The organism is Candidatus Auribacterota bacterium (assembly GCA_026392035.1).
Classification (GTDB): Bacteria; Auribacterota; Tritonobacteria; order UBA1439; family UBA1439; genus JAPLCX01.
This window is the reverse complement of record JAPLCX010000078.1, coordinates 1-55,045: the sequence shown is the minus strand read 5'-3', so window position 1 is coordinate 55,045 and position 55,045 is coordinate 1. Positions and strand designations below refer to the sequence as shown.

44 protein-coding genes, 1 tRNA gene and 1 riboswitch are annotated in these 55,045 nt (G+C 57.8%); of the genes, 39 read left to right on the top strand and 6 right to left on the bottom strand.

The genetic code is table 11. The annotated features are described in order from the left end of the window. Positions 1-398 precede the first annotated feature (398 nt). The 12 genes from NTX71_08185 to NTX71_08130 all read left to right on the top strand — a co-directional run bounded on the left by NTX71_08185 (position 399) and on the right by NTX71_08130 (position 11,960). Complete coding sequence (locus NTX71_08185) at positions 399-2,114, top strand: PQQ-binding-like beta-propeller repeat protein (protein MCX6339882.1); 1,716 nt, start codon at positions 399-401, stop codon at positions 2,112-2,114. Between the two features lie 52 nt (positions 2,115-2,166). Next, positions 2,167-2,583 carry a hypothetical protein gene (locus NTX71_08180; protein ID MCX6339881.1) on the top strand — a complete coding sequence of 139 codons (417 nt, stop codon included), beginning with the start codon at positions 2,167-2,169 and terminating at the stop codon, positions 2,581-2,583. A gap of 148 nt (positions 2,584-2,731) precedes the next feature. Then, the gene (locus tag NTX71_08175) at positions 2,732-2,935 is read left to right on the top strand and encodes a hypothetical protein (protein MCX6339880.1); all 204 of its coding nucleotides are present in this window, start codon (positions 2,732-2,734) and stop codon (positions 2,933-2,935) included. A 115-nt stretch (positions 2,936-3,050) separates the two neighbouring features. Next, complete coding sequence (locus NTX71_08170; protein ID MCX6339879.1) at positions 3,051-3,542, top strand: GNAT family N-acetyltransferase; 492 nt, start codon at positions 3,051-3,053, stop codon at positions 3,540-3,542. A 212-nt stretch (positions 3,543-3,754) separates the two neighbouring features. Further along, positions 3,755-3,958, top strand: coding sequence for a hypothetical protein (locus NTX71_08165; protein ID MCX6339878.1), 204 nt, complete (start codon positions 3,755-3,757; stop codon positions 3,956-3,958). Positions 3,959-4,180: 222 nt separating this feature from the next. Beyond that, positions 4,181-6,187, top strand: coding sequence for a S8 family serine peptidase (locus NTX71_08160; GenBank protein ID MCX6339877.1), 2,007 nt, complete (start codon positions 4,181-4,183; stop codon positions 6,185-6,187). A gap of 187 nt (positions 6,188-6,374) precedes the next feature. Next, positions 6,375-6,554, top strand: coding sequence for a hypothetical protein (locus tag NTX71_08155; GenBank protein MCX6339876.1), 180 nt, complete (start codon positions 6,375-6,377; stop codon positions 6,552-6,554). A 15-nt stretch (positions 6,555-6,569) separates the two neighbouring features. After that, positions 6,570-8,135 (top strand): bifunctional phosphoribosylaminoimidazolecarboxamide formyltransferase/IMP cyclohydrolase, encoded by a 1,566-nt coding sequence (gene purH / locus NTX71_08150; protein ID MCX6339875.1) that lies wholly within the window; start codon positions 6,570-6,572, stop codon positions 8,133-8,135. Between the two features lie 191 nt (positions 8,136-8,326). Next, complete coding sequence (locus NTX71_08145) at positions 8,327-8,962, top strand: L-threonylcarbamoyladenylate synthase (protein ID MCX6339874.1); 636 nt, start codon at positions 8,327-8,329, stop codon at positions 8,960-8,962. A 64-nt stretch (positions 8,963-9,026) separates the two neighbouring features. Then, positions 9,027-9,467: a ribose 5-phosphate isomerase B gene (gene rpiB, locus NTX71_08140; protein ID MCX6339873.1), complete on the top strand. Its 441-nt coding sequence runs from the start codon at positions 9,027-9,029 to the stop codon at positions 9,465-9,467. A 17-nt stretch (positions 9,468-9,484) separates the two neighbouring features. Then, a complete protein-coding gene (locus tag NTX71_08135) occupies positions 9,485-10,735 on the top strand; it encodes a serine hydroxymethyltransferase (protein ID MCX6339872.1) in 1,251 nt (416 codons plus the stop codon). Positions 10,736-11,051: 316 nt separating this feature from the next. Beyond that, positions 11,052-11,960: a hypothetical protein gene (locus NTX71_08130; GenBank protein ID MCX6339871.1), complete on the top strand. Its 909-nt coding sequence runs from the start codon at positions 11,052-11,054 to the stop codon at positions 11,958-11,960. A gap of 386 nt (positions 11,961-12,346) precedes the next feature. Here the strand turns inward: NTX71_08130 and NTX71_08125 are convergent, their stop codons facing one another. Both NTX71_08125 and NTX71_08120 read right to left on the bottom strand, forming a co-directional pair. Further along, positions 12,347-14,284: a peptidyl-prolyl cis-trans isomerase gene (locus tag NTX71_08125; protein ID MCX6339870.1), complete on the bottom strand. Its 1,938-nt coding sequence runs from the start codon at positions 14,282-14,284 to the stop codon at positions 12,347-12,349. Between the two features lie 396 nt (positions 14,285-14,680). Next, positions 14,681-18,613, bottom strand: a complete 3,933-nt coding sequence (locus tag NTX71_08120; GenBank protein ID MCX6339869.1) for a PQQ-binding-like beta-propeller repeat protein — start codon at positions 18,611-18,613, stop codon at positions 14,681-14,683. A 748-nt stretch (positions 18,614-19,361) separates the two neighbouring features. On the opposite strand from NTX71_08120, the gene NTX71_08115 reads away from it, so the two are divergent. From NTX71_08115 to NTX71_08030, 18 genes are all read left to right on the top strand, one after another. Then, on the top strand, positions 19,362-20,516 hold the full coding sequence (locus NTX71_08115; protein MCX6339868.1) for a family 10 glycosylhydrolase: 1,155 nt from the start codon (positions 19,362-19,364) through the stop codon (positions 20,514-20,516). 63 nt (positions 20,517-20,579) lie between these two features. Continuing rightward, positions 20,580-21,101, top strand: a complete 522-nt coding sequence (locus NTX71_08110; GenBank protein MCX6339867.1) for a DUF4416 family protein — start codon at positions 20,580-20,582, stop codon at positions 21,099-21,101. Between the two features lie 441 nt (positions 21,102-21,542). Next, positions 21,543-22,400: a transketolase gene (locus NTX71_08105; GenBank protein ID MCX6339866.1), complete on the top strand. Its 858-nt coding sequence runs from the start codon at positions 21,543-21,545 to the stop codon at positions 22,398-22,400. A 4-nt stretch (positions 22,401-22,404) separates the two neighbouring features. Beyond that, complete coding sequence (locus tag NTX71_08100) at positions 22,405-23,418, top strand: transketolase family protein (GenBank protein ID MCX6339865.1); 1,014 nt, start codon at positions 22,405-22,407, stop codon at positions 23,416-23,418. A gap of 65 nt (positions 23,419-23,483) precedes the next feature. Beyond that, entirely contained in the window at positions 23,484-24,737 is a 1,254-nt protein-coding gene (locus NTX71_08095) for a S41 family peptidase (GenBank protein ID MCX6339864.1), read from the top strand. Positions 24,738-24,739: 2 nt separating this feature from the next. Further along, positions 24,740-26,080 (top strand): S41 family peptidase, encoded by a 1,341-nt coding sequence (locus NTX71_08090; GenBank protein ID MCX6339863.1) that lies wholly within the window; start codon positions 24,740-24,742, stop codon positions 26,078-26,080. 522 nt (positions 26,081-26,602) lie between these two features. After that, positions 26,603-27,646, top strand: a complete 1,044-nt coding sequence (gene tsaD, locus NTX71_08085) for a tRNA (adenosine(37)-N6)-threonylcarbamoyltransferase complex transferase subunit TsaD (protein MCX6339862.1) — start codon at positions 26,603-26,605, stop codon at positions 27,644-27,646. Positions 27,647-27,705: 59 nt separating this feature from the next. Then, positions 27,706-28,458, top strand: coding sequence for a nickel pincer cofactor biosynthesis protein LarB (gene larB / locus NTX71_08080; GenBank protein MCX6339861.1), 753 nt, complete (start codon positions 27,706-27,708; stop codon positions 28,456-28,458). Positions 28,459-28,490: 32 nt separating this feature from the next. Beyond that, positions 28,491-29,762: a nickel pincer cofactor biosynthesis protein LarC gene (gene larC, locus NTX71_08075; protein MCX6339860.1), complete on the top strand. Its 1,272-nt coding sequence runs from the start codon at positions 28,491-28,493 to the stop codon at positions 29,760-29,762. 11 nt (positions 29,763-29,773) lie between these two features. After that, positions 29,774-30,835, top strand: a complete 1,062-nt coding sequence (locus tag NTX71_08070) for a type IV pilus twitching motility protein PilT (protein ID MCX6339859.1) — start codon at positions 29,774-29,776, stop codon at positions 30,833-30,835. A gap of 286 nt (positions 30,836-31,121) precedes the next feature. Beyond that, positions 31,122-33,776, top strand: coding sequence for a DNA polymerase I (gene polA, locus NTX71_08065; GenBank protein ID MCX6339858.1), 2,655 nt, complete (start codon positions 31,122-31,124; stop codon positions 33,774-33,776). 388 nt (positions 33,777-34,164) lie between these two features. After that, positions 34,165-34,770 carry a dephospho-CoA kinase gene (gene coaE, locus NTX71_08060; protein MCX6339857.1) on the top strand — a complete coding sequence of 202 codons (606 nt, stop codon included), beginning with the start codon at positions 34,165-34,167 and terminating at the stop codon, positions 34,768-34,770. Between the two features lie 62 nt (positions 34,771-34,832). Beyond that, positions 34,833-36,161, top strand: coding sequence for a transcription termination factor Rho (gene rho / locus NTX71_08055; protein ID MCX6339856.1), 1,329 nt, complete (start codon positions 34,833-34,835; stop codon positions 36,159-36,161). 100 nt (positions 36,162-36,261) lie between these two features. Further along, positions 36,262-36,681, top strand: coding sequence for a 50S ribosomal protein L31 (rpmE, locus tag NTX71_08050; GenBank protein ID MCX6339855.1), 420 nt, complete (start codon positions 36,262-36,264; stop codon positions 36,679-36,681). A 68-nt stretch (positions 36,682-36,749) separates the two neighbouring features. Beyond that, positions 36,750-37,820, top strand: a complete 1,071-nt coding sequence (gene prfA / locus NTX71_08045) for a peptide chain release factor 1 (protein MCX6339854.1) — start codon at positions 36,750-36,752, stop codon at positions 37,818-37,820. A gap of 38 nt (positions 37,821-37,858) precedes the next feature. Further along, positions 37,859-38,740, top strand: a complete 882-nt coding sequence (prmC, locus tag NTX71_08040) for a peptide chain release factor N(5)-glutamine methyltransferase (protein MCX6339853.1) — start codon at positions 37,859-37,861, stop codon at positions 38,738-38,740. Positions 38,741-38,944: 204 nt separating this feature from the next. Then, positions 38,945-40,207, top strand: coding sequence for a UDP-N-acetylglucosamine 1-carboxyvinyltransferase (gene murA / locus NTX71_08035; GenBank protein MCX6339852.1), 1,263 nt, complete (start codon positions 38,945-38,947; stop codon positions 40,205-40,207). A 235-nt stretch (positions 40,208-40,442) separates the two neighbouring features. Then, a complete protein-coding gene (locus NTX71_08030) occupies positions 40,443-40,841 on the top strand; it encodes a hypothetical protein (protein ID MCX6339851.1) in 399 nt (132 codons plus the stop codon). Positions 40,842-40,856: 15 nt separating this feature from the next. On the opposite strand, the gene NTX71_08025 is transcribed toward NTX71_08030, so the two are convergent. Further along, positions 40,857-41,039: a hypothetical protein gene (locus tag NTX71_08025; GenBank protein ID MCX6339850.1), complete on the bottom strand. Its 183-nt coding sequence runs from the start codon at positions 41,037-41,039 to the stop codon at positions 40,857-40,859. 384 nt (positions 41,040-41,423) lie between these two features. Here NTX71_08025 and NTX71_08020 point away from each other — a divergent pair, with 384 nt between their 5' ends. The 6 genes from NTX71_08020 (at position 41,424) to NTX71_07995 (ending at position 46,495) form a co-directional block, all read left to right on the top strand. Continuing rightward, positions 41,424-41,918 carry a nitroreductase family protein gene (locus tag NTX71_08020; protein MCX6339849.1) on the top strand — a complete coding sequence of 165 codons (495 nt, stop codon included), beginning with the start codon at positions 41,424-41,426 and terminating at the stop codon, positions 41,916-41,918. Positions 41,919-42,024: 106 nt separating this feature from the next. Beyond that, positions 42,025-42,102: transfer RNA gene (locus NTX71_08015), tRNA-His, on the top strand. A gap of 98 nt (positions 42,103-42,200) precedes the next feature. Next, positions 42,201-44,033 carry a PQQ-binding-like beta-propeller repeat protein gene (locus tag NTX71_08010; protein ID MCX6339848.1) on the top strand — a complete coding sequence of 611 codons (1,833 nt, stop codon included), beginning with the start codon at positions 42,201-42,203 and terminating at the stop codon, positions 44,031-44,033. A gap of 246 nt (positions 44,034-44,279) precedes the next feature. Further along, positions 44,280-44,612: an Hpt domain-containing protein gene (locus NTX71_08005; GenBank protein ID MCX6339847.1), complete on the top strand. Its 333-nt coding sequence runs from the start codon at positions 44,280-44,282 to the stop codon at positions 44,610-44,612. Between the two features lie 40 nt (positions 44,613-44,652). Continuing rightward, complete coding sequence (locus NTX71_08000) at positions 44,653-45,024, top strand: response regulator (protein MCX6339846.1); 372 nt, start codon at positions 44,653-44,655, stop codon at positions 45,022-45,024. Between the two features lie 79 nt (positions 45,025-45,103). Beyond that, entirely contained in the window at positions 45,104-46,495 is a 1,392-nt protein-coding gene (locus NTX71_07995; protein ID MCX6339845.1) for a TrpB-like pyridoxal phosphate-dependent enzyme, read from the top strand. Positions 46,496-47,341: 846 nt separating this feature from the next. Here NTX71_07995 and NTX71_07990 read toward each other — a convergent pair. Genes NTX71_07990 through NTX71_07980 form a run of 3 tightly spaced genes read right to left on the bottom strand, consistent with a single transcriptional unit; the run spans position 47,342 to position 50,285 of the window. Next, positions 47,342-49,087 (bottom strand): hypothetical protein, encoded by a 1,746-nt coding sequence (locus NTX71_07990; GenBank protein ID MCX6339844.1) that lies wholly within the window; start codon positions 49,085-49,087, stop codon positions 47,342-47,344. A gap of 4 nt (positions 49,088-49,091) precedes the next feature. Beyond that, complete coding sequence (locus tag NTX71_07985; GenBank protein MCX6339843.1) at positions 49,092-49,826, bottom strand: prepilin-type N-terminal cleavage/methylation domain-containing protein; 735 nt, start codon at positions 49,824-49,826, stop codon at positions 49,092-49,094. A gap of 27 nt (positions 49,827-49,853) precedes the next feature. Beyond that, the gene (locus tag NTX71_07980) at positions 49,854-50,285 is read right to left on the bottom strand and encodes a prepilin-type N-terminal cleavage/methylation domain-containing protein (protein MCX6339842.1); all 432 of its coding nucleotides are present in this window, start codon (positions 50,283-50,285) and stop codon (positions 49,854-49,856) included. A gap of 58 nt (positions 50,286-50,343) precedes the next feature. Then, a riboswitch (cyclic di-GMP riboswitch) is annotated at positions 50,344-50,453 on the bottom strand. 256 nt (positions 50,454-50,709) lie between these two features. Between NTX71_07980 and NTX71_07975 the strand changes: the two genes are divergently transcribed. The 3 genes from NTX71_07975 to NTX71_07965 all read left to right on the top strand — a co-directional run bounded on the left by NTX71_07975 (position 50,710) and on the right by NTX71_07965 (position 54,718). Beyond that, positions 50,710-53,760 (top strand): PQQ-binding-like beta-propeller repeat protein, encoded by a 3,051-nt coding sequence (locus NTX71_07975; protein MCX6339841.1) that lies wholly within the window; start codon positions 50,710-50,712, stop codon positions 53,758-53,760. 36 nt (positions 53,761-53,796) lie between these two features. Continuing rightward, positions 53,797-54,303 (top strand): NUDIX hydrolase, encoded by a 507-nt coding sequence (locus NTX71_07970; GenBank protein ID MCX6339840.1) that lies wholly within the window; start codon positions 53,797-53,799, stop codon positions 54,301-54,303. A 220-nt stretch (positions 54,304-54,523) separates the two neighbouring features. Next, entirely contained in the window at positions 54,524-54,718 is a 195-nt protein-coding gene (locus NTX71_07965) for a hypothetical protein (GenBank protein MCX6339839.1), read from the top strand. Positions 54,719-55,045 lie beyond the last annotated feature (327 nt).

The window sequence follows — 55,045 nt, the reverse complement described above, 5'->3', positions numbered from 1 at the left end:
CAAAAAATTGCAGCAGCAGGGCGTCAATCCCAAAGTCCCTTGGCTCTATGATTACAAACTTGACTTCCGCTTCAAATAAACGTTGACCTCCGCCTTTTCGGGGGCCGAAGTCCAATAAACTGACCCCCAAAAATGGCTGCTGAGCGGGACTTCGGCGGGCAGGCGTCATGCCCGCCATATTTGCTACGGTTCAGAATGTTATAAAGAAACTGTATATCTGCTGGCCGATATAACAGGCACTTCCCGTTGCTCTCTATTTTATGTATTATAACTTCTGCCGGATTCACCAGACATTACGGGTAACACCAGCAAAGATGGATCTAGCAATCTGACATGGCCGTCACCTTGTGGACCCGGGCAACATGGAATTCGTGATGCAGAGACCATGAGGGAGAGTTATGAAATGCAGGATTCTTAGCGGTGTTAGTCAAACATTCATCCTGCTCTGCCTCCTCATCCCAGCACCTTACGCCCAGCTCGCCAATTCCCCCTGGCCGATGTTTCACCACGATGCACGGCACACAGGCCAGAGCGAATACGCGGGGCTGTCAATACCCAGACTCGCGTGGAGTTATGAGACGGGAGGCGGTTCCTCCCCCGCGCTTGGGAGTGACGGGAGGGTGTATGTTGGGGGTGACAATAATCTCTACGCGGTTAATTCTAACGGCGCGCTCAACTGGAGCTATCGGACTGGTGGCGGTGTGCTCTCCTCTACCGCGTTGGGGAGAGATGGGAGGATATATGTCAGCTTCGCTGATGATGAGTTCTACTCCTTCAGCTCAGCCGGAGGCCTCGCATGGAGTTATAGGACGGGAGATTGGGTTATATCCTCCCCCGCACTGGATAGTGACGGGAGGGTGTATGTCGGCTCTTGGGATAATAATCTCTACGCGTTTAGCTCGGACGGCGCGTTCAACTGGAGCTATCGGATTGCATATTATATGTCTGTGTATTCCTCCCCCGCGATCGGGAGTGACGGGAGAGCGTATATCGGCTCTGCTTATTACTGGTATCTCTATGCGTTTAACTCAAACGGCACACTCGCCAGAACGTATCCGACTGGTGGTTATGTATACTCCTCTCCCGCACTTGGAAGTGATGGGGGGGTGTATATTGGTTCTTATGACTCTAAACTTTATGCGTTTAGCTCGGACGGCGCGCTCAATTGGAGCTATCGGACGCAAGATGAGGTGTATTCCTCTCCCGCGTTGGGGAGTGACGGGATGGTATACGTAGGCTCTGTTGACAATAAACTTTATGCGTTTGGCTCGGACGGCGCGCTCAACTGGAGCTATCGGGCCCAGGATGGTGTAAATTCCTCTCCCGCGTTGGGGAGTGACGGGATGGTATATGTCGGCTCTCATGACTATAATCTATATGCTCTTAATTCAAATGGTACACTCAGCTGGATTTATCCGGCCGGGGGAGACATGTCTTCCTCACCCACACTCGGAAGTGATGGGTGTATCTATGTTGGCTCTGGTTATAATTTGTATTGCATCGAGCAGGGACCTACTGCAACATGCACGCCTACTCCGACGATCACGCCGACGCCTACGGAGACGCCAACGGTGACAGAAACTCCGACAGAGACACCGATGGAGACTCCAACGCCGACGATGACGCCTACAGATATGCCGACGATTACGAATACTCCGACGACAACACCTACGTGCACGCCGACGCCGATTATAACCCTGACAATTACTCCGACCAGAACACCAACGGTAACTCCGACGCCGCTCCTAGTCGTGATTTTGAACAGCACTACGCCATCGCCGGGGGAGCTTTTTACGATTGACGTGATAGTACAGCCGCTGCTTGACACTTTTGATACTTACGGGGTGATAATCGCCCCAGGGGGACAGATTTACTCGTTCAACCTCGAAAATCCGCGCTTTCTGCGGACAGGTTTGATACCTCTTTATAAGGATGTACCGGGCCTTTGGGAACCATTCCAGCGGAGACTATATGCAGTCTATGTCCCCAGCGGATTGACCGGGCAATATCTTTTCATCGTGGGACTTGTTCCCGCCGCGGCGCAGCCCAGATTACAAAACGCAATCCCGGGTTGCTTATGGCAGGGGACAGTGACTATAACTACGAAACTGTGAGGCTCATCCTGGCGAGTATCAAGAGCATGGCTCCCTCTGGAGGATACAGAGCATGAAACCAGCACTAATGGGAGCGTTCTTATCTATTCTCGGATTATCCCTAATGGCTAGTTTCGCCCTTGCTGACACTGTCTTTACCAGAAATTTTAACTATAACGGTAAGATTATCAAGGAGTCAGATGATAGTGTTATAATCCTCTGGAATGGCAAGACACGCAAGGAGATACCATGGAAACAGATAAAAAAGATAAATCGTTGGGATTGGGATAGGGATGTAGAAGCAAAAGAAAAAGATCGTCAGCAAGCTGGAATTAACAGTTGCGGGCTTCTTGATTCCCAGCATCCTAAAGCCACATCAGCATCCGGCAGGAGCATCACCAAGGACTACTACTCGAAGCTACTCGGATATGCACGAGACGGAGACCGTGATACGTTCAATCGCGCACTAGCTGAGGGCGTTGTATCTTGACGGTGTACAACCTTCAGCGCGGGCGAGGAAGTCTTCACAACGGACACGGCGATATTCAGCGGTCTTTTGAAAGTCAGACGCAAGGGCGAGACCGCTGATTATTGGACGAATATGGAGCACGTTTCAAAGCCCGGCAGATGAAGCGCTGATGCTCGAGCTGTTTGTCGCGGCCAGGGGCGAGTATCAGGAGTTGGACCTCCTCGAGAACTCGCGCTATAGAGGAAATGCTGAGGCCTTTCTGGCAGTCCAGCGGGGATTAAGCGAAAGCAATGCCGAAGTATATCGCCACCTGATTCAAATACTGGAACAATTAGGCCGGACGAATGAGATAAAGATTGAGGAAGGGCTATAACCGTGGGGAATATGCTTTCCTGAAGACAAGTGGTTATATACAAAGCGAAAATACTCGAAGACGTTTTTGAACTTTCAGCACTATCTATACGTTACATATACGGGAGATTACCGGGATGTTTTTCCTGAGGGTTGCGGGGCCTGATGATGCGGAGCAGATGCGAGCGGTCTGGCTGCGCTCGATCAGTGAGATCTGCGGGCCCGACTACGGGAACGACCGGGAGTTGCTCGACAGATGGTGCTCAACGAAGACCGTCGAGCGGGTGCGCGCGCTGCTCGCTGACAGGGATATCGTGTGCCTCATTGCCACCGAGGCGTCAGGCAAGATCGTTGGGCTGGGAGGGTTGCACCGCAGGGGCGATATCCTCGCGTGCTATGTCCTTCCGGAGGTGCTCCATAGGGGAGTGGGGAAGACCCTCCTCCTCGCCCTCGAGAGGGAAGCGGCGCGCCTTGGCTTGAGGGAGCTCAAGCTCGGGAGCACCGCCACCGCAGTCCCATTTTATAAAAGAAATGGTTACTGCGCGGACGGAGAACCATTCCTTTTCCTTGATGTCATAAAAGCCTATCCGATGAAAAAGGCACTCGTGCCACCCGCGCCATCTGGCTGAGAGGATAGTTCGTGGGGCGTGCCCGCCCTATCGTGAGGAAGGTGCACTGATGCATCATGCGAGTGCGTATGGTAGTATGGTGCTTGGAGCACCGGTTGCATCTGTGTCAAGTACGAGGCGCGGCACTCGAGACCGGTGCATCGGTGAGTCACTGAGGGGCAGCGCGGCATGGGTGCCATGGCTCGCTGGTCCCGGGAAGGGAGAGACAGACCATGCAGGTTGTGCAGAGATTCCATAAGAAGATGTGCACATTCAAGAATCAGGATGTGAAAGTGAACTATGAAGGTATCCGAGAAAGCGGGAACCCGAACGTCAATTGGCACCCCATCGAGTGTCTCAACATGACCGAGGAGTGCGTGGAGGCGAAATGCCGTTTCACGAAAAAGCCTGGTGCAAATAAAAATTATCTGAAATAAGGCGCTGCATCAGAACCGGAAAATTGATGGAGGACTGCTCCACGAGGGCGGTCCTCTCTTTTTCTGTCATGTATTAAAATGTGCGCACGTTTAACCATCGTATCACGTAGCCGGGACTTCAGCCGCAGCCCCGTAAGGGGGGATCCCTCCCCTGTGAGGGTCTTTACCCGGCAACGGCTTTTCGCTTGAAAAATTCGCATAATGTGCTATAATATTATTACAATGTACGATAAACACAGGGCGTATCTCCCGTATTTCTTGCCTCTCTTCCTAGGGGCACAGATCATTTTCCTGCACTGCGCGACGTGCGCCGCGGGCGATTATTTCTACTCCTCCGGTGGAAAACATCCGCTCACGCGCCTCGAGAACGTCTGGGTCGTGCGCGCGCCGATCGCAGGCAGCGGTCGTGCTGCTACCGTGGATCGCGCGCGTTCACAGCTCAATGGATGGGAGAGGCATGCCGTCCGGATTGTAGGGTCGCGCGAGGCGCGAGACGCGCTCGCGGCCCGTGCCACGGCGACTCGCCCGCGTTCCTTCGTGAATCCCGTTTTTGATTATGGCGGCGGCGAGCCCCTCGTGGTGACGGATGAGTTTATCGTGTGTTTCCCACCCGATCTTGGGAAGGATGAGATAGAGAGGATCAACAGGCGCTATGGAGCCGTCATTCTCAGGAAGGTGTCGCCTCGCACCTTTGTTCTCAGGGCTGAGGCGACGAAGGAGTTGGCTGCGCTCGACCTTGCGAATGCGTACGTTGAGAACGGGGACGCGGTATTTGCCCATCCGAACTTTATCTCGCAGAAGAAGAAACGCTTCATCCCGAACGACCCCTATAGTGTTTACCAGTGGCACCTCCTCAGCGTGGGGCAGGGCGGAGCGCTCCCGGGGCAGGATGTACAGGCGACCGCCGCCTGGGATCTGACGCGTGGCAGCCCGGAGGTGATCATCGCGGTCATTGACGATGGGGTGGATTTCACCCATGAGGACCTCCAGGGTGACAAGTTTGTCCCCGGCTATGATTTCTACGATAATGACGCCGATCCCACCGCAGTGGCCGAAAATGAGGATTGCCATGGGACGGCAGTGATCGGCGTGGCGGCCGCAAATGGGAATAACGGAATCGGCGTAACGGGAATCGCGCCAGCCTGCCGGATTATGCCGATACGCCTGGTCGCGGGGCCAACGAGCGATGAGCAGGATGCGAGCGCCATACGCTTCGCTGTGGACAACGGCGCCTGGATCATCTCTAACAGCTGGGGCCCGCCCGACGGCAATCCCTTTATACTGGGGGACGAAATGATCTATCCGCTCCCGGACATCGTGAGGGAGGCCATTGACTACGCCGCCGACAGCGGGCGCGGCGGGAAGGGCTGTGTCATATCCTGGGCCGCTGGAAACGGGAATGAACCTGTTGGCTATGACGGCTACGCGTCTTATGAAAAGGTCATGGCGGTCGGGGCGTGCACCGACCAGGGGCGGAAGGCGTACTACAGCGACTATGGTCCCGAACTTGACCTGTGCGCGCCATCGAATGGAGGAAGGACCTCCGGTATCTGGACGACCGATTATATGGGTGTGGAGGGTTACAACCAGGGAGGGCCTCTGTTTGGAGATGCGGCGGGGAACTATACCAGTGAGTTTGGCGGCACCTCATCCGCCGCTCCCTTGGCTGCCGGGATCGCAGCGCTCCTCCTTTCGAGCGAGCCTGACCTCACCAGGGCAGAGGTGATGCAGCGGCTGAGGAGCACTGCTGACCGCGTTGATCTTCAGGGCGCGCGGTACAACCTGGCGGGGCAGAGCATCTGGTACGGCAGCGGGAGGATCAATGCCTACGCGGCGCTCACGGGGAGGACGAGGCATCCCCAGCTCGCCATTTCAGCAAATCCCCCGTCGCTCCGGCGCGGGAACACGTTGTCGTTAAACTTCTCACTCCTCCAGGGGTCGGATATGAGCACAAATTACGGAACCGCCTACCTGGTAGTGATACCGCCCATTGGACCTGCGAAATTCATCACGGCAGAGCACCGTGTGGCGGCGGCGCAATCTCCTTTTGTGAAAGGAATGGCCGCGGTTGATATGAAAGGGTCCCTCATCCCCGGTGTGCTCCTGGCGAATATGGCTCCCGGCCGCTATACGATTTACGCAGCCATTGTCACGCCCGGGGGTGATCCCCGCAATGCTTCGAGCTGGATCCACAATCCCTCATCGGCGACTGTGGATGTGCTGCCGTAGGGCTCCCCACAGGACCCTTGCCTTCCCCGAGGCAATCCGGCAGTTGTCGATTCTAGAACCACGAGCAGATTACCAATCGCAGATCTGATCGCGTGTGGGTATCTGTAACCTGGTTTACAATGGAGTACAATCGTTATACAATGAGGGCGTTCTTGTTGTGTCTGGGTGGGGGAGGAGACGAAACACGATGAGGAATCTTGCGATTGTGTGCCTGCTCGCGTGGGCAGTGTCTTGCTGCGGGTGCAGGGTGGGGAGGTTGGGAAAGTCGGTGGTCAAGAACCAGGGACAAACCGCGGAGGGCATCCTCTTCACGGATACCCTCTTTACGGACGATGGTCGCTCTCGCCTGACTGGGCCTTCGAAGTGAGGAGGGGAAGGACATATGCGTCAGGCGCGCTGTGCCCTTATCAGCGTTCATGACAAGAAGGGGGTAGCGGATTTCGCCCGCGGCCTCAGCAACCTGGGTATCAGAATCATATCAACAGGCGGAACTGCGGAGCAGTTGCGCAAGGCGGGAATCCCCGTGACCGATGTGGCAGCGTTCACGGGTCAGGCCGAGGCGCTGGGCGGGCGGGTAAAAACGCTCCATCCGAAAATTCACGCCGGAATCCTCGCGTCGCGAGAGAGCGAGGCTCACCGGCTCGAGATGGAACATCTCGGCTGGGACTACATTGATCTGGTGGCGGTCAACCTCACCATGGCGCAGGGAGAGGGGGTGACCGATCTGAGCGAGTTCATGGATACGATGGACATAGGCGGGCATGCCCTCCTGCGCGCCGCAGCCAAGAATTTCCGCGATGTGATCGTCGTCTGTAATCCCGCCAGATACACGCTTGTCCTTGACGAGCTCGCGCGCGGCGCGGGCATCATTCCAGAAGGGTTGCGGGCGCGCCTCGCCCGTGAGGCCCTGGAGGCTGTTGCCTGTTGCGATGCCGTCTATCACCGCACGCTCTACGCGTTCGTTGCGCCCGCTGCCGATGTGATGCCGGTGGAGCTCAGACTCGATCTCAATAAGATCGGCGAGTTGCGCTACGGTGAGAATCCGCACCAGCGCGCGGCCGTGTACAGGGCCATGGAGTGCGGTGAGCCATCGGTGGTGGAGAGTGTTCTTTTGAGCGGAAAGGCGCTCTCGTTCAATAATTACATTGATCTGGACACCGCATTTGAGATTGTGAAAGAGTTTCGCAGACCCGCGTGCGCCATTGTCAAGCATGCGAACCCGTGCGGCGTTGCCGTGGCCGATGCGCCGGTTGAGGCGTACCGGAGGGCGAGGGCAACTGATCAGGAGTCGGCCTACGGGGGGATCGCCGGGTTCAACGCGGCGGTGGACGAGGACGTCGCCGCGGAGCTCTCCGCGTCGTTTATTGAATGTGTGATTGCCCCCGCCTTCACTGGCGCCGCCCTTGAGGCCCTGAAGGCGAAAAGGAATCTTCGCATTCTCGAGGTGCCGTCTTTTTCCGCGTGGCTGAGCGGGGGGGGCACGAGGGCGGGCGGGCGCGAGATGCGCTCGATCACCGGGGGCATGCTCCTCCAGGAGCGGGATCTCGGTACCATCGGGCTGGGGGATATCACCCAGGTGACAGAGGCGAAGCCCTCAGCCGCGGAGGCCGCAGCGGTGTTTTTTGCGTGGACGGTGGTGAAACACGTGCGCTCCAACGCGATCGTGATCGCTTCCGAAGAAGAAACGGTGGGGATAGGGGCTGGACAGATGAGCCGCGTGGATGCGGCCAGGCTCGCCGTCTATAAGGCGAAAAAACCGGTCGAGGGATGCGTCGCCGCGTCTGACGGATTCTTCACGTTCAGGGATGCGATTGATGAGCTCGCCCGCGCCGGCGTCAAAACAATCGTGCAGCCGGGCGGTTCGAAAATGGATGGAGAGATTATCGCCGCCTGTAACGAGCTGGGAGTGGCGATGGTATTCACGGGGATGAGATGTTTCAAACATTAACTACCCGCTAAAAAGATCCACCACGGAGACACGGAGGACACGGAGAAACATAATAGATTTTCAGTGGTTTCAGTGTCTTCAGTGGTTAAGAGTTTTTACCACTGAATCCGCTGAAGACACTGAAGGGTTTTTCCTCCACTCTGTGCGCTCCGTGCCCCTGCCTGCCGGCAGGCAGGTCTGTGGTGAAAAATATGATGGTTCGGACAAAGATACTTGAGCTCACCGGAGGGCCCGAAGATCGCAGCCGTATCGAACAGGCCGCGCGGGCGCTCGCGGAGGGAAAGATCGTCGTATTCCCGACCGAGACGGTGTATGGCGCCGGGTGCAACGCATCGGACAGATCGGCGGTGAAGCGTCTCTACGAGATCAAGGGCCGTCCGTGGAACAAGCCCCTCGCGTGCTACCTCTCCTCGAGGCTGGGGATGCTCAGGTACGATGTTGAGGTCGCCCTAATTGCCGAGAGGGTAATGGAGCGCTTCTGGCCGGGCCCTCTCACCATACTCCTGGCGCGGTACGTGGGCGGGGGGCGCGTGGGATTCAGGTTCCCTGATGAAGAGAATGCCCTCGCGTTGATCGAGACATCCGGGGTCCCGGTCGTCGCCACGAGCGCAAACAGGAGCGGCGGCGCCTCCCCGATGAGTGGAGGAGAAGCGGTGATGGCGATGGACGGCCTCGCTGACATCGTTTTGAAGGGAGGGGTGACGCGTTGCCGGGGGGAGTCCACCATCGTCGATCTGAGCGGGCCGGCGCCGCGCCTTGTCCGCGAGGGGGTTGTCACGAGGGATGAGTTGGAGGCGTTCCTCGGGTGCGCGTGTGGGGCGGACTGAGGAACGACGGTCCCTCAGGGGATATGTTGCGGCGAAGGAATGGGAATGGGAAACGGTCGCTTTTATGAGAATCTCACTGGGCTCTGATCACGGCGGCTATGAGTTGAAAGAAGCGGTAAAAAAGTACCTCATGTCCCTGGGCCATGAGGTGGATGACCTGGGCTGTGACAGGGCTGATGCAGTGGACTATCCTGACTACGGCGCCCCTGCGGCCCGCGCGGTCGCGACAGGGAAGTGCGGGAGCGGGGTGCTCATCTGCAGGAGCGGAATCGGCATGAGCATGGTGGGCAACAAGATAGCAGGCGTGCGCGCAGCGCTCTGCCTCGATGAGGAGATGGCCGAATTGAGCAGACGGCATAATGATGCGAACGTGCTCGTGCTCTCCGGGGGCCGCACGCCGCCGGCGCGCGCGTGCCGCATCCTGGATGTCTGGCTGCGCACCGCATTCGAGGGCGGCCGGCACGGGAGGCGCGTGGAAAAAATAAAGAGACTGGAAAAGAAATGACAAATGACAAAATTCAAATGACAAAATTGCATCTGAACCATCTAAAAACAACTGATCCGGAGGTGTGCAGCGCGATCGAGCGGGAGATGCAGAGGCAGTCGTCGGAGATAGAGCTCATCGCCTCGGAGAATTTTACGAGTCCCGCGGTGCTCGAGGCGACCGGATCGGTAATGACCAACAAGTACGCCGAGGGTTACCCCGCCAGGCGCTACTACGACGGGTGCGAGAACGTGGACCGGGTCGAGGAGCTGGCAATCGCGCGGGCGCGCGAGCTTTTTCACGCAGAGCACGCCAATGTCCAGCCTCACTCAGGCACCCAGGCCAACATGGCCGTCTATTTCACCATCCTCTCTCCGGGCGATGCGATTCTCTCCATGGATCTCGCCCACGGAGGGCATCTCTCCATGGGGAGCCCGGTCAACTTTTCCGGCAAGCTCTACAAGGTATTTTCCTACGGCGTGCGCCGCGACACAGAGCTCATTGACTATGAGGATGTCGAGCGGAAGGCCGCGCATGCGAAACCGAAGCTGATCATCGCGGGCGCGAGCGCGTACCCCAGGCTCATTGACTACGAGCGCTTCGCTCACATCGCGCGAGGGGCGGGGTGTCTCCTCATGGTTGACATGGCCCATGTCGCGGGGCTCGTGGCGGCGGGGTGTCATCCGTCGCCGGTCCCCCACGCCGATTTTGTGACCACCACAACCCACAAGACGCTCCGCGGGCCACGCGGCGGCCTCATCCTCTGCCGGCAGAAGTTTGCGAAAGAGCTCGACAAGGCTGTCTTCCCCGGCATGCAGGGCGGCCCCCTCATGCACGTGATCGCCGCGAAGGCAGTCGCGCTCAGGGAGGCGCAGGGGGAGGAATTTATCGCCTATCAGAAGCGGATCATCAGGAACGCCGCCGCGCTCGCAGGCGAGCTCGCGGCACAGGGGTTCAGGCTCGTCTCGGGGGGAACGGATAACCACCTCATGCTCGTTGATCTGACGCCGCAGGGCATCACGGGGAAAGACGCCGCGCTGGCGCTCCACGCCGCGGGGATAACAGTCAATAAGAACATGATTCCATTCGACCGGCAGAAGCCGTTCGTCACCAGCGGCATCCGCCTCGGAACGCCCGCGGTGACGACGCGCGGCATGAGAGAAGAAGAGATGAAGCTCATCGCCCACATGATTGCGCGTGTGGTGCGCGATACGGGCGATGAGCGTGTGATCGCGTCGGTGAAGGGCGAGGTTGCCGCCCTGTGCGCCACGTTCGCACTCCCCTATTGAATAATAATGGTCGGTTACTGTGGGTAATGAATCTATGTAAATAGTGATTTTTATCCACGGATTGACACGGATGAGCACGGATTAACAGAACAGCCACAAAATTTTTTCAATAAAATCCGTGAAATCGGTGGATATCCTCCTTATTTCCTCTGTGACTGAGGCCTTACATTGAATTTTCAATCTCTAGTGATTAAAAGTATGGTAGTATGAGTGCCGGTTTGAGCTGTTTTGTCTCTGTCATTTGATTTTTGGTATTTGTCATTTGGTATTTGTCATTCGCTCTTGGGTGTCTGTCATTTTAACAGAGGAGGTCGGTATGAAGAGGAATGCGTTGGTGCTCGCAGTCGCCCTTGTATGTGTGAGCTCGCTCATGGTGAGGGCCGATGAGACGATCACCGGGCAGAAGTTCCAGCTGTTCAATGCCTCACCGGAGCGCTATCTCGAGCAGCCGGTCGCCCTTGAGGACACGTTTGGAAAGATCGTTGATCCATTCAGCCGAATCGAGATCCAGAACTATCTCACGCCCGACCGATACCTTAAATTCAAGCTCGGGCAATGCCCCTATCCCTGCATCGCCCCGAGGAGCCCATCGCTTGAAGACGCGCTGGGGGGGTGCATGAGGGGTGAGCTCATCAGGATTACAGGCAATCTCCAGAAGGTCTACGAGAAGCGGACGATGGAGACGGTGCGCGGAAAGTATACCGGCGGGAGGTCGTGGGAGGAGCGAGTGTATGTCTACGGGCCGCTACAGAGCGAGTATTACTTCAACGTCATAAAGATTGAAAAAGGATGGGGGAGGCAAGATTCTCCCGAGGATATGTTCGCCGAGGGGAAGAACCTCGCGGAGGAACACTACCAGCAGGTCTCTCCCGAAGCGATCACGGGTGAGCCGGAGAAACTCGTTGAACGGTCGATCTGGTTCGAGGGGGCGTACGGCGGCTTCGATGAGAATTTCAGCGAGGGCGAGAAGGCCGCGGGCCTGACGCCTGAGAAAGTGATCAAGTTCGCCGTGAAAGGGATGCAGATGCCCTGCTATGTTTCGAAGAGCGAGTCGAACGCTGAGGGTTTCAAGAGCGTTCCGCTCGGGGCCAAGGTACAGATCTATGGCAGGATCAGGGTGAAGGAGACGCCCAAGGGATTGCGGAGCGCGTTCTTCGTTGACCGCGTGACGAGGACGGTTTCCAAGGAAGAGGTTGCCACGCCGGCACCGAAGACAGGTAATTAGTACGGTGGCCCATAACAAGCAGTAAGTAACCGCGGAGTCTGCGCCTGCCTGCCGGTAGGCAGGGATTGAGCGGATTCTAGTAAAATAAGGTTGCATCCACTGATTTCACTGATTTCCACGGATGTAAAAACAGCCTGAAGCTTAAAGCTGAAAGCAAAAGGATGCACTTACACTTTGAACTTTATACTTTCAACCTTTTGCTGTGTTTACAATCAGTGTAATCCGTGGATAGAAAACGTTAAAAGCAGGTAGCCACACTATCAGCGGTTGGTGAATAGATCAGGTTAGAAACCAATAACCATTTTCACATCTGTGTTTATCTGTGGTTATAAGTTAATTTGTTTATTCTGTTGAAGTTAGATTCGGGAGGAGATGCTCGCCCTCGGTTACTCTTCAGACTCTTCGGGTTTCTCAGACGATCGGGCAGCCGCCGAGGTGTAGTCAACCATCTTGGCCTGATCGTGGACCCACTTGCTCCACTCACCCACAATTTTGCCCCCTTCCCTGTTCATGGCGCGCCGGGCGAACCCCTCGGCTCCCAGAGTCTTATCTTGGGCGGGGGGCTCCTCCCGTTTCATCAGTGAGAAGAAGCAGCTCCCCTTTGCGATATCAAAGACCGCGCTGAGTTCCCCCACCTTTAGTTTGGAAGCGGCGGCGCAGAGCTGTGGCTCAAATCCGATTCCGGGGATGAATCCTCTCGGCGTGAACGATGTGCTCTCCTCGGCCTTTATCGAGAGGGCCTTGCAGGCGGAGGCGAAGTCGAGCTTTTCGTCCTTCATCCGCTTTTCGACCTGCGCACGCTGCGCAGCGGCGAGTTCGTTGGCCTTGGCCTTTGCCTTCTGCTCCCTGAGCTTCTTGGCGATTTCCGCGCGCGCCTCCTCGAATGGCTGGGTTTTTTCCTCCGTTTTCTCTTTCGGGACGATGATGCAGTAGCCCTTATCGGGGATTTCGACTATGTCGCTGAATGAACCAATATCTGTTTTGAATGCCGCCCTGGCGAATTCTCCTCCGGCCGGGATTCCCTTCGCCGTGCCGTTTTCAGTGAAAGGCCCCGTCTCCTTGATTTCGAGTGAATATTTCTTTGCGAGGTCATCTAATTTGGGATTGTCAACGAGCGCGAGCGAGATATCCACTGCCCGGGCGTACGCCGCGCGCTTTGTCTCTTCCTGTGCGCGTTCCTTCTGATCTCGTTCCAAAAGTGCCTTGATATCTCCTTTGACCTCATCAAGCGGCTTTGTCCCCGCCTCCTGGATGCCTTCTACTTTGATGATGTGGAATCCCATAGGGGTTTTGACGACGTCGCTGGTCTCCCCCTCCTTCATGGCGAATGCCTTGTCCGAGAACGCCTTGGGCATCTCACGTGACTCCACGTAGCCGAGGTCTCCGCCCTTTTTCTTTGTCTTTTCATCCTGTGAATATTTACGGGCGAGCGCGGCGAAGTCCGTCCCCTTCTTGAGGTTCGCGCTGATCTCATCCGCCAGCTTCCGCGCGGCCGCTTCCGCCGTATCCCTGTCCTTCCCTTCTATCTTGAGCAGGATGTGGCGCGCCCTGACGCGCTTCTCGTGCGCGAACTCACGGGGGTGATCGTTGTAGTACTGCGTGATCTGCTCCTCGGTCACGGCGGCTTTCTCCCCGGCGCTGCCGGAGGGGATGAGGAGGTAGCGTGCGCTCACCGTGGGCGGCAATTTGAATTCTCCCATATGGGCATCATAATATTTTTTTATTTCTTCATCGCCGACCGTAACGCCCTTCTCGGCCTCTCCGATCCCATCGAGGACGTATCTGATGGTGAGCCTGCTCTCCTCTTCGCGGCGGCGGCGCTCCAGCTCTTCATCGGGCATCCAGGCCGTCAGGCGGACCAGTTCAATGAGTCGAGCGATCATCAAGGATTCCCGTGTCCACCCTTCGTATACGTCGGGGGTTAGCCCCATGTTTCTGAGGATATTCTCGTACACCCGCTGGTCGAAACTTCCCTCGCCGCCGAACTGCGCCCGTATCGCGCGGGCAAGCTCCCTGTCGGAGACAGAGATACCCTCCCTGCGCGCCTGTGTGAGCATGAGGAGTCGTTCCCAGGCGCGCTGACTGATCTCGGCGTCGTTCATCTGCACGCGGCGCAGGAGGCTGTCCGTGCGTATGGCCATGCAGGCGTCGTCGAAGTCGGGGCGGGACACGGTTTTGCCGAAGAGCTCGCCGGCGGCGCTGAGGCGTTTCTCGCCGCGGAACCGCATGCGAACCCCGACCCCCCAGGGAATGAAGGTGACAATGACGACGACGACGAGAATCCAGAGGATGAGCTTCATCCTGCGGCGGAAGAACGAGAGCATGTGAGCGCCTTTCTTTCAGGTATGCCTATGGCGAATCTACATATTATAAGCCCATTTGCAATCGGCGCAAGGGGGAAAAGCAGAAGAGAGTAATTTTCACCACAGACCTGCCTGCCGGCGGGCAGGGACACTGAATTCACTGAACACAAGTTTAGCCGCGGATGTGCGCGGATGAACGCAATTCCAAAAACAAAAACTATATGACCTCCCCACTCATTACGTGTATTCCCGCGCTATCGGGTATTTCTGGTTGGTGGTTTCAGTGTGATGGTCGCGATAAATGTAGCCCGATGCAGATCCTGAGCATTATCGGGGGACACAGAGCCGGAGGATTGCGCAGTCTTGCGGGATTGGAGAGGGCGAAGAAACCAATCGGCAGAGAAGCAGCATTTATAACTACTTCACTATAGTGACATTCATCAGGTTGTAAGTGACGGCTTTGCAGAGACTCATCGGCATTCCTTCTGGCATCAGAATGAGCCCCACGGTGTAGATGCCTTCCATCGCCTCCCTGCATACCCTGTGGCTGAAAAGGTCGCCCGACCATCCATTGCCCAGCGTGCGCACTCCCGTTGCGCAGGGGAAAACACCTTTCATGACAGCGCCGTCGAACATCACGGAGTAGATTTGTCCCGAGGGATAGCGCACGAGAATATAGGCATCTACGGGATTGCTCGGGGGGACCGGGGGGATCTTCGCGCGGGCAACCACCACCATCCCTGGCGAAGCAATCTGCTTGTTGAGCGTGACCACGAGGCCGGACGGAGTGGGCGTCGGCAGCGGTGATGCTGTATGCGTGGGCGTACTTGTTGGGGCAGCAGTGGGGGTCCGGGTGGGAGTGGCCGTTGGCATGGGGAGCGGAGTGTTCGTAGCTGTCGGCGTGATCGTCGGCGTCTTTGTCGGAGTGGGTGTTCGTGTAGGTGTCTCGGTCGGCGGTTGCTCGATACAATAGAGAGCGCTATCCCCAGAGCCAATATACACCCTCCCGTCGCTCCCCATCGCGGGTGAGGAGAAATATATAGCAGCACCAGTCGTATAGCTCCAGTTGAGCGCGCCGTTCGGGTTAAATGCGTAGAGATTATTATCACCCCAGGCAGAGCCGACATACACCCTCCCGTCACTGCCCCGCGCGGGAGAGGAATATATCTCACTCCCAGTCTTATAGCTCCAGTTGAGCACGCCGTCAGAATTAATCGCGTAGAATCTATAATCCCCAGAGCCGACATAAACTTCCCCTGTGGCGCCGATCGCGGGAGAGGAATATATCTCACTCCCAGTCTTATAGCTCCAGTTGAGCGCGCCGTCAGAATTAATCGCGTAGAATCTATAATCCTCAGAGCCGACGTATACTCTCCCGTCACTCCCCAGGGCGGGAGAGGACTCTATATAACTCCCAGTCCGATAGCTCCAGTTGAACGCGCCGTCAGAATTAATCGCGTAGAATCTATAATCCTCAGAGCCGACATACACCCTCCCGTCACTGCCCCGCGCGGGAGAGGAGAAATATACAGCAGCACCAGTCCTATAGCTCCAGTTGAGCGCGCCGTTCGGGTTAAATGCGTAGAGATTATTATCACCCCAGGCAGAGCCGACATACACCCTCCCGTCACTGCCCCGCGCGGGAGAGGAATATATCTGACTCCCAGTCTTATAGCTCCAGTTGAGCACGCCGTTCTGGTTAAATGCGTAGAGATTCTTGTCATAATAACCGGAGCCGACATACACCCTCCCGTCACTGCCGATCGCGGGAGAGGAATATATCTCACTCCCAGTCTTATAGCTCCAGTTGAGCACGCCGTCAAAATTCATCGCGTAGAGATTATTGCCACCCCAACCAGAGCCGATATAAACTTCCCCTGTGGCACCGATCGCGGGAGAAGAATCCACCGAACTCTCGGTCACATAGCTCCATGCGAATACTGGTATGGACGGCCCCTCATAATTACTCAGCCCGGTATGCCTCGCATCATGACGAAACATCGGCCAGTCCGCATAGGGTGTGGGTGTTATGGTCGGGGTCGCGGTGATCGTGGGGGTCTCGGTGGGGGTATATGTCGGAATACTCGGATCCCAGGTCGGTGTTTCTGTCGGCGTGGGTGTGATCGTCGGCGTCGCCGTGGGAGTTCGAGTCGGGGTTCTCGTGGGCGTTATTGTCGGTGTGTTTGTCGGTGTTTTTGTCGGTGTGGGTGTGCTCGTCGGTGTGGGGGTGGACGTTGCCTCGGCAATGACATACAGGACATTGTCCTGGGAGCCGATGTACACCGTGTCGGTGCCTATCGCGACCGATGAGCGTATCGGCGCTGTCGTCTCGTAACTCCACTGGAGCCTCCCGAGCGAGTCAACGCTGTAGAAAATGCCATCTCCAGACCCCACACACACCGCATCCACCGCGTCCGCCGCGGGAGAAGAGTCGATGTCGTCCGCCGTCTCGTAACTCCAGGACAGTCCCCCGCTCTGCCACAGCGCGTAGAGCACATTGTCATATGAACCGACACAGACTTTGTCGGTGCTCAATGCCGCCGTGGAGAGAATATCCCCCGCCATCCCGTAGCTCCACACCAGCGCTCCCGCGGAGCTGATGCTATACAGGGTGTTGTCCCGTGCACCGATATAGACCGTCTCTGTCCCGCTCACCGCAGGTGAGGAGGATATCTTATCTCCGGTTACATAGCTCCATGAGAGCACACCGGTGAGATTGGTTACGCTGTAGAGACGGTTGTCATCAGAACAAACGTACACCGTGTCGGTGCTTATCGCAGGCGACGAAGCGATAGGCTCGGAGGCCTCGTAACTCCACAACAGAGAACCAACAGAGTTGAGACTGTAGAGCCGGCTGTCTTCAGAACCCACATAAACCGTGGAGGTTGGATCGAAAGTCGGCGAGGAGGAGATGTCGCCCCCCGTCCCGTAGCTCCAGAGCAGCAACCCGTCGTCCTGCCGCAGCGCGTAGAGCACGTTGTCATCCGAGCCGATGTACACCGTTTGGGTGCTCACCGCGGCGGATGAAGAGAGGGGAGCGGTGTAGGCGCCCTCGTAGATCTCGTAGCTCCACAGCAGGTTGCCGGGGGAATCGATGACGTAAAGATTACGGTCTCGGGAGCCTATGTAGACTGAACTGGTCCCGCTCAGCGCGGGGGACGAATTGATGTCATCGGCGGAGACATAGCTCCAGACAAACACAGGGGCGCGCGGTCCCGAGAGGGTGCTCTTTCCCGCATGAAGGGCATCGTTGTGGAACATGGGCCACAGATCCTCTGGCCTCGGTGTTGGTGTGGGTGCGAGGCCCGGGTCGTCCGTCAGATGACCGGTGATAAGCGGCGTGGGGGTGCTGCCCGGCAGCACCGCCTCGACGGAATAGGTGCTGCCATCCGTATGAATGTACGCGTGGCGGTTGGTGGTGAAGCGCGGAGGACTCGGCGTCTCGGGGGCCCAGCCCGTGCCGCCGCTATCGCCCGGATACAGGCGGATGATGCTCATGACGCCTGAATCCACCACCGCGGTGAAATTCTCTACGGTCGTTTCCCTGGGATGGCCATAGGAGTTGGACCAGACGGAGATGACGGCGATTTCCGGGTCCATGCTGCCGAGGAACGTCGGAGAGCTGATGCCGTTGGTATCTGAACCATGATGGTCCACGAGCATCACGTCCACGTGGCGACCGAGGTCGCCTTTCACAAGGGCGACTTGCCCCTCGTCCGTCCCCTCGGCGTCGCCCCCAAGGTACATGTCAAACCCGCCGTAGGTCACCAGGCAGGTGATGGACTTGTCGTTCTCGCTCATGCCGCTGGTGACATCCGGCCTGCCCCTGACGTAGAGGGTGTTCGTCGGGCCGGGATCGTCCGGCGCGCCGACGGTGAGGAAGCGGAGGATCGCGCCGTTGCCGAGGTCAATGTCCGATGCAGGGTTGACCATGACGGTCGCCCTCTTCCCAGAAACGGTGACTATGTAGTTCGCGTCGATGGCATCACCATCATAGTCATAGCTGCCGCCACGGTCATAGTATGTGCCAAAGTGGGATTGCCCACCCATGTCCGAGACGAAATCGTCGATGCCGTAAATGTGGTCCCTGTCGTAGTGGGTAGCGACGCAGTAGTCGACGTTGCTGATCCCCACGGAAGTACAAAGGTCCTTCGCGTAGGCCGCCCAGTCAGCACCACCGCCCTCGTCGAAGAGGACGACCTTCCCGCCCGTCCCCGGCCCCTTGATCACGGTGCCGATCCCCGAGTGGCCGTTGGCCCACACGCACCAGATCTGTAGCTCCTGGGCGGAGGCGATACCCGCAATCAAGACCAGAGAAGAAATAAGCGAATAAAAAAACACCCTCTTCATTTTGCCCTTTCTTACAAAAGCAACCTCGCTGCCATGCATCCTCCGCCTGATCGAATACCTCAAATATACCATTCCGCAGAAGCCTTTGCTACCTTTACTAACGATAGTACAATTTTCGGCGTTTTGGCAAAGCTCATTCTTCGATATTCAGGAATCTTGTCCGCATTCTCGTTTTCAGATATCGCAAGATTGCCATTTCTGATTGACGCGCGCCCGGTTGGTGAAGGTTGTAATCGGTTATGCGCAATTTCTGGAGAGGCAGAATTAGTTGATTTCTGAGTGGAGGGGTATTACAATAACACGTTAAGATAATGGCGATAGGATAGTGACATAATGTGCCACGTTCGATTGGTCCTGAGTATCATATGCCTTGCGACTTTACTGGCAATCCTTTCAGGTTGCTCGACGCCGGAGGGGGGATCTTCCATCCCCTGGGCGCGGCCTGAGCCATGGGAGAACCAGCCAAACTTGAGTCCGGGTGTGAGGTTCTGACCGGGGTATCTTGACCGCAGGCAGAAGTTTAAAGTTCGAAGCGTAAGGTATATCGACTTTCAACTTTCGGCCTTGAGCTTTTAACAGTAGTTCAACCCCTAACCTCCCCCCCGCCATAGGCGGGCAAATATCAAGCTTGCCATGTAAAACGCGCGACCCGTTTCTATGGCGGGTTCGATAAATCCCTGCCTGCCGGTAGGCAGGGAACCCCTGCAATTGGGGAGATGAATAATTCGGGTTAAGAGGACCACAAGATATGCCTTCCCTCACTGAGTGTGCCGTGATCGCACTCCTGGGCATCCAAGGTGCATTGCCGCTGGGCCTGAGCGGCAGCAAGGGACGCAACGAAGTCCGCGGAATCTGGGCGGAGTGCGAGGGGATCAATTCCACTCTTTCCAACCGTGGCACGATTGAGGAGATGGTCAATCGTGTGGGGATCGCCGGATTCAACACGGTTTTCGTACAGGTATATCGCGGCAACAAAGCCTGGTACCAGTCGAAACTCGCTGATCCTGCTCCCTACCATGAATTCTACACAAAAGAGAAAACAAGCCCTCTGCAGATTGCAATTGACCTTGCACACACGAAAGGCATACAGGTGCATGCGTGGGTCAACATGTTCCGGGTGTGGGGAAACGCTGATGCGAAGATCATTCGTAAGCTGGGGAGGACGGCAGTTACCTGTGACAACAGGGGGCGTTCGCTCCTCGACTACACCAAAGCATCCCTCCCCGACGGGGGCTACTGGCTTGATCCGGGCGACCCGAGGGTGAGGAACTATCTCATTTCCATCATAGAAGAAATCCTTGAACAGTATCCTGACATTGACGGTATCCATCTCGACTACACGCGCTTTCCCTACGACGAGAAGGGGAAAGTGGGTTTCGGGTATGGCCGGACGAGTATCGCGAGGTTTAAAAAGATTTACGGGGTGAACCCTCTCGGATGCACTGCCTCACAGCGCGCCCTCTGGGACGAGTGGCGGCGGGACCAGGTGAGCGAATTTGTCAGGGAGGCCGCGGTGGTTGTGCACAGGCGGGGTAAAAAGTTATCTGTCGCAGCAGTAGCTGATGAGAAAAAGTATCGCTCCCTCACGTTTCAGGACTGGCCCCGCTGGCTCCGCGAGAAGCTCATTGACTTCGCCGTGCCAATGAACTATAGCAGCGCCAGAAGCGTCGCGAAGAAGAATACCGAGTCACTCCTGAACGCCGCGCCCGTTGCGAAAGACAGGGTCATCATTGGCCTGGGGGCCTACAAGCTGCTCGATTCCCCCGGCGCCCTCCTCGCGCAGATAAAGGACTGCCGCAGCCTGGGCGCGGGCGGCGTGGCGCTCTTTTCGTATGACAATATGACGAAGCATCCGGGGATTTTTTCTTACCTCGGGAAGCGGGCATTCGGATCGAAGTTGTAACCACTGAGGGCACAGTGCGGCCATAGGGCGCAACTAAATCTAGTTCCATCCGCGGCGAAATCTATGGGTAAGGTAGTCGAAAAAGGCAATGTCATACTCGTGGCGGGGCTGCTCGCCCCCGGCGCTCCGGCGATGGAAGATCTCATAGGAGAGGTCGAAAAGCTCTGGGGGGCCGTGGCGCACAGGAGCGAGCTGTTCGATTTTGATTTCACCAATTACTACGAGCGCGAGATCGGCCCTCACCTGAAGAGGCAGTTTGTCGCCTTCGGCGCGCCGGTCCGCCCGGATACGTTGCGGGAGGCCAAGGTGATGAGCAATGAGCTCGAGGCGTGCCTCTCTGTCGGGGGCAGGAGGAGGGCGAACGTTGACCCCGGCTACCTCGATTTGAGCAAGCTCGTCGTCGCCTCGACAAAGGACGCGACCTGCCGCACATATCTCGGGGGGGGGATTTACGCCCAGCCGATGCTGTGGTATGAAAAGGGGAGTTACCATCCATGGCCGTGGACATACCCGGATTACCGGACGGCCGCCGCCATTACTTTCTTCAATAGCGTCAGAGCGGATTACAAAGCAAAGGCGCAGTAAAATACAACATTTTCACCACGGACCCGCCTGCCGCCTGCCTGTCGGCAGACAGGGACGGGCAGGGACCACGGAGGGCCTCGGAGATCACGGAGATTGTTACAACAGCAACAACAGTTTCTAGTTTCTGGTTTCTGGAAAGAGATTAATCTGTGTGTATCTCTGCCTGCCGGCAGGATCTGTATTACAAGTGTGCAAAACTTTTTCATTTGAGAAAGTTTTTCAAACTGCATGATGATCTTTTTACCACTGAATAATCTGCGTTCATCTGTGTCTATCTGTGTGAATCTGTGTCACACGTCAATCTCTGTGTCCTCCGTGGTAAAACAGTGAGGGTTCCTGGTGAAAATAGGGAAGCTCCCAGCGCGCATTTGAAATTGACAGTCCGCGCGAGCATTGGTACTATCACCCTCCCCCCTTCGTGACGTGTATAAGGTGGAAAAGATGCCAGATACAATAAAAGCGAGCGAGCGCCCCGTAACGGCTTCCGTCATACGAGAAATGGAAGAGCGGGCGAGGGCTGTGCGGCGAAGCATCATCAAGATGCTTGCCAGGGCCGGCTCGGGCCATCCTGGCGGTTCCCTCTCGATCAGCGATATACTCACCGCCCTCTATTTCACAAGATTGAATCACCGCCCAAAAGATCCACGCTGGAGGGACAGGGATAGAGTGGTGCTTTCAAAAGGGCACTCCGTCCCCGCGCTGTACGCCGTGCTGGGGGAGTGCGGCTATTTCCCCAAGAGCACCCTCCTCAGCCTCCGGAAGATGGGATCAATCCTCCAGGGGCATCCGGACATGACGAGAACCCCCGGCGTTGAGGCATCCACCGGCTCTCTGGGGCAGGGCATATCGATAGCGGTTGGTATGGCGCTTGCCGGCAGACTTGACGGGAAGCACTACCGCGTGTACGCCATCCTGGGGGACGGAGAGCTTCAAGAAGGAGAGGTGTGGGAGGCGGCGATGGCGGCGGCGCACTATAAGCTCGACAACCTGTGCGCCATCATTGATTTCAACGGCTTTCAGATAGACGGAAGGATCCAGGATGTCATGAATCCGGAACCGATCCCCGAGAAGTGGCGTGCCTTCGGCTGGGAGGTTAAGGAGATCGACGGGCACGACTTCGGCCAGATCATTCCGGCGATCGATTGGGCCGCGGGGGTAAAAGGGAAGCCTGCCGCCATCGTGGCGCATACGATAAAGGGGCGGGGTGTCTCATTCATGGAGTCCAAGGCCAACTGGCATGGCGTGGCTCCCTCTCCGGAGGAAGCCAGGCAGGCGCTCATGGAACTTGGTGAGGGATAGGCGGATGGCCACGCTCAAGGCGACACGGGACGGTTACGGTGAGGCGCTGGTCGAGCTGGGCAAGAGGAACCAGAACGTCGTGGTGCTCGACGCCGACCTCTCCGAATCGACGCGAACGGGCATGTTCGCCAAGGTTTTCCCCGAGCGCTTTTTTAATGCGGGGATCGCCGAGCAGAATATGGTGAACATGGCGGTCGGCCTTGCCCTCTCGGGCAAGACGGTATTCGCCTCCAGTTTTGCCATCTTTGCCGCCGGGCGTTGCTGGGAGCAGCTGCGTAATTCCCTCGGGGCGATGAGGGCGAATGTGAAGATCGTCGGGAGCCATGGCGGCCTCACGGTGGGGGCTGATGGTATGTCCCATCAGTGTGTGGAGGACATAGCGCTCATGAGGGCAATTCCCAATTTTACGGTGATCGTGCCGTGCGATTGGCTCGAGGCGAAGAAGGCAGTATTCGCAGCCGCTGAACTGAAGGGGCCGGTCTATATCCGGACGAGCAGGCCCAAAACGGAACAGGTGACGGATGAGGGGGGCCGCTTTACCATCGGGAAAGCGGCTCGCATGAGGGAGGGTACGGATCTGGCGATTATCGCCTGCGGGATCATGCTCGCACATGCTCTCCAGGCGGCGCGCCGTTTGGCGGTTGAAGGAATTGAGGCGGTAGTCTTAAATATGCACACCATCAAGCCGCTCGATGATCAGGCCGTCTTCAGCGCGGCGCGAAAATGCGGCGCCCTGGTGACCGCTGAAGAGCACTCAGTGATCGGCGGTCTCGGGAGCGCGGTGGCCGACGCGGTCGTCCGTCACTGCCCGGTTCCGGTTGAAATGGTGGGTATCCACGACAAGTTCGGACAGTCCGGGGAGCCGGATGAGTTGCTCCGGAAGTACGCATTGACGGTGGAGGATATCTGCAAGGCAGCGAAGAGAGCCCTGAGCAGAAAAGAAAATCCCAAATCCCTGCCCGACCCCTGCCCGTCCGGCAGGCGGGGGCAGGCGGGTAAAATCACAAATCCAAAATAAATCCCAGAGCAGAAGCACAAAATCAAAAACATGGCATGGCTAATGAGATAATCAAGGGAGATACGATGAGAACGAGGTTAGGGATAGCACGATTTCTGTGTGTGTTAGTTCTGATTGCGTCTGGCGCCATATTCGTCTGCTCACATGATGCCTCGCTTCAGGCCGGAGAGACAAATATCTATAAGACCCTCGATATCATCTCCGATGTGATCACGATCATTCAGCGGGATTACATCGAGAAGGTAAGCTCCGAGAAACTCATACAGGACGCGCTGAGGGGGATGCTCGCGTCTCTCGACAGCTACAGTCATTACATCCCTCCCCCGGAACCGAAGGTAACTCCCGCGGGCGGGGCTCCTCCCCAGGACCTTGGCACGTACGGCCTGGAGGTCGCGTATAAGAACAAGCTTCTCACGGTGGTCGCGCCAATAGAGAATGGGCCGGCATGGAAGAGCGGCCTTAAGAGCGGCGATATCATCCTCAAGATCGGTGAGGAGTCTGTAGAGGAGCGCCCCTTCGACGAGCTCGTGCATCAGTTCAGGGGGAGCGCCTCGAAGGAACTCCTCCTACAGGTGGCGCGGCGGGGCGAGCGCGATTTCCTCAACCTCACCATCAGGCCGGGGAAGATCGATGGACCCCCGGCGCGCTCAGAGATGCTTGCGGAGAAGGTAGGGCTGCTCCGCATCACGCGCTTCGACCCGCACACCGCTCCCGGCATCGTGGATTGTTTAAAAAAGCTGAAGGCAGTGGGAGCGAACGGTCTCATCATAGATCTGAGAGACTGCCCGGCGGGTGACACTGCTGCCGCCATAGCCGTTGCCGAGCTCCTCCTCCCCCAGGGGGAACTCATCACCACGCTCAGGGGGAGGGCTGAGGGGACCAGCAAGGAATTCAGATCGCAGTCAAAACCGGTTTTTGAGAGGGGGCCCTTTGTGGTGCTCATCAACGGTGGGACGAGCGGCGCCGCGGAGGTGCTCGCGGGAGCGTTCCAGGGGAGAAAAGGGGGCATGCTCATGGGGCAGAAGAGTTTCGGCTGCGCCTTTGAGGAGGGCTCCTTCAACCTCAAGGACGGTTCGGTGATACAGATGATCACTGCGGTCTATGAAACGCCGGATGGGCAGGAAATTCAGGACGAAGGGCTTGACCCGGACATCGAGGTGCCGATCCCCCCGCTGCCCCCTGAAACCGCTGAAGAGAAAAAGCCCGAGAAGAAAAAGGTAAAAGAGAAGAAAGAGGAAAAGCCGTTGGATCCCATGGTGCAGCGCGCAATCGATCTGATTAAAGGCATCCGCATCATCAACCCCCAGGAGAGGGAGTGACCGTGCGTACGCGTAACACAGCGGCGGTGGTGTGTGCGAGTCTCGGGGCATGGTATCTGCTCTTCACTGCGGCCCCCTTCTCGAGCCCTGCCGCCGATGCGCCGCTCAAGAGAGATCTGGACCTTTTTGTCTGCGGCTTGGATCTCATCCAGAGTAACTATTACCGGGAGGTGAAGGAGAGCGAGCTGGCCTACGGCGCGCTCAAGGGGATGTGCGCCGCGCTCGATCCGCACAGCCAGTTCATGGATGAGGAAATCTACAAGGAGATGAAGGTTGAGACGGAAGGGGAGTTCGGCGGACTGGGAATTGAGATTACCATCAGGGATCAGTTCCTGATCGTGGTGTCTCCCATTGAGGATACCCCCGCGTTCAAGGCGGGCGTGAGGGCAGGTGACCGCATCATCGAAATCGAGGGTAAATCCACCAAGGACCTCAGCCTTGTCGAAGCGGTGCGGAAGCTGCGGGGGCCCCCGGGAACCGTGGTGCGCATCACGGTGATGCGGTCGGGGACGGGGGAGCTGCTCCCATTCGCCATGACCAGGGCGAACATTCAGATCCAGAGCATCAAGGACGCGAAGGTCGTCAAGGACGGTGTCGGGTACCTGAGGATGACGCAGTTCCAGGAGCGCACGGGGCGCGATTTTGAAAAGGCGATCCAGGATCTGAAAAAGAAGGGGATGCGCGCGCTCATCCTTGACCTCCGCAACAATCCGGGAGGGTTGCTCCAGGTCGCCATTGAGATCGCCGACAAATTCATCGGCGGCGAGAAGCTCCTGGTGTACACGAAGGGGCGGCTCAGGACGCAGAATATTGAATTCAAATCTCCCGGGAAGGCTGCGTTTCCGGACTGCCTGCTGGTGGTACTGGTGAATAAGGGGAGCGCCAGCGGCTCGGAAATCGTTGCCGGAGCGGTGCAGGATTGGGGGAGGGGGATTATTCTTGGGAGCACGACGTTTGGCAAGGGCTCGGTGCAGAGCGTGCTGCCCCTCCCGGACGGCTCCGCGCTGAGATTGACCACCGCGAAGTACTTCACGCCAAAGGGGAGGTGTATCCAGAAAATCGGAATCGAGCCTGACATTGTTGTGGAACTGACCGATGAAGAAGAAATACAGCTGCTCGTCAAGCACCGGCTTGAGAAGATGATCAGCGATAACCCCGACAGCAAGGATATGGACGAGGAGAAGGAGGAGCTCAAAAAGCTCTCCGACGTGACCGATGTGCAGCTGGAGAGAGCCGTTGATCTGCTCCAGGGCCTCCTCGCGCACAGGGGTTCATCCCCCGGGCGCGGCAGCGATACATTGCACGCGAAGAAGGGAACGGCCAAGAGACCGAATGCCCTGTGAGGCTGAGTATTGAGGTAATGGGTCGGTTAGGGGTGGATGTTTTAGCATCTGTCACTCCTGCGGAAGCAGGAGTCCAGATTCTATGCTGGATTCCCGCTGCAGTTTACCCCGTGAAAACGGGGCGGGAATGACAGCCGGTACATAGCTGCTATAACTTGAAGATTACTTATTGAGTCGGGCGATGCGTGCGGAGCGTTGGGGGCCATGCAGTATCAACATCCTCAACTCTCAACCCTCTACCATATAATTAACCTGAATAATTCATGAAAGAATAATAGTAGCCGCGGATTCTCCGGATTGAGCGGATTCCAATAATAAAAGGTTACATCCACGGATTTCACTGATTTTCACGGATGTAAAAACAGCCTAAAGCTGAAAGCAAAAGGATGCACGTACACTTTAAACCTTATACTTTCAACTTTTGCTGTGGTTGCAATCGGTGTAATCCGTGGATAGAAAACGTTGAAGGCGGGTAGGCAGAATATCAGCGGTTGGTGAATAGAACAGGTTAAGGGGATCATTGTGTTGGTTCTGGGCATAGAGACTTCATGCGACGAGACCGGTATCGCGCTGGTTGAGGATGGTGAACGGATTCTATCAGAGGCGGTCGCGTCCCAGGAAGATATCCACGCACCGTACGCGGGTGTCGTCCCGGAACTCGCCTCTCGCCAGCACCTTCGCCTGCTCGGTGCGATGCTCCAGAAGTGCGTGCGTGAGTCGGGGGTGAGCCTCCCGCAGATCGAGCTGGTCGCCGTAACGAGGGGGCCGGGGCTCGCGGGCTGCCTGCTCTCGGGCGTGAGCTTCGCGAAGGGGCTCGCGTACGGCCTCGGCGTTTCCGCGCTCGGCGTCAACCATATCGAGGCTCATATATATTCGTGTTCCCTCGCCGGCGATGTGGAGTTCCCCGCCCTCGCGCTTGTGGTATCCGGGGGGCACACGCTCCTCGCGCTCCTCAGGGGGTGGGGGCGCTATGAGATCCTGGGTCAGACGCAGGATGACGCGGTCGGTGAAGCGTATGATAAGGTCGCATCCATGATCGGTCTCCCGTTCCCCGGCGGCCCCGCGGTAGAGGCTCGTGCGATGCACTGCGGATCGGACCCCGGCACGGGCCGCGCGGCCTGCGAGCGAGTGAGTTTCCCCCGCCCCCTCTTGGGGAGCGGCGACTTGAATTTCAGCTTCAGCGGCCTGAAGACGGCGGTCCTCTACTGGCTGAAGAAGCATGCGGGGAAACCGCTGAGCGCGGATGAGATTGACGGTGTCGCGCGTGGTTTTCAGGAGGCGGTGATAGAGGTGCTGCTGAAGAAAACGCTGCACGCCGCGCGCAGCGCGCGCGCCAGGTGCATCATGCTCGCGGGGGGCGTTGCCCGGAATGAATCACTGAGGCGACGATTGCGTGAGGGCGCTCTGACGATCGGGATCGAGCTGCGCTGCGCGCCGAAAGAGTACTGTACCGACAACGGGGTGATGGTGGCGGCACTCGGATACCGGAAGTACACGGACGGGGCGCGGGACGACTGGTCCCTCGACATCGCCCCCGGGTTGAAACTAGTGAAGAGTGAGGCGTGAAACGTGAAGCGTGAATCATTATAGGCGCTTCACGCTTCACGAACGACGCATCACGAAAAATGATGAATCCATCCCTGATAAAGAAACTTCTCTCAGACGTTGCCCGCAAGAAACTTTCGGTGGCGGCGGCGATGGAGAAGCTGAGGCATCTCCCGTTCGAGGAGATCGGCCACAGCACCGTGGATCGGCACCGGGCGCTCAGACAGGGATTCCCCGAGGTGATTTTCTGCGAGGGGAAGACGCTCGATGAGATTGACGCAATCGCCTGGCGCATCTGTTCGACCGGAGAGAATCTTCTGGCGACGAGGGCCTCGGAGGAGGTGTACCGCCGCCTGCGCGAGCGGTTCCGGGGGGCGGTGTACCACGCGCGCGGCAGGGTGGTGACGGTTGAGCAGCGGAAGCTTCGGAAGGCGCGCGGATTTATCGCCGTGGTGAGCGCGGGAACCTCGGACGCTCCGGTGGCGGAAGAGGCGGCGGTGACCGCGGAGATGATGGGGAATCGGGTAGCGCGGTTCTACGACATGGGCGTCGCGGGTTTGCACAGGGTGGCCGGTAAGATCCGTGAGATCTCCCGCGCGCAGGTGATCATTGTCGTCGCGGGCATGGAGGGGGCGCTGCCGAGCGTGGTGGGGGGGCTCGTGGGCGCGCCCGTGATCGCCGTGCCGACGAGCATCGGTTATGGGGCGAGTTTCAGAGGGATCGCCGCGCTCCTCGGGATGCTCAATAGCTGCGCTGCGGGGGTCACGGTGGTGAATATAGACAACGGGTTCGGCGCGGGCTATGCCGCAGCCCTTATAAATCGTCGTTCGTGATTCGTGGTTCGTATATCGGGATTAGCAACGAGATGCGAAGTACGAACGACGAGCGACGAATGACGGGTCATCGGTATATGAAAATTGCCTATTTCGACTGTTTCGCCGGGGTCAGCGGCGACATGATTCTCGGGGCGCTCCTCGATGCCGGCTTGAAACTGAAGGAGCTCGAGCGCGCCCTCAGCCGTGTCCCCGTGAGGGGATATCGGCTCGATGCGCGGCGCGTGACGCGCGGCGGTTTGGGGGGGACGAGGGTCATCGTTCGTGTTGAGCCAGGAGCGGGGAAGAGGGTCCGCGGGATCAGGGACATCCTCGCGATCGTGCGGCGGAGCAAGCTCCCGGAGCGTGTCAGCGCGGGAGCCGAGCGGGCCTTCCTGGAACTGGCACGGGCGGAGTCGAGGGTTCATAGGACCAGGCTCGCCCGCGCACATTTCCACGAGCTCGGCGCGGTTGATGCGCTTGTTGATGTGATTGGTTCGCTCGCCGGATTGCACGCGCTGGGCGTGAGTGAAATCTATTCCTCGGCGCTCCCCTGGAATTCGGGCACGGTGGAGTGCGCGCACGGGACGTTGCCGGTTCCCGCGCCCGCGACGGCCGAGCTCATGAGGGGCATGCCGGTCTATCAGCACAGGATCCACGGCGAGATGGTTACCCCCACCGGTGCCGCCATTTTAAAGGCCTGCGCGAATCGGATCGGGCAGATGCCGGCGATGAGGATAACCCATGTGGGCTACGGGGCGGGCGGGGAGCAGTTCAAGGAATTTCCGAATCTCCTGCGCCTCGTGATTGGCCAGGGGGGGGATTGTTGCGAAACGGATGCGGTGGGGGTGGTCCAAACCGAGATAGATGACATGTCGCCCGCCATTTACGACTACCTGAGCGGAAGATTGTATGCCGGCGGGGCGCTCGATGTGTATATCACTCAGATCATGATGAAGAAGAACAGGCCCGGGCAGCTCCTCACGGTGCTGTGCGCGCCGGAGAAGATACCCCTCGTGGCGGATATCATCTTTATGGAGAGCACGACGCTCGGCGTGCGGTTCAGCGAGGCGCAGCGCCTGATTCTCCCGAGGGTGGTGGTGAGCGCGCGGACGCCCTACGGGCGCGTGCGGGTGAAGCTGGCGAAGCGGCCGGACGGCCATGTCAGCGTCTCGCCCGAGCACGACGACTGCGCCCGCCTGGCATCAAAGCGCGGCGTCCCCCTCATCAGGGTGATGGCGGCCGCCTCGCGGGCGGCCGAGGCAGAAATAAAAAAGAGAAAAGCATTGCTTTTTGACAAAAACATTTACTATAACCAGAAATGAGGTGATAGGTCATGGTTGACATGAAGGAGTTGCTGGAGCGTGTGGTGGCGGAGGGGGCTTCTGATCTCCATATATGCGTGGGGTGCCCCCCGACGATTCGCGTGGATGGGAGGCTGCTGCCTCTGGAGATGCCCCCGCTCGTCGCGACCGATACCGAGAAGTTTGTCAGGAGCATCACCTCTGACCAGAATCAGGAAAAGGTGCGGTCCCGGGGAGGAGTGGATTTCGGATTCAGCTTCGGCGACAGGGCGCGCTTCAGGGTGAGCGTCTATAAACAGAAGGGGTCGTTCGCGATGGCGCTTCGTCTGATCCCCTCCTGCATGATGACCATGGAGGAGATCGGACTCCCGCCGATGATCAAAAACCTCCTCTACGCGCCGCGCGGCATGGTCCTTATCACGGGGCCGACCGGGTGCGGAAAAACCACGACCCTCGCGGCGATGCTCAATGTCATCAATCAGGAGAAGGAGTGCCACATACTCACCATTGAAGATCCCATTGAATATTTTCACGACCACGCCAAGGCGGTTGTTACCCAGCGCGAGGTTGAAGTGGATGTGCCCGATTTCCACGAGGCCATCGTCCGCGGGTTGCGCCAGGATCCTGATGTCATCCTTGTCGGTGAAATGCGCGACCTCGCCACCATGGAGGCTGCGATCAGGGCGGCGGAGACCGGGCATCTCGTCTTCTCCACGCTCCACACCACGGGAGCCGGGCGCACGGTGGACCGCATCATTGACGCCTTCCCCGTCGGGCAACAGGCCCAGGTGAGATCACAGCTCTCGCAGAGCATTGTGGCGGTCATCTCGCAGATCCTGCTGGTGAGGGCGGGCGGCAGGGGGAGAGTGGCGGTATTTGAAATCATGATCGCCACCCCGTCAATCCAGAATCTGATCAGGGAAAATAAGACATTCAGGATCCAGTCTGATATTCAGACGGGGTCCAGGTTCGGAATGAAGACCCTGGATATGTCGCTCATGGAGATGTACCGCAAGGGCACGATCAGCTATGAGTCGATGATGGCCGCGGCACAGGATCCGGAGCAGATCTTGATCCAGCTGAGGAGCAAATAGGAGACGCCCAACGTCATCAAAATAATTATTGACGGCAGAATGGTGGGTGTGCTAGTCTACCCTTTATGATGAAGGTGTTGTAGGGGACGATCATCCCACCCCTTTCTAACCTATATGAAGTTAATCCAGCGGCAATCCATAGCAGGTTTCTTAGCTTAAATAGACGAGACTGATCTTAATAACACTATCCACTCTCCACTGTTCACTGGGGTGTGGGGTGGTTCGATCTTCAGTAGCAGGTGCAACGGTGGAAGCTTCTTCCCATAGACAACTTAGAACTTCGGGTTTGACCCTGCAACGGCGGAAGCTTTTCCTCATAGACGGCATGTCATGCGCGTACAGGGCATTTTATGCCATCCGCGATCTGCGCACTTCATCCGGGGAGCCGACGAACGCCGTGTACGGGTTTACGAACATGCTGCTGAAGCTCATGCGGGAGCGGAAGCCTGACGCGATCGCCGTTGTCTTCGACAGCGCAACACCCACATTTCGCCATGAGCGCTTTGAGGCGTACAAGGCGCACCGGAAGCCGATGCCGGAGGATCTCCTGGGGCAGCTCCCCCTCATCAAAGAGGTCATCGAGGCATACCGGATCATGATCCTCCAGCGAGACGGCCTCGAGGCGGACGACCTCATGGGGAGCCTCGCAGTCGCGGCATCACGTTCGGGTTACGACGTGTATCTCGTGACGAGCGACAAGGACATGCTCCAGCTCGTGGGGAGCGGCATCTCGGTTTTCAGGCCGGACAACGGCGAGATCTATGATGAGGACGCGGTGATGCGGCGCTACGGCGTCGAGCCGGGGAAGGTGGTGGATGTGCTCGCCCTCGCGGGTGACGCGAGCGATAACATTCCTGGCGTGCCCGGGATAGGCGAGAAGACGGCAATCGAGCTCGTGAGGGAGTTCGGTGATCTGGAGGGGGTATTGGGGAATATGGAGCGGGTCAAGGGGGAGAAACGGCGGGAGAACCTGAAGCGTTTCGCCGATCAGGCGCGGCTCTCCCGTGAACTGGTCACGCTCAAGGGGGATGTCCCGCTTGAATTTGGCCCCGACGAGTGCCTGGTGAGGAGTCCTGATCGAAACAGGATCTCCGCGCTCTTCCGCAGGTTCGAATTCAGAAAGCTCCACGCGGAGGTTGCCGGCGGGGCGGAATCGGGGGAGAAGGCCTACGCGTGCGTCACCGATGCAATCGCCCTGGAAGAACTCGCCTCAGCGCTGGCTCGCCAGGAGGCGGTTTCGATGAATCTGGAAACCACCGGCGGGGATCCGATGCGCGCTGATCCCGTTGGTGTGTCGTTCAGCTGGCGGCCGGGAGAGGGTTTTTACGTTCCCCTCAACGGGAGCCTCGCGCCTGAGAAGATCATGGCCACGCTCCGTCCCGTGCTTGAAAACCCCGCCGTTCGGAAAATAGGTCAGAACATCAAATATGACATGCTCGTCCTGAGGCGGTGCGGCGTGGAGCTGCGGGGGGGTTCATTTGACACGATGCTCGCCGCCTATCTGCTCAATCCCTCACAGGCGGCCTATGGCCTCGCTGACCTCGCCCTCGAGTACCTGGACATGAGGCTCACGCCCATCTCGGACCTGATCGGCGCGGGCAAGAAACAGATCAGCATGAGGGACGTGCCGCTGAAGACGGTCTGCGACTGCGCGTGCGCAGACGCGGATGTCACCCTGCGGCTGTGCCGCCTGACGCGGCCTCGCCTCGAGGAACAGGGGATGTGGGGGCTCTTCCAGGAGGTTGAGATGCCGCTCGTCGGGGTGCTCGCGGAGATGGAGGCCGTCGGCGTCAGGATTGATACGGCACTGCTCGAGCGCCTGTCCGGTGAAATAGGGGCGCAGCTGGATGAGCTCGAAAAATCAATCTATGAGATGGCGGGTGAACCGTTCAATATCAATTCCCCCGCGCAGCTCGGGCGGGTGTTGTTCGAGAGGCTGAAGATGCCTGCCTCGCGGAAGATCAAAACGGGTCACTCGACCGATTACGATGCGCTCCTGAAGCTCTCTAAAATCCATCCCTTGCCGTCGAAGCTGCTCGAGTACCGGCAGTTGAACAAGTTGAAGACGACCTACGTTGACGCATTGCCTCGGATGGTCAACCCGCGCACGGGGAGGATTCATACCTCGTTCAATCAGGCCGGGACGGCGACCGGGAGGCTGTCGTCGAGCGACCCGAACCTCCAGAACATTCCTGTTCGCACCGAGCTGGGACGGCGCATCAGGGAGGCCTTCATCCCCGGCAGCGAGGGGATGGTGCTGCTCTCGGCGGACTATTCGCAGATCGACCTCCGCATCCTTGCGCACCTCTCAGGGGACAGGGAGCTGATGGAGGCGTTCCGGAGAGACGAGGATATCCATACCCGCACGGCTGCCGCGCTCTTCGACGTCGAGCCGGCCCGGGTGACACCCGAGATGAGGAGGCAGGCCAAGACGGTCAACTTCGGGATCGTGTACGGCATGAGCGCCTATGGCCTCGCGCGCGAGCTCGGTATAGAGCCGTCCGGGGCTCAGCGCGTGATAGACCGTTACTTTGAGCACTACCGCGGCCTGCGTGACTATATTGAGAAGAGCCTGGTCGAGGCAACCGAACGGGGGTATGTCAGCACCATGCTGAACCGCCGGCGCGCGGTGCCGGAGCTCACGAGCCGCAGTCAGTCAACCCGCGATCTGGGGCGCAGGATCGCGATCAATACCCCTATCCAGGGATCATCCGCTGACCTGATCAAGATCGCCATGCGGGAGATAGCGAAGGATCTCAGGGAGGGGAGGTGGCGGGCGGCGATGCTGATTCAGATCCATGACGAGCTCCTGTTCGAGGTGGCGGGCGGCCAGGCGCAGTCTCTCGGCGACATGGTGAGCGCGAAAATGGAAGGCGTCTGGAAACTCAACGTTCCAATCAGGGCGCACGTGAAGACGGGGAAGAACTGGGGGGAGCTGTGACTTTCGAACCGGTAGTGTTAAAAGTTCTATGAAAGAGCTGAATGCAACCACAGATTGCACAGATAGTTGTGAAGATTTTTGGGGGGGGAGGAAGTCTGCGCCAATCTGTGGTGAATAAATCTGTGGTAAATGGAGAAAGAAAAGAATTTCCATACAGCGGCTTAATTATACGGATGTTACCACAGATGAATCACCACTGATTTACTCAGAAAAGGCGTAAATAATCAGAGAAATCTGTGGTTGCTTTACAATATCTTTTGACATTACCTTCGAACCGGAGCGGGGGCGAGTCGGCGCGATTATTTGAACGATTTAAACGACTTAAACAGTTTAGACGGTTCAATCCGGGCAATTGATATTGTTGCTTTCTGATGATGGAGCCGGGTCATTGATACGGATAGGATTAACGGGCGGCATGGGGACGGGGAAGGCGACCGTGGCGAAGATGTTTGCCCGCCGCGGGGCCCTCGTGGTTGACGCCGATGAGCTCGCACGTGAAACGGTACGGCCGGGGCGGCGGGCGTGGAGGCGGATCGTCGAGGCATTCGGCAGGGGCGTCCTCAGGGCCGATCGGTCCATAGATCGGCGCGCCCTCGCCGGAATCGTCTTCAGTGATCCGCGGAAGGTGAAGCGTTTAAACGCCATTGTGCACCCGCCGGTGATACGGGAGATGAGGCTGAAGCTCGCCCGCGCCGCCAGAGAGGGGGAGTACGCCGTGGCGGTCGCCGACGTGCCGCTCCTCTTCGAGGTTGGCCTGGAGGGCGAGTTTGACAGAACGGTCGTCGTCGCGTGCCCGCGCGAAGCGCAGGTCGCGCGCTGCGGTGAGAGGGATGGGCTCTCGCGGAGGGAGATCGAGCGCAGGGTGAGGATGCAGATGCCCATCGCGGAGAAAATAAGGCGTTCTGATTTTGTGATCGACAACGGCGGAACGCTTAAAAATACAGAGCGACAGGTGAGGGATATGTGGAGAATACTAACAGGAGGTAGCGCGTGAGACAGAGAACGAAGAGCGAACCGGTGCAGCAGACCAACAGCACGAATAACGGTGCGGCGGAGATGACCGCGACGAGCGCGGCGGGCGTGGAGACTCCGAGGGTTCCCCGCGGGCGGGAGGCGGCTCCGGGGAAGGGAGAGCAGGTCAATATCAGCAAGCTTCAGCAGATGACCGTCTCGCAGCTCAGCAAGATGGGCAAAGATCTGAAGATCCTCGGCATCGCGACATTGAAGAAGCATCAGCTCATTTTTGAAATTCTCAAGGCCAAGGCTGTGGAGAACGGACTCATGTTCGGCGAGGGCTGTCTCGAAATTCTCCCCGACGGTTTTGGTTTTCTTCGCTCGCAGAACTATAACTACCTCCCCTGCCCCGAGGATATCTACGTGTCGCCGTCCCAGATACGGAGATTTGACCTCAAGAAGGGCGATACCGTCTCCGGGCAGATCCGGCCACCGAAGGACAAGGAGCGTTACTTCGCGCTCATTCGCGTCGAGGCGATCAACTATGAGGATCCGGAGAAGGCCAAGGACAAGATCCTGTTCGATAACCTCACCCCCCTCTATCCCCGCGAGCGTCTCATCATGGAGACCACGCCGGAGAATACCAGCATGAGGGTGTTCGACCTCCTCACGCCGATCGGCAAGGGGCAGCGCGGACTGATTGTCTCCCCGCCCCGGGCGGGCAAGACGATGCTCCTCCAGGCGGTTGCGAACAGCATCACCGCGAACAACCCCGCGTGCTACCTCATCGTGCTCCTCATAGACGAGCGTCCAGAGGAGGTCACGGACATGGAGCGGACGGTCAAGGGTGAGGTGGTGAGTTCAACATTCGATGAGCCGGCGGACCGGCACGTGCAGGGGGCGGAGATGGTGATCAACAAGGCGAGGCGGCTCGTGGAGCACAAGCGGGACGTGGTCATCCTGCTGGACAGCATTACCCGGCTGGCCCGCGCGTACAACGTTATTCAACCGCACAGCGGCAAGATTCTCTCCGGCGGCGTGGATTCCAACGCGCTCCAGAAACCGAAGCGGTTTTTTGGCGCCGCGCGCAACATCGAGGAGGGGGGGAGCCTTACGATCATCGCGACCGCCCTCATTGACACCGGGAGCCGCATGGACGACGTGATCTTCGAAGAGTTCAAGGGGACCGGCAACATGGAGCTCCACCTCGACCGCCGCCTCGTTGACAAGAGGATCTTCCCCGCGATTGATATCGAGAAATCCGGCACGCGGAAAGAGGAGCTGCTCCTGCACCCGGACGAGCTCGCCAAGGTCTGGATCCTGCGCAAGGCGCTCGGCGGGCTCAATCCGGTGGAGGTCATGGAGCTGATTGTCGAAAAGGTCAAGAAGACGAAGAGCAACGCCGAGTTCCTTATGTCGCTGAACCAGTGATAAAAAAAGTAGCCAGTAGCTAGCAGTCAGTAGCTAGGGCATCATTCCCTAACTACTAGATACTAACTACTAACTACTTTATTCAGAAATGGAGGATTTTATGAAGAAGGACATTCATCCCAAGTACGCGGACGCGACGATCATCTGCGCCTGCGGAGAGGTGATCCAGACGCGCTCGACGAAGAAAGAGATCAAGGTCGGCGTCTGTTCCAAGTGCCACCCGTTTTTCACGGGGACGCAGAAGTATCTCGATACCGCCGGTCGCGTGGAAAAATTCATGAAGAAGTACGCCGGCGTGAAGATCGCGAAGAAAAAGATCCGCACGAGAGCGGGAGAAACTACGGTCCCTGCGGTGGAGGCGGGAGCCCGTCCCGTTGCCGCGGAGGGCGCCGCTGAACCCCCCGCACGGGAGGCACCCCCTGCTCCCGAGGGCGCGCCGCCCGCCGCAGGGCAGCCCCCGGCAGGCCCCGCGGAGGGGGGAGCGCCTCAGGCTGCCCCGGGCGCTGAACCCGCAGAATGAACGCGCCGCGCTTGGCCCGGTTATAAGCCGGCCGTTGGAGCTCACGAGCCATGGAAGAGAGAGGGAATATGTTTGATGCGCGCATGGAAGTGCTGTCCGCGCGGCTCAAGACCATCGAAGAGCAGATGAGCGACCCCGCGGTCATCCGCCAACAGGCGAGATACCGCAGCCTCGCCCAGGAGCACGCAAGCCTCAGGGATGTCCTCTCCCTTTATGGAGAGTACACCAAGGTGCTGCGCGAGATCGATGAGAACCAGCGGCTGCTCAAGGAGTCTCACGGGGACGATGCGTTCGCGACGCTCGTCGAGGGTGAGATCCGGTCGCTCACTGACCGGCGGAAGAAACTCGAAGAGGAAATCATGCTCTCTCTCCTCCCCAGGGATAAGGACGATGACCGGGACACGATTGTTGAGATCCGCGCGGGAACGGGGGGCGAGGAGGCGGGGCTTTTTGTCGCTGACCTCTTCCGCATGTATTCAAAGTACGCCGAGAAGATGGGGTGGAGGGTTGAGACGATGGACAGTCATCCCACCGGCATCGGCGGCTTCAAGGAGATTATCTTCTCCGTCGAGGGGAAAGACGTCTACCGGAGCATGAAATACGAGAGCGGCGTGCACCGGGTTCAGCGCGTGCCGGTGACTGAGGCGAGCGGCCGAATCCACACCTCGGCGGCGACTGTCGCGGTGCTCCCCGAGGCCGAAGAGGTGGAGGTGGAGATAGATCCGAGCGAGATACGCGTGGATGTGTACCGCTCCTCGGGGCCCGGGGGTCAGAGCGTGAATACCACCGATTCGGCGGTCCGCATCACCCATCTCCCCACTGGGCTCATCGTCACCTGCCAGGATGAAAAATCACAGCACAAGAACAAGGCGAAGGCGCTGCGGGTGCTGCGGGCGAGGTTGAAGGAGGCGATGGAGGCGGAGCAGGCCACGCAGATGTCCCACCTGCGACGGTCGCAGATTTCCACCGGTGACCGCAGCGCGAAGATTCGCACCTACAACTTTCCCCAGAACAGGGTAACGGATCACCGCATCGGACTGACGATTTATAATTTAGAGAACGTTATCGCGGGGAACATGGAGGAGCTGACCGCCGCCTTCCTCCTGAATGACCGGGAGGAGAAGCTGAAGAACCTGTGAGCCCTGCGCGGCATCGGGGCGGGGGCCTGAATCGACAGATGGAACTGAAATCCAACCGTGTGATCGATGTGATCAACTGGGGGCGGGAGCTTTTCCTTACCCGGGATGTGCCCCACGCGCGGTACAACATCGAGGTCCTCCTCGAACACATCCTGGGGAAGAAGCGCGCGGAACTCTATCTCGACTATGACTATCGCCTCTCGCCGCGCGAGCTGGAGCTCGTGCGCGGGTATATAGAGAAGAGGCTCAACCGGTACCCGCTGTGGCACCTCGTGGGATCGGTTGAATTTTATGGCGTGACGCTGCGCGTGAACGATCGGGTGCTCATTCCCCGGCCGGAGACGGAGCTGCTCGTGGAGCTCGCCCTCAAAGAGCTGGACAGGGAAACGGGTGCGGGGGTGAGGTATGTCGCCGATATAGGGACCGGGAGCGGCAATATCGCGATCTCCCTCGCACGGTCGCGCAGCGATGTCTTCATATACGCCACTGATATCTCGGCGGACGCCCTCGCCCTCGCCGAAGCCAACGCGCGCGCCAACGGCGTTGACGGCGCCATCAGCCTGCTCGCGGGGGATCTCCTCGAACCGTTCACAGGCGCCGGTCGGGATCGTCTGGACATGGTCGTTTCGAACCCGCCCTACGTGTCCGCCGGCGAGTGGGCAGCGCTGCCCAGGGAGGTGAGAGAGCGGGAGCCGAAGATCGCGCTCTACGGCGGCGAGAACGGATTGGGGATGATCGGCCGGCTCGTCGCCGGGGCCCCGCGCTGTCTCCGGAGGGGGGGGCGGCTGCTCATCGAGGTTGGAGCGGGGCAGGCCCGCGCCGTGAAGGAGCTGATCGCACGCTCCGGGGAATATGGCCGCACGGAGATCCACAGGGATTATTCAGGCATAGAGCGGGTCGTACTCGCCGTTAAAAAATGAAAATTGTTTTACCACGGAGGCACGGAGAGCACGGAGAAAAATATTTTAATAATGAGCCGCGGATGCACACGGATGGACACGGATTGGATTGAGGTTTAAAGTGAAATCAGTTTCTATCCGTGATAATCCGCGCAAATCCGCGGCTAACTGGTTTACAATCAACCTTCGTGTCCTCCGTGGTGAAAAACGTAGAAGGATGGGATTATGGACAAGATCATAGTGAAGGGGGGCAGGAGGCTCAGGGGGACGGTGCAGATCGGCGGCTCCAAGAATGCCGCCCTGCCGATCATGGCGGCCGCGCTGCTCGGCGACAGTCCATCGAGCATCACAAACGTCCCCCGGGTGACCGACATCACTACCATGGCCGATATTCTCACCTCGCTCGGCGCCCGCATCGAGCGCCCCTCGCCCCATGAGATGGTGATTGATCCGCGCGGGCTGGACAATCCCACCGCCCCCTATGAGCTCGTGCGCAAAATGCGCGCGTCAATATGCGTGCTCGGCCCCCTCCTGGGGGCGATCGGCAGGGCGCGCATATCCCTGCCGGGAGGGTGCGCCATCGGCAACAGGCCGATTGATCTCCACCTCAAGGGGATGAAGCAGCTCGGCGCCGCCGTGGACCTCTCCCATGGTTTTGTCATCGCGGACGGGAAGCGTATGCGAGGGGCGGATGTATTTCTCGGGGGCCGCTTTAGTTCGAGTGTGCTGGCGACTGCCAATGTATTGATGGCTGCGGTGAAGACAAAGGGTGTCACGCGGATCGAGGGCGCCGCCTGCGAGCCAGAGGTTGTTGACCTGGCGCAGTTTCTCAGGAAGATGGGAGCGCGGATCGAGGGCGTGGGCTCGCACTCGCTCGTGGTCGAGGGCGTGAAGAGCCTTCGCGGAGCCGCGTACGATCTCATCCCTGACCGCATCGAGGCGGGGACCTATATGATCGCGGCGGCCATCACGGGGGGTGATCTGACGCTCAAGGGGTGCAGGGCGGCCCACCTGCGGGCGGTGATCGAAACGCTTGAGGGAGCCGGTGTTTCCATTCACGCCGGAGCGCGGACGATGCGGGTGAGGGGAGGAGAGAAGAGGCGGGTCGTAGATGTCACCACGCATCCCTATCCCGGGTTCCCCACCGACCTCCAGGCGCAGCTGATCGCTCTCATGGCGATATCCCCCGGCATCAGCGTGATCACGGAGAAGGTGTTCACCGAGCGCTTCATGCATGTTCCCGAGCTGAACCGGATGGCAGCCTGCATATCGCTTGAGGGTTCCAGCGCGATCGTCAAGGGGGTGCGGGCGCTGAGCGGCGCCCCCGTGATGGCGTCCGACCTGAGGGCCAGCGCGGCCCTCATCCTCGCGGGGCTGGTTGCGCGCGGCGAGACGGTGGTGGACAGGGTCTACCACATTGACCGCGGGTACGAGGACATCGTGGGGAAGTTGCGGAATGTCGGGGCCGAAATCGAACGCACCGGCTAAATGCAACTCATGTTAAAAAATCATATATGTAAAACCACAGATGAATACTACGGCCATAAGTGTAAGGCCTAAAGTTCAAAGAAATGATATCATCTTAAAACTTCAACTTTACACTTTCAGCTGTAGCCCTATCTGTGTTTATCAGTGGTTATAAATTAGCTTGCATATATGAATAGATCGAACGTGGAGGGAACATCGTATCAAGGCACGAATCCACCTCGTCGCGTCAGTTGCCGTGGGCGGGATCCTCTATTGCATTTTTCGTTCGCTGGCGGTCAGCGCGTGGAGCATCGTCGGGGGAACGCTCATTGACCTCGATCACCTCTACGATTACGCGCGGTACCCCTATCGTACAGAGAAGCGCGGATTCGATCTGCGCCATTTCTTTGAGGTGCTCACCGGCGCGAGGCTGGTAAATGTCTACGTGGTGCTCCACTCATGGGAGCTGGTCGCGATGGCACTCATGGCAGGTTGGTTTCTCCCCGCTGCGGGAGTCGTTCTCGTTCCTCTCGGGTTCGGGATGGCCATTCATCTACTGCTGGATGCGTTCACCAACCCGACCTCAATCATATGCTACAGCATTATCAGCCGCTCCGCCCACCGCTTCGCGGGGACGTTCTTTTTTAGGAGATAGTGCGCGTTCCCGTGATCACGCTGCGCCCTTGCCTTTTTCCAGGCGTGTGGTGAGTCTCTTCAAGAGGGCGATGATCTGGTCCTGATCCGCGGCGTGGATGCTGATTGAGGTTTCAAATCCTTCAAACCGGGCTATGAGAAACGCTTCATCGCAGCGGTCGGCGAGGGTAAATACCTTCTGCTCGACAGGAGCATACATATGTAGCGTCGGCTCTCCATTATATGCCTGAGTGCAGCCAACCCTCTGCGATCAGGTGAGTGTTGCACACTATCGCACGTCGAGTCCCTGTTGACAAGCATTATTATGCAAATATTTTCTCCCCCACCCTGCGCCGCCGTGTGGTAGATGGGATGGTATAGCGCCAGCGGGCCCCCCGGAGTAACACCTCATTGACGGAGGGATAATGCTTATTTATGTAGGGGCTTGATCCTTCGGTTTCGCTCAGGACAAGTTTTATCAAGCCCGTCGCGCGGGTCGGATAAATCCGACCCCTACATTTATATGCCGTTTGAGGGCGTCGTTTTATCTTGTGCGGGCCGGGTCATGGAAATATAATGCTCGGGGAGAGACCAGGAGGGTGATATGGATGCAATGGACGCAATCATGAAGCGGAGGAGCGTCAGATCCTTCACGGCCACGCCGGTACCGGTGAAGATAATAGAAAAGATCGTTGACGCCGGAAGGCTCGCCCCCACGGCCCGGAATGTTCAGCCATGGGAATTCGTCGTGGTCACAAATCCAGATACCCGTGTCGCGCTCGCGCAGCTCGCGACGACGGGGCCTTATATCGCTGACGCCCCTGTGTGCGTCGCCGTCTTCTGTGCTGATACGAAGTACTGGCTCGAGGATGGTTGCGCGGCCACCGAGAACATAATCATCGCGGCGCGCGCGCACGGCCTGGGCCACTGCTGGGTCGCAGGCGATAAAAAGCCGTACGCCGGGGCCGTCTCGGAGCTGCTGGGCGTTCCAGCGGGGTATCGTCTCATCTCGCTCATCGCGATCGGGTATGGCAAGGAAGATCCCCCGGCGCCTCCAAAGAGACCGCTCAAAGAGGTGCTCCACTGGGAGAGGTTTTAGAAAGCAAAAAGGCGCTGGAATTCGCCTTGAAGCTGTATTATACTGTCCCTAACCTCCTCATTATTCTAATAACTAGAGACCAGAAACGGTAGTTGCCGTAGTGACGGTGGATGTAGCTCAGTCTGGTTAGAGCACCTGGCTGTGGCCCAGGGGGCCGGGGGTTCAAATCCCCTCATCCACCCCAGCTTCTCGCGAAACAAAATAATTCGTTGCCTTCCGCCCCCCCCCATGTGTAGTATACTGTTGTGGAATATGGCCCGCTGTCAGGCAACGGAGGAAGAGATGAGAGCAAGACTGTTTATGACATTGAGCGCGGCGGTTATGGTTTCGATGACATCATTGACATTCGGCCAGCTGCAACCCGGCTCCCCCTGGCCGATGTTCCACAACAACGCGCTGCATACAGGACTCAGCTGGTCATACACCGGCCCGTCCGCGCCTGTTCTGGCATGGAGTTATAAAACTGCGGGCGGGGTGTACTCCCCTCCCGTGATCGGGAGCGACGGGAGGCTTTATTTCGGGGGTGATAGTAACATATACTGCCTTGGCTCAGCGGGCGGGCTGTATTGGAGTTATCTCGCGGCGAATTGGATTGGCACGGGTCCCGCGATCGGCCTTGACGGCAACATTCATGTCACGACCGCCCCCGTCTTTGAGGGTGATAACAACATATACTGCGTTAGCTCAGCGGGCGGGCTGGCGTGGAGCTATCGCGCATATTACGGCACACTGTCCTCTCCGGCGATCGGGAGTGACGGGATGATTTACTTCGGCACCCGCTGGCAAGATAACAACATATACTGCTTAAAGTCAATAGGCGGGCTGTCGTGGAGTTATCACGCAGGAGTATGCGATCTGTATTCCTCACCCGCGATCGGGAGTGACGGGAGGATTTATATAGGGTCCGACAGTGCAAATAACAACATATACTGCCTGGGCTCGGCGGGCGCTCTTGCGTGGAGTTATCGCGCGGCGGACTATGTGGATTCCTCTCCAGCGATCGGGGGGTCCGGGGAACTTTATGTCGGATCTAACGACAATAACATATACTGCCTGGGCTCGGCGGGCGCTCTTACGTGGAGTTATTGCGCGAAGGAGGATGTGTATTCCTCCCCCGCGCTCGGGAGCGACGGGAGGATTTATGTCGGATCCTATGATAATAATTTATACTCCCTGAATTCAACGGGCGAGCTGGCGTGGAGTTATCTCACGGCGGGCGATATACGTTCCTCCTCTCCCGCGCTCGGGAGCGACGGGAAGGTCTATGTAGGTTCTTACGACTGCAATATCTACGCCCTGGACTCAGCTGGTGCGCGGGCATGGACTTATAAGACCGGGGACTACTTGTATTCTTCTCCCGCGATCGGGAGTGACGGGAGGCTCTATATCGGGTCGTTTGATTACAACATGTATTCCATTGAGCAGGCGTCGACTGCAACTCCTACGAATACCCCGACAGTCACACCTACCAGCACGCCGACCACAACTCCCACAGTAACGCCCACAGATACGCCGACTCAGACGCCCACTGATACACCCACGATCACGCCGACACCAACTGAGACACCTACAGAAACGCCCACGATAACTCCAACACCAACGAACACTCCAACGAACACGCCGACAGATACGCCAACATCAACGCCGACTGACACGCCCACTCAGACGCCTACCGCGACACCGACGGAGACACCTTCGGTTACGCCTCCGGCTCCCACAGCCACACCCATCCCGCCGCTGGTCGTCCTCCCGGGGACGTTGACGACCGGCCAGACTTTCTCGGTTTATGTGGGACTGACTGAGGATATCACCCAGCCATTCGACTTCTATATGCTCGCCGACACCCCTGCAGGGGTCTACACGATTTACCTGAACGGGAAGGTCGAGAAGGGGATCGCGCCGCTCTACAGGAAGGTGAAGAGCTTCACCAAGGACTACATAACGACGATACGCCCAAAGATCAAAATTCCCGCATCCATGAAAGGGAAGACGATCACCTTCTACGCCGCTTTCATACAGGCTGGGAAGAAACCGCCAGTGAAAAAGCTGTCCGATCTCACGCCGACCACCCAGTATGTGATCCTTATGGATAAGCACGCGGCGGTGGTGAATTAGCGGCTTCTCAATACAGCTATTTCCCGGCTATCAAACAGGTTCTAACCTGGTCTACCCAGCCACCCCATCCCTTCTCCATGAGTCAGGTATCCCGTCTGGTCGAGACGAGGGCTGTATGTCGGTGTGCTCCTTCTCCTGCTGGTCGTGCTCCTCGCTGCGGCAAGTTCCCGGGTGCGGCACGCTCAAAAAAGTACGAATTTTCGGAATGTTGTATTATAATGTGCGGACGTGGCACTATGGCTGACAATGGCATTTGAGCGATCGAAATACACAGCGCAATTCAAGGAGGAGTCGCGAGAGCGCCTCCAGGCAATGGCGCGATGGCTAACGGCATGCAGGGAAAAAGCTGGTCGCGGAGACGCCCTGAGGAATATTATTAAGGGGGCGCATACGATCAGGGGATCCGCCACCATGCTGGGGTATGCGCGCATTGCGGCCATCGCGCGGGAACTGGAGTCCGGGCTGGAGGGGGCGCTCAGTCAGGAGATTACCATGTGGAGGCCGCTTCTCGATAAGATAGCCGGGCAGCTTACATCCATGGAAATGCTGCTGGAAAAAATAGCGTGCGAACAGGAGTGAGCAGCGGCGAGGGGTGAAGCGAGAGAGGGGAGGGGGAACAATGCCTAAAAAAGTGTTGATTATTGAGGACAGCGCCACCGATGCAGCGATTGTGAAAGATCTCCTCGATAAGGAGGGGATGAAGGTTGAGATCGCCATCACCGGGAAAACCGGCGTGGAGAAGGCGGTGTGCCTCAAGCCCGATCTGATCGTTCTTGACCTCATCCTCCCGGATATCAGCGGATTCGACGTGTGCGCGCAGCTCAAGGAGAAGGCCGTATTGAAAAAGACGATCGTCGTAGTCTTGAGCATCAAGGACGACATCGAGGATATCACGAAGGCGTTCCATACGGGGGCGGATGACTACATTATCAAACCGACCGTGCCCGAACTCCTGATACGGAAGATAAAACTGTACCTGGGGATGCGGTGAACAGCGGGTGGAACCGCGCGCCCTCCGCGAGGGGGCGTTCACACAGTGAACGGCAACGGCATCGCAAAGAGGATTGCATATGGATACATGGAGGATTGTTCTAAGCGAAAAAGACATTCCCAGGCAGTGGTATAACCTGGCCGCAGACCTGCCCAGCCCCCCGGAGCCTCCCCTGGGGCCCGACGGGAAACCCGTCACCCCGGATATGCTCGCCCCGGTGTTCCCCATGAACCTGATAGAGCAGGAGATGACAGCGGAACGCTGGATAGACATACCCGAGGGGATACTCGAGATCCTGTGCCGCTGGCGGCCGACGCCCCTCCGCAGGGCGATCCATCTCGAGAAGCGCTTGAATACCCCGGCGCGCATCTATTACAAGGATGAGAGTGTGAGTCCGCCGGGGAGCCACAAACCGAACACGGCCGTGGCGCAGGCGTGGTACAACAAACAATTCGGCATCAAGAGGCTTTGCACCGAGACGGGCGCCGGCCAGTGGGGGTGCGCCCTCGCGTACGCATGCACGCTGATCGGCCTGGAGTGCAAGGTCTTCATGGTGCGGATCAGCTTCGACCAGAAGCCGCTTCGGAAGATCATGATGCGGGTCTGGGGCGCCGACTGCGTGGCGAGCCCGAGCAGCGAAACGAACGCGGGGCGTGCAATCCTGAATAAAATGCCGGACACCCCCGGCAGCCTCGGTATCGCCATCAGCGAGGCGATCGAGGCCGCGGTTACCGATCCCTCGGGGAAGACCCGCTATTCACTGGGGAGCGTGTTGAACCACGTGCTGCTCCACCAGACGATCATCGGCCTCGAGGCGAAGAAGCAGCTCGCGATGGCGGGAGTGAAGAAGCCGGATATCGTCATTGCGTGCGCCGGGGGAGGCAGCAATTTCGCGGGACTGTCGTTCCCGTTCGTGTGCGACAAGATCCACGGCGCCGAAATCAAGATAATGCCGGTCGAGCCCACGGCCTGCCCGACCATGACGCGCGGCCCCTTCGCCTACGACCACGGCGACACCGCCCGCATGACGCCGCTCATCGCCATGTACACGCTCGGCCATGCGTTCGTCCCTCCGCCGATCCACGCCGGCGGGCTCCGCTACCACGGCATGGCGCCCCTCGTGAGCCAGGCGATCGTCGAGGGGCTTGTCGAGCCGCGCTCCTACGATCAGCTAAAGTGTTACAAAGCGGCGATGCTCTGGGCCTCGACCGAGGGAGCGATTTGCGCACCCGAGACGAGCCACGCGATCGCCTGCGTCATCGATGAAGCCGCGAAGGCCAGGGAGGAGGGGAAACAGAAGGTGATCCTGTTCAACTACAGCGGTCACGGGCTCATGGACCTCACGGGCTACGACAAATTCCTTTCCGGCCAGCTCACCGATTACGTGCTCCCCGACGAGGCCCTCCAGGAGTCGATAGAGGTTATCAAGCACCACCCCCGGCCGAAATCGCAGAAGTCGGGAAAGTGGTAAACCTGTTAACGTTCTTTCATATGAGATGAGCACCAGTTGTGGCAAATGGCTCTTTATGCAAAAATCAGGGTCAAACCTCGTCTATTGACTGCGAGACAACCGGATGATCGGTGACAATGGCGCGAGGCTCGGCAGGTGGTACTCGAGTTGATCTGCCGGGTGGAATGGTGAGGCGAGGTTACTGCATTTCCTCGGAGCGGAGCTAAGTGAGGTAGGGGGGATGCCGTGGAAGATGATTGCGAGCGGTTCCGGGAGAATATCCAGACGGATAAACAGTTGTTCAAACGTCGATAGGATGTATCGAACTTTGTTTAGTCAATAGACGAGGTTTGACCCTGAAGTTTTTTTGACCCTGAGGTTTTTTCTCAGTGACTCAATCTTTCGAATGTGTGGTAGCTTTTTACATCGGCAGTGGTTCAAACGTGCCGGCGGTAGGATGAATGTTATCAGAATCTTTTTGAAAAGGGGTTTCCTCCCGCGGCGAGGCGTGCATCTCCTTCCAATTGATTTTCCGAAGGGGCTCTGTTTTTACCCGGAAGCTCGCACCAGGAATAGGGGGTTCAGTTGCCGGAGAGACCGGCCTCAGTGCCCTGGCAAATCGGTTCGAGTGAGGAACAGGTGGGGAGATAGTCTGCTGGTTCTCCGAAGTGGTGACGGCGCTTTCTTCAGGCTGCGGGGCGGCATTCGCAGATGTGTGTTTCGCAGGGTGCGATAAAGCCAAATCGTGATGTCCGGAGTCGAGGGGCTTTCTACCGCTTGTAAAGAAGAGCGCAATGAGGATGATGATCAGGATAATATACGGAGTCTCGGGCCTCCTTATCTGATGCGCAATATTCTGCATGCGTGTCATTGCGGCACCTCCTGCCAGTAGATGAGATCATACGCCTTCGCGGGCGGGAAGTAGGGGGGGGGATAGTAGAGGAGTCTCTTGTCATAAATGTAGTTTTTGGAATAGCCTCCTGTCCTCGGGGCGATGCCCTGGCCCACCGCTCCGCGCGTTTTTTGGACGATTCCGCCCACCACGGTTAATACTCCCTCGAGATGGCTTGCGTAATCCTCGACTCGGAAGCTACCGACGCTCCCATTGAGATTATCAGAAGTCCCGAGCGCCATGATGCTGCCAGAAATAGTGCGATTGATTGCAGGGCCATCATCATCAGCGACAATGACATCGCCTTTCGCGACAAGGCCGAGCGTGTCGGAGGATTCCGGCTGATTGTATCCCGCGGCATCGGGAATGCCGTCGCCATTATCATCCGTGTCATCTGCAGCCTCGCCAGGGAGGTCGTAATCCCCATCGCCGTCCCGGTCAAAATGGGGATCGTTGACACCGTTGTCATTGGCATCGCTTAACAATCCGTCACCATCGTAGTCCACAGGATTCACGCGGTACACAACATTATCGGTCACGATGATATCGCCCTTCGTGAGGACGGTGAACTGGCCCGCGAGTGCCCCCTGCACCTCCGCATCTCCGTTGACGTAGATGACCGCCTTGCCGCCCGGGTTGGCTTCCCCGTCGTACACTGTTGCGTTATACGTCACCGTCACCGTCTCGGTGGTGTAGTAGCCGGCGTGTGTATGCGTCTGAGAGTAGTTGGTGCGATGATAGATGCCGGCGTGCGTTCCTACCCAACTGTGGGTGTGGGTGACCGGATCGTGCCAGACCTGTTGCTCCTCCGGCTGCGTGTATTGCACCTCCCCGACATTTCCCCCTCCCACGCTCAGCGTGATTTCAGAATCGCCGTTGACGACGATGCCCTGGCTCCCCTGCGCCGCTGCTTCTATGTCGGTGGTGCTTGTGGGATAGGGAACGTTCGGGGCGCTCAGCTTATAGCCATCCCGGAAGTTCGGCACATCCATGGGCGAGTTCGAGGGATTCGAGCTGGAGATGGGATTGCCATTATTGTAAAAAGTGAAGGTGCTCCCGCTCTGGCTTGCCAGGCCCCAGAAGTCCGGTTCGCCGGCCAGGTGAAGCGTGCCATTGGTATGCACGAGCCCCAGCAATGCATCCTGCGTAGTGAACCATATAGTTGGCTCGGTATTCGTGAAATAAGCGTAGCGTGCGAAACTCCCCAGGATGGCTTTGACGACGATTGCGCGCTTGATGGTCCTGAGATTGGTTGTCATGGCTGGATCGGGGTCGTTATCGACGACGGTGCCGGTAGAGGTGATGGTATAGCAGGGGATACCGAACGCGCCTGATGAAACCACGATCCGGGCGGTGTAAGAGCCGCTTCCGAGATTGACCGAGCTCGCGCCAAGAACGGTGGCTGCAGGGATGGTTTGGGGAGTCGTAGGCGAAGAAGCCTGGCTGGAGAGCCACTGCTTTGCGTGTTCACTCCCCGCCTCTGCCAGGTAGAGCGCGGCGGTGTGCTTGATTTTTCGCGATGTGTGCCGAACGTCGGTATGGACGGCACAGAGCCAGCCTTGCCCCCAGCCGAAAGTTTGCCCAGCCTGCTCAGAGTAGGAGCCGCTACTGCTGATCGGCTCGAATACGACGCCGACGATGAGCCCTGTGAAAAGCAGGATCACCAGGAGCACGATGAGCAGCAGGCTGCCGGATTCATTTGTCATGCGTTGTGTTTTCATGGCATCATTTGTTCCTCGGAAATAGTTCCATGCTGAAATCGAGCCCCGGCTCGTTAGGGTCTCTCAGGTGATCTCCGTCTCTGTCCTGAAAGCAGCGGAAGACGAGCTGGACGCGGTCTGTTTTATATGATGAACTCCCCACCGGTATCTGCTGGAACAGGTTTGTGCCGCTGATCTTCTCCACGTTCCTGAGAAGGACTCCATCGGTGGCGGGGTTCGGGGTGCCGTTTGTGTTCAGGCACACCCTGCCGCCATTCAGGTAGTAAATTGGTTTCACGTACACGACTTCATTATCCTTGTGAGGCGCAGCGGTGGTCGCGTTGTAGGCGCGCGTGCACGAAGAGATCTCTGGATTCGGCAGTCCCCTGCCCGTGACACCGCCGTAGAGTATCGCTTCGCCACCGATATAGATTACCCCCGATGAGGGTAAAGGGCCCGTCGAGTCCACGGGGATAGCAGTATCCGAACTGGCGATATCCGCACGGAGATTGGTGACCGGGATAGTGAGATTGATCTGATCACCCGTTGGTTGCACGGAGAGCAGCTCGGCGCCCCTCACATCGGCGGCGATACGTTCCATCCCGTAGCGCGCCTCGGATGTCAGGCGCATCTGGGTTGAACCATCGCTAAAGAGGCGAGAGAGCGTGATGAATAGCCCCAGCACTCCTCCCGCGACGATGATCGAGCATGAAGAGGCGAAGAGAACCTCTATCAGGGTAAATCCCTTTTTCTGTCTCATCTCCCGCGCGTTCATAGGGCATCACCGTCATGGTTTGGTGACAATATTGTCACTCACGAGCGTGTCGAGTGCCACGTTGAGATTGCGCCTGCACTCGTTCCATTTCACGGCAACCGTAATTTTCTTCCGCTGGCTCCCATCAGAGGTGACCACGGCGGCAACATTCCCCCTGAGGGACCCCGCCGAATCCAACGGCACATTATTCTCATCGTACGCATGGGCCGTCGTCGATAAGCTCGCGAATTTAAGATTCATCAGATTTTCTATCTTCTTCTGCGCGAGGGTGAGCGCGGTCATTTTATGCGCATTGATTTTGGTGGTGCTGTAGCAGAACAGCATCGCCCCGAGGAGGACCGGTATACAAATGCCGAATACGGCGATACTCACAAGGACTTCGACTATCGTGAGGCCGTGCTCTGGCCTCCGGCATCTTCGCTTCTCTAATCTATGCGCGCTCATCTCCCTCACCTCTTAACAGAACGCCCGCCATCTGATAGAGGCGGGCGCGGACATAAGACCCGGCAACTGACTGCCCTGTCCTACGACCCTCTTCCTTTTTTTTGAGAGGAGTCTCAGGGCTCTTGAGCTTTGCGCCCCACCCTTACGGATGGTTTGCCTTTATCAGGGTCTCCATCGGAGAGGGCTTCCTGCCCTCTCCTCTTTCCACCTAAAATTTACATCAATAAAACCAATATGTCAAGGGCAGGGAGCATTCTGGGAGGTTTTTGACATTGAGAGACACTTATGGTAAGTTCAGACTGGTAGGTTTATCCGCCTGAGCAGAAGAGCCCGGGCTCCATGCGATGCCGCATGGCGTCGTGCCCGTGGGGGATCCCTCGGACTGGAAATGGCGGATGGAAGATTCTTCAGGAGAGAAGATCTCGTGAAGCGGTTAGCGGTCTCCTGTGGATGTATAGCCGTTGCGGTTTTTATTTCCGGAGCCGTAGTGGCGCAAGTCGCCGGCGACTGGCCTATGTTCCGTTACAATCCGGCGCACACGGCTCAGAGCCCTTTCCTGGGTGCTTCGACTGTGGCCCTTGTGTGGAGCTATGAAGGAGGAGGAGAGGTGAGTTCTTCTCCCGCCATTGGATCGGATGGCCGGTTGCATGTGGGGTCTAATGACGACAACCTTTATGTGATCAATTCAACTGGATCCCTTTTCTGGAGCTATGCGAGCGATGGTTGGATCAGGTCATGTCCTGCGATAGACTTTGATGGACGAGCGTATGTGGGGTCCAATGACAAGAATCTCTATGCCTTCAATTCATCAGGCACATTGTGCTGGAGCTACTTAACATGGAATACAGTATCTTCTTCTCCAGCTATAGGATCTGCGGGGATGGTGTATATCGCGTCTCTCGACAATAATCTTTATGCATTTCATTCTACAGGGACGATGCTGTGGAGCTATGGCACTGGAAATTGGATATCTTCTTCTCCCGCAGTAGATTCCGAGGGACAGGCATATATCGGATCATATGACAACAATATGTACGCAATCGCTTCGTTAGGTACCTTTATATGGAGCTATCTCACCGGAGGTGATATTTATTCTTCACCCTGCGTGAGATCTGACAGAGAGGTCTATGTCGGGTCGTGGGACAACAATTTATATGCCCTCGGTTCTTCAGGTGCATTTATGTGGAGCTATGGAACTGGAGGTCTGGTGACCTCTTCTCCCGCGCTCGGATCAGACGGGGGCTTATATGTTGGATCCAATGACAATAGCTTGTATCACATTAGTTCAATAGGGAGTTTCGCATGGAGTTACGCAACGGTGGGCAGTGTGGAATCTTCTGCCGCCCTCGCTTCTGACGGGCAGATATATCTTGGCTCTAACGATAACAATTTCTATGTAGTTACGTCAGCAGGGAATCTTATATGGAGTTATTTCACTGGAAACACGGTGTACTCTTCTCCATCACTGGGATCAGATGGACGTGTCTATGTGGGATCTGATGATAATAGACTGTATATCTTCGGAGGCACACCGGCCCCGACTCCCACCGGCCCCACGCCCACCCCCACCGATACTCCGACGATCACGCCGCCGCCGACGATCACCGATACGCCAACAATAACCCCGACGCCGACGATCACGCCGACAGTAACGATAACTCCCACGCCTACGGATACCGGCACACCAACCGATACCCCGACGGTCACCCCCACGCCGACACCGACAATCACGCCGACGGTGACGCCCACCCCCTATGCCCCGTGGCCGATGTTCCACTATGACATGTGGCACAGGGGATTCAGCCACCTCGAGGGGCCGAGCTTCGCCGGACTCAGGTGGAGCTACCGCACCGGCGGCGTAATCCAATCATCTGCCGCGATAGGGCCCTTGAATGCGTGCTATATCGGATCGGATGATTTCAGGTTATATGAGCTCCTGTCTGAGGGCGCGCTCGGCTGGAGCTACTATATGGGCGTGGGCCGCACGGTATCCTCCCCGGCCCTCGGTTCCAACGGAAATGTCTATGCAGCAACAACGGCTGGCCTCGTCGGATGCATCTACTCCCTGTCCCAATCCGGCGGACTGGCATGGAGCTATGAGGGAACATCCCCGTTCCTCTCTCCCATGCTCGACGGCGATTGCAACGTGTACGCCGGGTCCCATGATAAAAGGCTGTACGCCCTGGCCGTTGCCGGCGTGCTGCGGTGGAGCTATGCGATGGCGAACAGGATGGACTCCTCTCCGTCAGCGTACGCGGGAACAAGGATCTACGCCGGCGCGTATGATAAGAACATATACGCATTCAACGCGGCCGGGTCGCTTGAGTGGAGCTACGGCACCGGCGACATGGTCGCGGGATCGGCGGCGGTGGGGGGCGATGGGAGTGCGTACATAGGCTCGAACGACAACAAGCTGTACGCCCTCTCATCGTCGGGCGGCCTTCTGTGGACGTTTGACGGGGGGGCGCGCAACTGCCCGGCGCTCGATTCCGACGGAGCGATTTATTTCGGAGGCGAGTACCAGAGAATATACTCGCTGTCGTCATCGGGCGGACTGCGATGGAGCTATCGCGCGATTTCGACCCTCAACTCCGCCCCTGCCATTGATTCATCCGGGAAGGTTTTTATAGGCGCGCAAGACGGGAGGAGCGTGTACGGCCTCGGCCCCTCTGGGGACCTGCTGTGGAATTATTACATAGGGGGACAAATCGTGTCGAGCTCCATCGCGATAGGCGAGGGGAGGAGGCTCTATATCGGCGCGCAGGATAGTTCGATCTACTGCCTCGACCTCGTACCGACCTTCACCCCGACCCTCACGCCGACGGTCACACCGACGCGGACGCCGACGGGAACGCCTACGGAGACGCCGACCATCACGCCGACACCAACGATTACCCCGACACCAACGGTAACTCCGACGCCGACCAGCACTCCCACTCCCACGGTTACCGGCACGCCAACCGGAACCCCGACCATCACGCCGCCACCGACGGTGACGCCCACGAGAACGCCCACGAGTCCTCCCACCTCCACGCCGACACTGGTGCCGACGTCCACCACGACTCCACCTGTGCCCACTCCCACGCCGGTGCCGACGCTGTCTATCGAGGCAGGACCTCTGGTCGTGCGTGAACGGTTCAGGCTCGGCGTCACACTTTCACAGAGCATCACCGCCCGGTTTGATTTCTACATTCTCGCCGATACCTCCCTGGGGACTTACAGGATTTTCCCGAAAGGCACGGTCAAACGTGGTATAAAAGCCTTATATAAGAATGTCCCGGGCCGTAAGGCGCCCTATTCACTCTCAATCCGTTCGGCCGGAACCGTTCCCAGGGCGCTGGCAGGCTCCACAGTCTGGTTCTATAGCGTCGCGGTGGAGGCCGGAAAGCTGCCGCCGGTCTCGCGCCTGTCGCAGCTCACCGCTGACACCAGGTATGTGATTGCCTTCGCCAAGACCTCAGCGGTGGTTCAGTAATGCGTGTGAATGCCGTGCGCGCGGAGGCCTCGTGATGTGAAACAAAAAAGAATTTACAGCGGCAAGCTTATCCAGCTCTCCCTCAAGAGAAAAAGGCTCCCGGGCGGATATGTCGCGGATCTGGAAGTCGTGCGCCATCCGGGGGCCGTGCTGATCGTGCCGCTCCTCCGCAAAAGCAGGGTCATCCTCATACGGCAGTACCGTCCGGTCATCGACGCGTACATATGGGAGCTGCCCGCCGGCACGCTCAAGAGGAATGAAACGCCGCTCCGCTGCGCCAAGCGTGAGCTGGTGGAGGAGATCGGTTACACGGCGAAGGTATGGAAGAGGATCGGATATATCTATCCCGCCCCTGGCTACACCACTGAGAGAATCCACCTCTTCACGGCCGAGGGGTTGGAACGAGTCAGATCTCGAAGGGATCAGGATGAGATAATAACGCCGCGGGTGTTCTCAAGGAAAGATATTGCGAGGCTCCTGGCCAGGAGGAGAATCGTTGACGCGAAAACAATCTGCGCCCTCGTAATGTCCCGCGTGGTCTAACTTCAACCAAATACGCAAATTAACTTATAACCACGGATAAACACAGATTAACACTGATGTAAAAAACAGGTATAGGTTTCCAGTTTCTCGTTTCTGGAAATATTATTTTAATCTGTGTGTATCTGCGTGCATCCTGTTTCACAACACGCATCTGTGTTTATCCGTGTTCATCTGTGGTTTCTATAATGTCATCCTTCAATATTGGTCGTATTTAAAATTTATGGAAGGCTACCTCATCTGTCCCCAGTGCCGTGGAGAGACCCCCGGTGAGAACCTCAACTGCATCTACTGCGGATCTGCGCTTCCTCACAGAATCGGTGTGTTCACAAAATTGAGGTATGGCGGGAGGGGATTCTTCTTCGTCCTTGTGGCGCTCGCGATCATTGTTGCGCTGCTCGTATGGATGGTCGTGTAGGATCAGCGCTCACCCTAGCCCGATATATTCATCAACTGGAGATCAGCCTTCGGGCACTCGATTATATATTGCAGTGTAGGGGCGTGATTCCCGCCTAAGTCGGGCAAGTATCACGCTTGCCGCGCAAAATGCGTGGCCCGGCGCGATTCGGGTTCGATGAATCGAACCCCTACAATAGAGAGACGGATAAGTAGGGTCTCCTGAAAAAGTATTTTTCGGATTGTATACGCGAGAGCACCGGCTATTATCTCCCCCTTCATACCTGAAAGAGACTTCCCCTCCCGCCCCTGGTCAGATTCTCTTCGCCGCCGTGGCCAGATTCATGCC

Excerpts from the sequence above, each read along its gene's own strand:
- NTX71_08155 (MCX6339876.1), top strand. The coding sequence starts at position 6,375 with ATGAGGAATCTTGCGATTGTGTGCCTGCTCGCGTGGGCAGTGTCTTGC.
- prmC (MCX6339853.1), top strand. The coding sequence starts at position 37,859 with ATGGAACTGAAATCCAACCGTGTGATCGATGTGATCAACTGGGGGCGG.
- NTX71_08145 (MCX6339874.1), top strand. The coding sequence starts at position 8,327 with ATGATGGTTCGGACAAAGATACTTGAGCTCACCGGAGGGCCCGAAGAT.
- purH (MCX6339875.1), top strand. The coding sequence starts at position 6,570 with ATGCGTCAGGCGCGCTGTGCCCTTATCAGCGTTCATGACAAGAAGGGG.
- NTX71_08120 (MCX6339869.1), bottom strand. The coding sequence starts at position 18,613 with ATGAAGAGGGTGTTTTTTTATTCGCTTATTTCTTCTCTGGTCTTGATT.
- NTX71_08160 (MCX6339877.1), top strand. The coding sequence starts at position 4,181 with ATGTACGATAAACACAGGGCGTATCTCCCGTATTTCTTGCCTCTCTTC.
- NTX71_08170 (MCX6339879.1), top strand. The coding sequence starts at position 3,051 with ATGTTTTTCCTGAGGGTTGCGGGGCCTGATGATGCGGAGCAGATGCGA.
- NTX71_08165 (MCX6339878.1), top strand. The coding sequence starts at position 3,755 with ATGCAGGTTGTGCAGAGATTCCATAAGAAGATGTGCACATTCAAGAAT.
- NTX71_07995 (MCX6339845.1), top strand. The coding sequence starts at position 45,104 with ATGGATACATGGAGGATTGTTCTAAGCGAAAAAGACATTCCCAGGCAG.
- NTX71_08025 (MCX6339850.1), bottom strand. The coding sequence starts at position 41,039 with ATGTATGCTCCTGTCGAGCAGAAGGTATTTACCCTCGCCGACCGCTGC.
- NTX71_08095 (MCX6339864.1), top strand. The coding sequence starts at position 23,484 with ATGAGAACGAGGTTAGGGATAGCACGATTTCTGTGTGTGTTAGTTCTG.
- prfA (MCX6339854.1), top strand. The coding sequence starts at position 36,750 with ATGTTTGATGCGCGCATGGAAGTGCTGTCCGCGCGGCTCAAGACCATC.
- NTX71_08000 (MCX6339846.1), top strand. The coding sequence starts at position 44,653 with ATGCCTAAAAAAGTGTTGATTATTGAGGACAGCGCCACCGATGCAGCG.
- larC (MCX6339860.1), top strand. The coding sequence starts at position 28,491 with ATGCGAAGTACGAACGACGAGCGACGAATGACGGGTCATCGGTATATG.
- NTX71_08180 (MCX6339881.1), top strand. The coding sequence starts at position 2,167 with ATGAAACCAGCACTAATGGGAGCGTTCTTATCTATTCTCGGATTATCC.
- NTX71_08020 (MCX6339849.1), top strand. The coding sequence starts at position 41,424 with ATGGATGCAATGGACGCAATCATGAAGCGGAGGAGCGTCAGATCCTTC.
- NTX71_07990 (MCX6339844.1), bottom strand. The coding sequence starts at position 49,087 with ATGAAAACACAACGCATGACAAATGAATCCGGCAGCCTGCTGCTCATC.
- NTX71_07965 (MCX6339839.1), top strand. The coding sequence starts at position 54,524 with ATGGAAGGCTACCTCATCTGTCCCCAGTGCCGTGGAGAGACCCCCGGT.
- NTX71_08185 (MCX6339882.1), top strand. The coding sequence starts at position 399 with ATGAAATGCAGGATTCTTAGCGGTGTTAGTCAAACATTCATCCTGCTC.
- larB (MCX6339861.1), top strand. The coding sequence starts at position 27,706 with ATGATGAATCCATCCCTGATAAAGAAACTTCTCTCAGACGTTGCCCGC.
- NTX71_08130 (MCX6339871.1), top strand. The coding sequence starts at position 11,052 with ATGAAGAGGAATGCGTTGGTGCTCGCAGTCGCCCTTGTATGTGTGAGC.
- NTX71_08005 (MCX6339847.1), top strand. The coding sequence starts at position 44,280 with ATGGCATTTGAGCGATCGAAATACACAGCGCAATTCAAGGAGGAGTCG.
- NTX71_07985 (MCX6339843.1), bottom strand. The coding sequence starts at position 49,826 with ATGAGACAGAAAAAGGGATTTACCCTGATAGAGGTTCTCTTCGCCTCT.
- NTX71_08175 (MCX6339880.1), top strand. The coding sequence starts at position 2,732 with ATGCTCGAGCTGTTTGTCGCGGCCAGGGGCGAGTATCAGGAGTTGGAC.
- rho (MCX6339856.1), top strand. The coding sequence starts at position 34,833 with ATGACCGCGACGAGCGCGGCGGGCGTGGAGACTCCGAGGGTTCCCCGC.
- rpmE (MCX6339855.1), top strand. The coding sequence starts at position 36,262 with ATGAAGAAGGACATTCATCCCAAGTACGCGGACGCGACGATCATCTGC.
- murA (MCX6339852.1), top strand. The coding sequence starts at position 38,945 with ATGGACAAGATCATAGTGAAGGGGGGCAGGAGGCTCAGGGGGACGGTG.
- NTX71_08115 (MCX6339868.1), top strand. The coding sequence starts at position 19,362 with ATGCCTTCCCTCACTGAGTGTGCCGTGATCGCACTCCTGGGCATCCAA.
- NTX71_08135 (MCX6339872.1), top strand. The coding sequence starts at position 9,485 with ATGACAAAATTGCATCTGAACCATCTAAAAACAACTGATCCGGAGGTG.
- NTX71_08100 (MCX6339865.1), top strand. The coding sequence starts at position 22,405 with ATGGCCACGCTCAAGGCGACACGGGACGGTTACGGTGAGGCGCTGGTC.
- rpiB (MCX6339873.1), top strand. The coding sequence starts at position 9,027 with ATGAGAATCTCACTGGGCTCTGATCACGGCGGCTATGAGTTGAAAGAA.
- NTX71_08070 (MCX6339859.1), top strand. The coding sequence starts at position 29,774 with ATGGTTGACATGAAGGAGTTGCTGGAGCGTGTGGTGGCGGAGGGGGCT.
- NTX71_08125 (MCX6339870.1), bottom strand. The coding sequence starts at position 14,284 with ATGCTCTCGTTCTTCCGCCGCAGGATGAAGCTCATCCTCTGGATTCTC.
- NTX71_08105 (MCX6339866.1), top strand. The coding sequence starts at position 21,543 with ATGCCAGATACAATAAAAGCGAGCGAGCGCCCCGTAACGGCTTCCGTC.
- NTX71_08010 (MCX6339848.1), top strand. The coding sequence starts at position 42,201 with ATGAGAGCAAGACTGTTTATGACATTGAGCGCGGCGGTTATGGTTTCG.
- NTX71_08110 (MCX6339867.1), top strand. The coding sequence starts at position 20,580 with ATGGGTAAGGTAGTCGAAAAAGGCAATGTCATACTCGTGGCGGGGCTG.
- NTX71_07980 (MCX6339842.1), bottom strand. The coding sequence starts at position 50,285 with ATGAGCGCGCATAGATTAGAGAAGCGAAGATGCCGGAGGCCAGAGCAC.